Raw genomic sequence first — 52,877 nt, forward strand, 5'->3', positions numbered from 1 at the left:
CGCCACACTGAGCGGGCCCGGAATGACTCCGCTGAACTGGCTGAAACCGCGTAAAATCCCAGTTCACAGGTGTCCACCGAACCGAAGCAACTTCAAAAGAGCCCCCGGCTGCAAGCTTGCGTTCCTGTCTAGAACACTTCAGCGAAGTCGTTGTTCTTGACGACCAGGCGCTTGCGCACGTCCTTGGGGATCTTCAGCTTCAGGTGCACCTTCGGTGCCCGCTTCTTCGGGACCTTGATCCGGGTCACCTCGCAAGTGATTCCGGCGCGCAGGAGGTCTTGAGTCATGGTCTCCATGCCCCCCTCCTCCCAGTGCCGGCGGAAGGTCTTGTCGCCCCTCACGTACACCCACCGGTCCTTGGTCGACTCGGGGTCGATGGCCTCCAGATCGGCGATCATCTGGTCGAGCGTGGATTCGGCCTGCTCCCGGGTGAACCTGGTCTTGGTGTACCGGCCGCCGGGCTCCAGCCCCTTCATGTAGTAGGCGATGGCCTCCTCTAACCGCTTGACCTCATTACGGCTCTGCTCGCCGCGTGCGTACTCCCGGGTCTCGACGGGGAAATCGCCGAGCACGGACAGCACCTGCTGGACCAGGCCCTCGTACACCGCGTTGGGGTCGGGGAACCCCAGCCCGCCGCTCTTGCAGCCCTGGCACCGGAGGTAGGCGTAGTCCCCGTGCTTGTTCCGGGTGTGGTGGACGATCGTGTTGGTCCCGCAGTCGATGCACTTCATGACGCCCAGGAACTTCGTCGCCCCGCTCGGCTGCCGGTGAGGCTGGTTCTTGCCTCGCGAGTCGAGCTTCGCCTGCAAGGTGTCCCACTCCTCCTCGGTGAAGATCGGCTCTGTGATCTTGATCGGCTGGGCGTCGTTGCCGAGGATGACCTTCGACCGGCGGATGCCGCCCTGCTTGTCCTCTTCTACTCGGTAGCCGAGGAGGGCAGGGTTGCGGAGCCGGCGGATCATGGTCGACGTGGTCGTCGACTGGGGGACCATCTCGCGCTCCTTCAACCGCCGGACGGTCTCGGAGGTGGACACGTCCTCCTCGACGATCAGCCTCCGTGCCTCGTGTAGCGCCTTGGCCGGCTGAGGGTCGATGGCCAAGGTGGTCTTCCCGTCCTCGCGGCGGGTTGTCTTGTACCCGTAGGCGGGTTTACCGACGACCCAACTTGTCTGCGTCTTGGCGTAATTCCACAGGGACTCGACTCGGGTCTTCGTATTCACCGCCTCGATCTCCGCGACCCCGCCGAGGAGCTGGACCATCATCTTGCCCATGGTCGTTGTCAGGTCGATCGGATCGTGCTTGGAGACGAGGTTCTTCGAGTAGGTCTCGGACCATCGGACCATCGTATTGAGGTCGTTCAGGTTCCGGATGAACCGGTCGAGCTTCCAGAAGAGCAGAGCGTCGAACTCGGGGACGCGGTTGTTCAGCCAGTCGCCGAGCGCCTTTCGCTTCCACGGCGGGACCTTCGTTGCTGACACGTTCAGGTCGCTGGCGACACCTATTACCCGGTGCTCCTTCTCTCGGGCCAGCAGGCGCAGGTCCAGTTCCTGCCGCACGGGAGAGGTGGTGTCGTCGGAGAAAACAGACAGGCGAACCGAGAGCAGGGCGCGAGGGGCATCGGCTGGTAGCCGCTCCTCGGCTTCCTTCAGTTCCGCCAACAGAGCGAGGTCCGCCCCGGTCCATGCTTCGTTCACGTCGTACGCGGCCCGCGCCTTGGTGGGCCGACGATTGGTCTTCCCAGTCATGTGACCAGGCTACGTGTCGGATGTGATCCTGGTGCCATCGGTCACAACATGGGCACCGAGATCCAGATCAACGACGCGGCCGAGGGGCGTCCGACGCTGCCACTGACCGTGCTCTGACCTGTCCCTGATGCGATGAGGGCCCACGTGGGCGCACGGAGCACCGTCCCAGGACCCCGGTGCGCTCGCGTGGGAGGTCACCGAAGAACCGTGTGCGCGGGGTGGGACACAAAGAACCCCAGGGCACTGGTGTGTCCTGGGGTGAAAGAGTAAAGTTCGCGCTCCGGGTGTCTTCGTCCTGCGGTGCGCTCGCGTTCGCTGTGTCCGCGTCGCGCTCGCGTGAGGTTCGGAGTCTCCCGGGAGGAAGGTGTACGGCCCGGCGCCCCGCTCGCGCCGGGCCGTACGTAAAGTAAGACTCGCGGGGGTGCCGGTGGGTTGCCATCGGTTGCGGATTTTCTTTGGATTTTTTTTCCGGCCCTCCGTGTTCAGGTGGTGGACACCGGTTCGGACGACCCTTCGGAATCTGTTCGAGACTTTTCGATTCCAGGTCAGCGGGGCAGGAACCGGTATGTGCAGTCCTGCCGGCGCATGTGCACCACGGCGCACCGTACGCTGAACAGGACGAGGAACAGCCCCTTTCGGGTCGCCACCGACGGCCCGCACAGAGGGGGCATGAGGAAAGGAGTTGAGCTGCCCCCCGCACACGAGGGCACCACCTCACCCTCCACCGCCAAACCCGGCCAACGGCTCCGAGTCCGCTACGCCAAACGTGGACGCATGCGATTCGCGAGTCACCGTGACATCGCCCGGGCCCTGGAGAGAGCCCTACGCAGGGCCTCCCTACCCGTGGCGTTCTCCGCCGGTTTCTCACCACATCCCAAGATCTCCTACACAGGTGCGGCTCCCACAGGGGTCGCCAGTGAGGCGGAGTATCTAGAGCTCACCATGGCCGAGGAGTGCCGACCCGATCAGGTCAGGGACGCGATCGACGCGACCATGCCCGACGGGATCGACGTGCTCGAAGTCGTCGAGGCTCGGGTGACGGGCCTGGCCGACCGGCTCCAGGCCTCCATATGGCGCGTGGAGATGACGGACGTCGACCCCGGCGACGCCGCCAAGGCGGTGGCCGACTACCTGGCCGCCGAAAGCGTCGAGGTGGAACGGATGACGAAGAAGGGCCGACGCCGCTTCGACACCCGCCCGGCCGTACTCGGTATCGACGTGTGCGACGGTCCCCATGGGCGCGCCCCAGGGGAGCGACACACGACATATGCCATACTTCGAATGGTCGTACGGCACACGACACCTGCTGTCCGACCAGACGACGTATTGACCGGCCTTCGCCACGTGGCCGACCTCGCGCCGCCGTCATCACCCACGATGACCCGGCTGGCGCAGGGGCCGCTGGACGAGGTGACAGGTGCGATCGCCGACCCGTTCGACGCGGACCGACCCGAAGCTTCCACCACAGAGAGCACCGGGTCCGCGCACGATGAGACGAACGATCGACGCACCCGAGCACCACGGCCGTCGCCCATGACGGGATCGCGCCCATGAGCGATCCCAACGCGGGGTACATGGGCGAAACCACAGGACTTTGCCCCGGCGACACCCCGGTGCCGCCGGCGCTGACACAGCGACGACAGTTCTCGTGAGCCGCAGCGTCGGACCGTACGCGGCCCGACGGCGCGCCCGAGAACTTTGACGGGAGACCGCCCGGATGCTCGACAACGAGCCCAAGAGCGGTGCCGACGGCACCGCGGGTACAACTGAAACAACCGAGAACACGGCGGGGACACCCCCGGCGGGGAACGGCGGGGTTCGGGTGACCACACCCGCGCCCACCAAGGGCGCTCGCCGCGCCGCCGGACCACCCCCCGAACCCGACGACGTCTTCACGCCACCGACCACGCCGAGCACCAAGCTCGCCGGTTCGGGTGAGGGCGGAACGGTCAAGACCTCTTCGCCCACGCCGGTGCGCAGGCGCACGGTCCGTGCCGCGGGCCGGCCCGCGGACGTTCCCGCCGCCACCAGTGGTCGACGCACCCGAGTGGCCTCCGAGGACGACGACGCTCCCCGGGATGCGGCCGACAAGAGCGCCGCCCCCAAGGGGAACTCCGGAGATGACGGGAAGGGCGCCGAGGAAAGCGCCTCCCGCGGACGCACCCGCTCCCGAGCGCGCTCGCGCGCACCCAGGACCGTCGAGGCACCCGCCCCGGAAACGGTCGAGGAAGAGGAGACCGAGGAGAACACCCCCGGCGCCTCCGGTTCCCTCTTCTCCCCGCCCGGCGGCATGCTCTTCCAGCCTCCGGTCGCCCAGCAGAACGTCCCGGCCAAGACCCGCAAGGCCGTCGAGGTCGAGGTCGAGAAAGAGGAGACCGAGCAGGACTCCGACGCCGAGGCTCAGGCCCCCGCCGAGGAGACGGGCTCCGAGGAGCGTCCCAGCCGTCGGCGCCGTCGTCGGGGCGGTCGTGGCCGTGGCCGGTCGCGCGGTCCCGAGGACAACGGTGGTGAGGAGTTCGACTCCGCCGACTCCGGCGAGGACACCGTCAAAGAGCGCCACAAGGACACCAAGGGTTCCGACACCAAGGACGGCAAAGGACGCGACGAGCCCTCCGCCGACTCCGATGACGACTCCGACGACGAGGGCGAGAACGGCGGTAGCCGTCGGCGCCGTCGGCGTCGCCGCCGCTCCGGTTCGGGCTCCGGCTCCTCCGGGAGCGGCGAGAGCACCTCGGACGACCCGCCCAACACCGTGGTCAAGGTGCGCGAGCCTCGCCAGGAACGTCCCATCGAGGACGAGGTCCAGGCGGTCCGCGGCTCCACGCGCCTGGAGGCCAAGAAGCAGCGCCGCCGCGAAGGCCGCGAACAGGGCCGGCGCCGCGCCCCGATCGTCACCGAGTCGGAGTTCCTGGCCCGCCGTGAGGCGGTCAAGCGCGACCTGGTGATCCGGAGCATCGGCGACCGCACCCAGATCGCCACCCTGGAGGACGACGTCCTCGTCGAGCACTACGTCGACCGGGCCACGCACCGCTCCTACGTGGGCAACGTGTACCTGGGCCGGGTGCAGAACGTGCTGCCGTCGATGGAGGCCGCCTTCGTCGACATCGGCAAGGGCCGCAACGCCGTCCTGTACGCGGGCGAGGTCAACTGGGACTCCTTCGGTCTGGAGGGCCAGCCCAAGCGGATCGAGTCGGTGCTCAAGTCCGGTCAGTCCGTCCTGGTGCAGGTCACCAAGGACCCGGTCGGACACAAGGGTGCCCGCCTGACCAGTCAGATCAGCCTGCCCGGCCGCTACCTGGTGTACGTGCCCGGCGGTTCGATGACCGGCATCAGCCGCAAGCTCCCCGACAAGGAGCGTGCCCGCCTCAAGCAGATCCTCAAGAAGGTGATGCCCTCCGGCGCCGGCGTGATCGTGCGCACCGCGGCCGAGGGCGCCAGCGAGGAGGAGCTGGAGCGTGACATCACGCGCCTGGCCAAGCAGTGGGACTCCATCAAGCGCAAGTCCAAGTCGGCGAGCTCCCCGTCCCTGCTCAACAGCGAGCCGGACCTGACGATCCGGGTCGTTCGTGACGTGTTCAACGAGGACTTCTCCAGTCTGGTCGTCTCCGGTGACGAGGCTTGGAACACCGTCCACGAGTACGTCGACTATGTGGCGCCCCACCTCGCCGAGCGGCTCTCGCACTGGACCGAGGACCGGGACGTCTTCTCCGCGTACCGGATCGACGAGCAGATCAACAAGGGCCTCGATCGCAAGGTGTGGCTGCCCAGCGGTGGTTCGCTGATCATCGACCGGACCGAGGCCATGACCGTGGTCGACGTCAACACCGGAAAGTTCACCGGTCAGGGCGGCAACCTCGAAGAGACGGTCACCAAGAACAACCTTGAGGCGGCCGAGGAGATCGTCCGCCAGCTGCGGCTGCGCGACATCGGCGGCATCATCGTCATCGACTTCATCGACATGGTGCTGGAGTCCAACCGCGACCTGGTGCTGCGTCGGATGCTGGAGTGCCTGTCCCGGGACCGCACCAAGCACCAGGTGGCCGAGGTCACCTCGCTCGGGCTGGTCCAGATGACCCGTAAGAGGGTCGGCCAGGGGCTGCTGGAGGCGTTCTCGCACAACTGTGACCACTGCAACGGCCGTGGCCTGGTGATCTCCTCCGAGCCGGTGGAGAACAAGGGCGGTGGCAACGGCGGTGGCAACGGTAACGGTCGCAAGAAGAAGAAGGGCAAGGGCGACTCCGAGTCCGCGTCCGACGCATCCGGCGACAAGGGCGACAAGTCGGAGAAGTCCGAGCAGCCCGCGGTCGAGAACGACCAGGTCGACCGTCCCGTCGAGGTCGCCGAGGACACCGCGGGGCAGGGCGACAAGCCCGCCAAGCGCACCCGGAGCCGTAAGGCCGCCAAGGGCGAGCAGACCGACACCGCGGTGGAGAGCACCGAGCCGACCGTGAACGCCGACCAGGGCGACGCCGCGGGTTCGGACGGGGAGGCCGAGGAGGCCCCCGTCAAGAGGACCCGCAAGCGCACCTCCAAGGCGAAGAAGGCCGCCGAGGAGACCGCTGAGGCTCCCCAGGAGGCCGAGGCCGCCCCCGAGACGGAGGAGGCACCTGCCGAGGTCGCAGAGGCCCCGGTCAAGAGGACCCGCCGGCGCACCACCACCCGCAAGGCCGTCGAGGCCGACAGCGGTGAGGGTGGGCAGGCGACGGCGGATGGCGACGAGTCCGACTCGGCCGACGATGACGCCGAAGGCGCCACCGAACGGCCCAAGCGTCGCCGCACCCGGCGGACCAAGGCGGCGGTGACCTCACCGACCGGTGGTTCCGCCGTCGACGCGGGCTGAGGTCGAGCGAGGCGGGACGAGAATTCGGTCCGGACCCGGTAACGACCGGGTCCGGACCGGACCGACTGTGCGGGTCTGTACCAGGGCAATGGTAATCTGATGGACGGTGCGTCGGCGCGCCCCAAGTGTTCGCGCGCCCCGAGACCGCAGTGCTCTCCACCAGGTGGGTTTGTTTCCCTCAGATCCCCGCGCCCCGCTACAGGCGATTCGTGGATCGTGGCATCACGGTCATCAGTGAGCGCATTTTTCGTTGAGCGAGCAGGAAGAGAGTTCCCCGGTGTACGCGATCGTGCGAGCGGGCGGCCGACAGGAGAAGGTGTCTGTCGACGACGTCCTGAACATCGACAGGGTCTCCGAGGAGACCGGTGCCACCCTTACGTGGCAGCCCATCCTTGTGGTCGACGGTGACAACGTGGTCAGCGAGGCGAACAAGCTGAGCGGCTACACGGTCACCGCCGAGGTCCTCGGTGAGACCAAGGGCCCCAAGATCAACATCATGAAGTACAAGAACAAGACCGGTTACAAGAAGCGCCAGGGTCACCGCCAGAAGCACACCCAGGTGCGCGTTACCGGTATCGCGGCGAAGTAGGAGGCCTGGAGAAATGGCAAGCAAGAAGGGCGCTTCGTCCACTAAGAACGGTCGCGACTCGAATGCCCAGCGCCTCGGCGTGAAGCGCTTCGGTGGCCAGGCCGTTTCCGCCGGCGAGATCCTCATTCGTCAGCGGGGCACCAAGTTCCACCCGGGCGCCAACGTCGGTCGCGGTGGCGACGACACGCTGTTCGCCCTGGTCGACGGTGAGGTCAAGTTCGGTAACTTCCGCGGCCGCAAGGCCGTGAACATCGTCCCGGCCGCCGTCTAGGTCGAGCCGCGACGATTTCTTCGGGGCGGGCCAGGGAACACTGGCCCGCCCTTCGCGTTGTCACTAGGGAGTCCCTTCGAGGACGGCGCATAGCGCGGGTGGCACGTCGCATCACGGCCCCGCCAGGAGGCGGTGGCCCCACGAGTTACGGGGAGAGCAATGCCTGACTTCGTCGACGAGGCGGTCTTGCACGTCAAGGCCGGGAACGGCGGGCATGGCTGCGCCTCCGTGCACCGTGAGAAGTTCAAACCGCTGGGTGGACCGGACGGTGGAAACGGCGGCCGGGGCGGCGACATCGTCCTGGAGGTCGACACCCAGAGCGCGACCCTGCTGGACTACCAGCGCAGGCCGCACCGCACCGCCGAGAACGGGACGCCCGGCCAGGGCGGTCACCGGGCCGGGGCCAACGGCGAGCACCTGGTCCTGACCGTGCCCGACGGCACCGTGGTCACCAGGACGGACGGCGAGGTCATCGCCGACCTGGTGGGTCACGGCACCCGCCTGGTGCTGGCCCAGGGCGGCAACGGCGGTCTCGGTAACGCCGCGCTGGCCTCCAAGAAGCGCAAGGCCCCCGGCTTCGCCCTCAAGGGTGAGGAGGGCGAGGTCGTCGACGTGCGTCTGGAGATGAAGACCATCGCCGACGTGGGTCTGGTCGGCTTCCCCAGCGCCGGCAAGTCCTCGCTGATCGCCGCGATGTCCGCGGCCCGGCCCAAGATCGCCGACTACCCGTTCACCACCCTCATCCCGAACCTGGGCGTGGTGGAGGCGGGCTCGGTCCAGTACGTCGTCGCCGACGTGCCAGGGCTCATCCCCGGCGCCAGTGACGGCAAGGGCCTGGGCCTGGAGTTCCTGCGCCACATCGAGCGCTGCTCCACCCTGTTGCACGTGCTGGACTGCGCCACCTTCGAGCCCGGCCGCGACCCGGTCACCGACCTGGAGGCCCTGGAGGCCGAACTGGCCGCCTACGGGGAGCAGACCGGGGTCGACCTGTCCGACCGGCCGCGCGTGGTCGCCCTGAACAAGGTGGACGTGCCCGACGCCCGCGAGCTCGCCGACATGGTCCGTCCCATGCTGGAGGAGCGCGGCTACAAGGTCATGGAGCTGTCCGCGGCCTCCCGTGAGGGCCTGCGCGAACTCTCCTATGCCCTCGGTGAGCAGGTCGCCGCCGCGCGACAGAGCGAACCGGCGGCCGAACCCACCCGCATCGTGCTGCGGCCCAAGCTCATCGGTGACACGCCCTTCGAGGTGGTCCCGCTGGGGAACAACATCTTCCGGGTGCGTGGCGACAAGCCGGCCCGTTGGGTGCGCCAGACCGACTTCTCCAACGACGAGGCCGTCGGCTACCTGGCCGAACGACTCAACCGGCTCGGTATCGAGGGGGCACTGGCCAAGGCCGGCGCCACCCAGGGGGCCGAGGTGCGCATCGGTACCGAGGAGGACTCGGTGGTCTTCGACTGGGACGACTCGCTCGACGCCGAGGTCGTCCCGTCCGGCCCGCGCGGCACCGACGCCCGGCTGGGCTGACCCGCGCGGGGACCGACCGCTCCACACCGGCCGAACCCACACAGGCAAGCGCACGGCGCCCGGAAAAGGCGCCGTGCCACGGATGGAAAGTCCCTCGTGGTGCACAGCGCAGACACCCCGAAGCAGCACGTCGAACCCATGGAGGCGGCCGGTCGCCGTTCCGTGGCCCAGGCCCGCAGGGTCGTGGTCAAGGTGGGGTCCTCCTCATTGACCACCCCCGACGGACTCATCGACGCCGGCCGTATCCGGGACCTGGTCGAGGTGTTGGCCGCGCGCCGCGCCCTCGGCCAAGAGGTGATCCTGGTCTCCTCAGGTGCGGTCGCGGCCGGAATGAGTCCGCTGGGCATGACCCGGCGCCCTCGTGATCTGGCCTCACAGCAGGCCGCCGCCAGCGTCGGCCAAGGGTTGTTGGTGGCCTCCTACACCGCCGAACTCGCCGGACACGGACTCACCGCGGCCCAGGTCCTGCTCACCGTCGAGGACATGATGCGGCGAGTGCAGCACCGCAACGCCCAACGGACCCTGCGCCGACTGCTCGACATCGGCGCCGTGCCGATCGTCAACGAGAACGACACCGTGGCGACCCACGAGATCCGGTTCGGCGACAACGACCGCCTGGCGGCCCTGGTCGCCCACCTGATGCGCGCCGACGCGCTCGTGCTGCTCTCGGACGTGGATGCCCTCTACGACGGGAATCCGGCCGACGAGGGCACCTCGGTGGTGCACCTGGTCCGGGGCCGCGCGGATCTCGACGGCATCGACATCGGCAGCACCGGCAAACGCGGTGTCGGTACCGGCGGCATGGTCACCAAGGTGGACTCGGCGCGCATCGCCACCGAGGCCGGCGTGCACACCGTGCTGACCTCGGTGGCCAACGCCCGGGCCGCCCTGGCGGGGGAGAGGGTCGGCACGTTCTTCGCCCCGGCCGACGGCCGCCGCCCCTCCGCCCGGCAACTGTGGCTGGCGCACGCCACCGCGGGACGGGGGAGCCTGGTCCTGGACCCGGGAGCGGTGAAGGCGGTGGTCGAGGAGAAGGCGTCGTTGCTGCCGGCCGGTGTGGTCAAGGCGCACGGCGAGTTCAGCGCTGGCGATCCGGTCGACCTGCGCGACGAGTCGGGCACCCTGGTCGCTCGAGGGCTGGTCAACTACGACGCCGCCGAGGTCCCCGACCTGATGGGTCGATCCACCCGGTGGTTGGCCCGCGAGATGGGCCCCACCTACGAACGCGAGCTGGTCCACCGCGACGACCTCGTGGTGCTGTAGAGCGGGGCCGGGCGGAGCCGATGCCCCGACGCTCCTTCGACGGGTCGGGTGGAAGTGCCCGAGATCTCTCCTCGCCGTGTGCGCCCTTCTCGTGTGCCGTCGTCGGTCCGTGAAAGGGTCGGGGCAGGATGTCCTGAGGAGGGTGCCACCCATGTCGAGTCTGCTGACCCACCTGTTGGCGTTGGGGTTGCGAGTGGTGCGCAAGGGCCCCATGGGATCGGTGGAGGGCGCTCGTGAGTGGATGAACGAGCCCAAGGAGGACCCGTCCGCTCCGCACTGGCTCACCCGACGGCACTGGATCACGCGTCGACGGGTCGGTGGCTTCTCCACCTTCACCGTGCGTCCCCGCGGTGTGCGGGAACCCGAGAAGGCCGTGCTGTACCTGCACGGTGGCACCTACGTCAGCGAGATCTCCGGCTGGCACGGGGTGCTGATCTCGCGCATGGTCGACGCCGGCTGTCGGGTGGAGGTGCCGATCTACGGGCTGGCCCCCGAACACACCTACCGGGAGGCCTTCGGGTTCCTGCACGAGGTGTATCGGGAGCTGATGGCGGACGTCGATCCGACGCGCACGTTGCTGGCCGGGGACTCCGCGGGCGGAGGGCTCGCCCTCGCCCTGACACAGACCCTGCCGGAGGTCGCCCTGCCCGCCCCGACACGGCTGGTCCTGATCTCTCCCTGGCTCGACCTGACGATGTCCAACCCCGACATCCTGGAGGTGGAGGGGGCGGACCCCTGGCTCAACCCGGTCGGGCTCCTGGAGGCCGCCAAGGAGTGGGCGGGCGGCGACGACCTGACCGAACCCCGGCTGAGCCCCATCTACGGGCCGATGGCCGGCCTGCCGCCCATGGACCTGTACATCGGCACTCGCGACCTGCTCTGGCCCGACACCCGCCGGTTGTACGACCAGGTGACCCGGGCCGGGGGAGAGGTACGTCTGTTCGAGGAGGAGGGGGCGCTCCACGTCCACCCGCTGCTCCCCGTCCCCGAAGGGGGCCAGGCGCGGGCGCGGATCATGCGGACCGTCGAGGAGCTGTGAAACACCCTCGTGGGACGCGTTCGGTGGGCGGGGTGACGTGGCCGTCGCTCAGGACAGCCTCCTGACCACGGGCAGAGGCAGGCGCTTCATCAGGAAACCGATCGGCGCCCACGGCCAGGCGGGGACGTACGCCTTGACCTTGCGCTTCTCGATCGCGGCCACCATGGAACGTACGCCCACCTCGGTCTCCACCATGAATCGGGTCTTCTGCCGAACGTGCTCGTTCATCTCCGAGCGGATGTAGCCCGGATAGATCACCGACACGTCCAGACCGGGGACGCGCTCGGAACGCAGACCCTCGGCGATGGCGGCCACGCCCGCCTTGGTGGCGGCGTAGACGGTCATGGCCTTGCGCATGCCGCGCAGGGCCGACATCGAGGAGATCATCACCAGATGGCCGTGACCCTGCGCACGGAAGATCTCCATGGCCGCCTCCGACTGGGCCAGCGCCCCCACGAAGTTGGTCATGGCGGTCTGCCGGTTGGCGTCGTAGCGGCCCTTGCCGAGCGCGGCGCCCTTGCCCAGCCCCGCGTTGACGATGACCCGGTCCACCGTGCCGAACTCGGCCGCGAACTCCCCGAAGACCCGGAAGACCGCCTCGTCGTCGGTGACGTCCAGTGCCTTGAGCACCACCCGGCGATCGGGACGCGCGGCCACGATCTCGTCCCTGAGGGAGCCCAACTTCTCCGTGCGCCGGGCGCACAGGCCCAGGTCGTAGCCGAGGGCGGCGAACCGGCGCGCCATCTCCGCGCCCAGGCCCGCCGAGGCCCCGGTGATCAGGATCGTTCCCTTGCTCATGTGCGCTTCTCCGTGCCGCTCTTCATCGTGGGTCCGCCCCGGTCGAGCCTCCACGCGGTGTCGAGCACCGGGGGTCGGGCCGGGTCCATCGCGTCGACACTATGACCCGGGTCGGTGGAACGACCGAGGCGGGCCACCGCGTCCGCGCCCTCGTGTCCTGCCGGAGCCGGATCCACCCGAGTGACCACGACCGCTCCGAGACGCGGCACTAGGATGCGGTGCGTGACTCAACAGACGACACAGCACGGCGACTCCCATCCGCACGAGGGCGCCGTCCGCGAGATCCCGACCGGCCGCAACGCCACCAAGCTCGTCTACGCCCCGGAAAGGGACGGTCTCGCCGACGCCGGCGAGATCGTGTGGACGTGGGTGCCCTTCGAGGAGGACGCGAGCCAGGGCAAGGACCGGCCCATGCTGGTGGTCGGCCGCAAGGGTCGCCGCCTGCACGGCCTGATGCTGTCCTCCCAGCGGCCCGACGACCACGAGCGCCAGGACTGGCTGCCCATCGGCTCCGGCCCCTGGGACCGTGAGGAACGCGACTCCTACCTGCGGGTGGACCGCCTCTTCGAGTTCGACGAGGACGACATCCGCCGCGAGGCCGCCGTGATGAACGAGGACATCTTCTGGAAGGTCGCCGCCGTCCTGCGCGACCGCTACGGCTGGCGCTGACCTCTTCCGACCCCGGGACCGGCTCGGCCCGTGGACAACCCCTGCGGTGGTCGACCAGGCGCTATACGCTGGAGGGAATCCCTCCGGCGACGGTGCCCTTCGACGCCGCAGGCGCCACCGGCCGGGGCGGCCTCCCGAGCAAGGAAGCCCGAAATGACAGTCAACAGTGACATCGAGCGTGAGGTCCACGATGTGGCCCGACGCGGCAAGGACGCGGCCGTCGACCTCGCCACGCTCAGCAGGTCGGCCAAGGACGCCGCCCTGAACGCGATCGCCGATAACCTGCTCAAGCGGTCCGACGAGATCACCGCGGCCAACGCCGAGGACGTCGAGCGCGCCCGAGCCGAGGGCACCGGCCCGGCCATGATCGACCGGCTCACCCTCACTCCACGGCGGATCGAGGCCATCGCCGAGGCCGTGCGCGAGATCGTCGAGCTGCCGGACCCGGTGGGCGAGTCGGTGCGCGGAGGCGTGCTCCCCAACGGCCTGGACCTGCGGCAGATCCGCGTGCCACTGGGTGTCATCGGGATCATCTACGAGGGCAGGCCCAACGTCACCGTCGACGCGGCCGCACTGTGTCTGAAGAGTGGGAACGCCGCGCTACTGCGCGGATCGTCCTCGGCCTACAACTCCAACACCGCCATCGTGCGGGTGCTGCGGGACGCGCTGGAGGGCACCGAGGTGCCGGTCGACGCGATCCAACTCGTCCCCGGGCGCACCCGTGAGTCCTCCACCGCGCTGATGCGTGCGCGTGGCCTGGTCGACGTGCTCATCCCACGTGGCGGCGGCTCGCTCATCCAGGCCATCGTGCGTGACTCCACCGTTCCGGTGATCGAGACCGGCGAGGGCCTGTGCCACGTGTACGTGGACGCCGACGCCGACCTGGACAAGGCGGTGGCCATCGCCACCAACGCCAAGGCGCAGCGCTGCTCGGTGTGCAACTCCGCGGAGACGCTCCTGGTGCACGAGGCGGTCGCCGAGGCGTTCGTGCCGCGGGCACTGGAGTCCCTCGCCGAGGCCGGTGTGACCGTCCACGGCGACCCTCGGGTCCTGGAGATCGCCGCGGCCCACCCGACCCGGGCCACGGTGGTCGAGGCGACGGAGGAGGACTGGGCGACCGAGTACCTGGACATGGACCTGGCCGTGCGAGTGGTGCCCGACGTCGACGCGGCGTTGGCGCACATCCGCGAGTACTCCACCCAGCACACCGAGGCGATCGTCACCGACTCGCTGGCCACCTCCCGGTACTTTGTGGCCCGGGTGGACTCGGCCGCGGTGATGGTGAACGCCTCCACCCGTTTCACGGACGGTGGCGAGTTCGGATTCGGCGCGGAAATCGGTATTTCCACCCAGAAACTGCACGCCAGGGGTCCGATGGGTCTCGCCGAAATGACATCGACCAAGTACGTGGTCACCGGTGACGGTCACCTGAAGTGACCACACGCCGGGTGGCATGCGACTTCGGGGAAGGGCCGTTCGAGGAATCGGGCGGCCCTTCCCCGTTCTCATGCCACCGTGGTGAACCCCGGTACCGATGGGCACACGCGCCATGACGGTCACTTGCGTCACCTCGGTTGTTTCCTTCGGCGAAACCTGGGCAGAGGCGAAACTTCCCCGGACAAGTATTCCCAAAGCCGTCGCCGATCGGTACTTTCGCTTTGGTGTCACACGGCGCTCTTCCCGCACCCTAATCAGGAGCGTCCGGCCCCCACCGGTCACGACGAAAGGAAATCCCCCGCATGAAGCTCGGGAGTAAGATCGCCGCGTCCACCGCCACCGCGGCTCTGGCGATCGGCAGCGTCACCATGATGGCTGCTCCTGCCCAGGCCGATCTGGTCACCCTGTGCTCCGGTCACGGCGGTGAGATCACCCTGCCGACCGATCTGAAGGTCCCCTCCGGCGCGAGCTGCTTCCTGGACGGCACCGTCGTCCAGGGCGACGTCACCGTCGAGCAGGACGCCAACCTCCACATCATCGGTGGCGCCATCGAGGGCGAGGTGTCCGTCGCCGGCGACGCCTACTTCGACGCCTCCGACACCACGGTCGACGGTGACGTGGTCAACTCCGGTTCCTACGGCACCTACCTGGAGGACGGCAGTTCGGTCGCCGCTCTGCGGGCCCAGGCCGCCGGGGGCGCCGCCAACGACGGTTTCGTCTACGTGGTCGGTGCCTCCGCCGCGTCCGTGGACGCGACCACCGGCGAGCTCTACGTCAACGGCGGCCGTATCACCGACGGCGTGAACGCCGACGGTGTCGTCTACGCCGACATCTACGACAGCGTCGTCCGCGGCGACCTCACCGTCAACGGCTCCGCCTCCGGCGGGATCCTGTGCGACAGCGAGGTCCTGGGCAACGCCACCTACAGCGACAGCTCCGGCCCGATCGCGGTCGGTGCCGGCGAGAGCGACGACTTCTGCGCTTCGGTCAACTACGTCGACGGTGACCTGTCCGTCACCGGCGTCTCCGGTGGTGCCTACATCGACAACAACATCGTCGGCGGCGACCTGGTGGCCACCGGCAACAGCCCGATCGCCCAGATCGGTGACGCCAACCGGGTGCGTGGCGGCATCGTCACCGAGGAGGTCGCCATGCGCGCGCTGGCCGCCGAGGTGACCGCCGAGTTCGAGGCCCACGAGGCCGACCTGGCGGACGAGGTCGAGGAGGCCCGCGCCGAGACCGTGGACGCGGCCATCGAGGCCGGTCCCGCCTTCTAGGGGTACCCACTCGCCTCGGACCTTCCGACTTCGTCGGTGCCCGGGTGAACGGATCACGGCAGCGTCGACGGCCTCCGGCCGGCGGCGCTGCCGTCGTTGTGCCGCCAACCCTTTCCGGTTTATATCGCACCCGTGACGACGGTCATGATTGAGTGATATGTTCGCGCCATGGCTGACTCCCAACGGCTCGCCGTGGTCTCCGGCGGCTCCGGTGGCATCGGACGAGCCGTCGTGTTCGCGCTCGCCGAGGCCGGGCACGAGGTGGTGGCCCTGGGCCGTGACCCCGATCGCCTCGCTCTGCTCGCCGACGACGCCCGGGAGCGGGGGCACCTCGTCGCCACCCGGGTGTGCGACCTCGCCGACGAAGTCGCCGTGTCCGAACTCACCGAATCACTCGGCCCCGTGTCCGTCCTGGTCAACAATGCCGGCTCCGCGCACAGCGCCCGCCTGCGCGACACCGACCTCGACCTGTGGCGTCACCACCTGGACGCCAACGCCACCTCCGCGTTCCTGCTCACCCGGGCCCTACTACCCGGCATGCTCGAACGCGACCACGGGCGCGCGATCTTCGTCGCGTCCACCGCCGCGCACACCGGAACCCGCTACACCGTCGCCTACGCGGCCGCCAAGCACGCCGTCCTCGGCCTGGCCCGTTCGGTGGCCGACGAGGTCGCCGGCACCGGCGTGACCGTCAACTCCGTGTGCCCCTCCTTCGTACGCACCCCCATGACCGAACGTTCGGTGGCCCGTATCGCCGAACGCACCGGACGCGACCCCGGCCGGGCCGAACGCGCCCTCGCCGAGGCAACGCCCCTGGGCCGGCTCATCGAACCCGAGGAGGTGGCGGCCGCCGTCACCTACCTGGCGAGCCCCCTGGCCGGGGCGATCAACGGCCAGTCCCTCACCCTTGACGGAGGAGACACCCAACGATGAGCGCCTTTCGCGGCTCCGTGCCGCTCACCGACCGGTGGGACCACTTCGACCTGACCCGGGTCGACGGGGTCACCACCGTCACCCTGAACCGGCCCAACCGGCTCAACGCACTCACCTTCGAGGCCTACGCCGACCTGCGGGACCTGCTGCTGGAACTGCCGCACCGCGACGACACCCGCGTGCTGGTCCTGCGCGGCCAGGGCCGGGCCTTCTGCTCCGGTGGCGACGTCGACGAGATCATCGGCCGGACCCTGGAGATGGCCCCCGACGAACTCCTCGCCTTCACCCGCATGACCGGGGAGGTGATCCGGGCGATGCGCGAGTGCCCGATCCCCGTGATCGCCGGGATCCAGGGCATGGCCGCCGGCGCCGGCGCGGTCCTGGCCCTGGCCTCCGACTTCCGGGTGGTGGCCCGCTCGGCCCGCTTCGCGTTCCTGTTCACCAGGGTGGGGTTGTCCGGGGCCGACATGGGCGCCGCCTACCTGCTGCCCCGCATGGTCGGCCTGGGAAACGCCACCCGCGTCCTCATGCTCGGCGACACGGTGGAGTCCGACGAGGCCGAACGCATCGGTCTGGTGAGCGAACTGGTGGAGGACCACGAGCTCGACGCCGCCGTGGACCGGCTCGCCGAGAGGCTGGCCAAGGGCCCTTCCTTCGCCTACGCCCAGACCAAGGCCCTGGTGTCCCGGGAACTCGACATGAGTCTGTCCGGGGCCATCGAACTGGAGGCCATGACCCAGGCGTTGCTCATGCGCGGTGAGGACTACGCCGAATTCCACGCCGCCTTCACCGGCCGTCGCACCCCCCAATGGAAGGGACGCTGAGTGGAACCCGTACACCTGCCGCCCACCCCGCACACACTGGTGAACCCGCCCGAACTCGGACCCAACCCGGGCTTCTCCCACGCCGTGGTCCCCGCCCCGGGCCGTCTGGTCCACCTGGCCGGACAGATCGCCTCCGGGCCCGACGGGCGGCTGGCCGCCGAGTCCCTGGTCGACCAGTTCGACGGTGCCCTGGCCAACGTCGTCACCGCCCTGCGAGCCTGTGGTGGTTCACCCGAACACCTGACCCGTCTGAGCGTGTACACCACCGACGTGCCCGGCTACCGGGCCTCCGGGCGGGAACTGGGCCGGGTCTATCGCGCCCACATGGGTCGCCACTACCCGGCCGTGGCGTTGTTCGGGGTGGCCGAGTTGTTCGAACCCGGTGCCTTGTTGGAACTGGTCTGCGACGCCGTCATCCCGGGGCCGACCGACTGACCTCAGGGGGCCACGGTGGCGCGGACGTGGTCCAGGGCGGGCCCGCGCAGCAGGGCGTGCAGGTCGAAGAAGACACGCGCGGCCCTGCTGCCCGCCCACCGGTCGGGCAGCAGTTCGGGTGGCAGCCCCGGGTCGAGGAACGGCAGCCTCCGCCAGGAGTCCACCGCGCGCAGGTGGTCGGCGAAGGCCATCGCCCGCTGCTCGGGGTCGTGGTCCGAAGGTGTGCCGCGGCGGCGCCACGCGGTCAGCACCGGCTCGTGTTCGTCGAGGAACCCCCGGTACATCGCTTGAAGCGCGGGCAGGTCCCACCAGCGGGCGACGGACGTGGTCAGGTCGCGAAAGTCCAGGTGGGTCGCGTGGAACAGCTCCGCGTGCTCCTCCAGGTCCAGTTCCCGCAGGGTGGCGCGCGCCTGGTCGGTGAGGTGCGCGGGTGCGATCCACACCCCGGCGGCGGTGGTGCCGAACCCCAGCCGGGTCAGCTGGGTCCGCAACGCGTGCCGGCGGCGACGTTCGGACTCGGGAACGGAGAACACCACCAGTACCCAACCGTCCTCGGCGCGAGCCACCCGGTGGCCGAAGATGCGCTGGTCACCCTCGCCGAGTATGCGGCGTCCCTCGTCGGAGAGCCGGTAGCCGGCAGCGCCGCCCAGACGCTCGGACACCAGTAGTCCACGGCGTTTGAGCCGGGAGACCGCCGAGCGGACCGAGGGGCCGTCGACGTCGAGTCCGCCCATCAACGCGATCAGGTCGGCCACCCCCGTCCATCCGCCCACGTCGCGGGCGTAGGTGCCGAAGAACGACACGATCAGGGCCCGGGGACGGCGCAGGACGCGGTCGGCGTCGGCTGTGGGGTCCGGGGCTGCTCGGTCGCTGTTGACAATCATGGGCACACGATAGCCGCCGGTGTCGGCACCCCTTGCGGTGCTCGGCCTTCACCCTCATCACGTTTGGTTTCCCGGTAAGTTCATATCACTCTCTTGACGGCCGTCACGTTCTGGGTGCATCTTCGGAGTGAGGCGGATCACGTTCCCGAGAGAGTCGAGGTCGCCCATGGCGCTCCCGCCCCACGAAAACGACCACGAGTTCGCCCGATGGGTCACCGACCGGGCGACCGAACTCGACGACACCCCCGGCGAACCGGGACGCGTCGACCGGGCACTGCTCCAGGGCCTGGGCGAGAGCGGGCTGTTGCCCGCGCTGTTCCCCGGCACGGCCGACGACGGACCTCTGCGCGAGGCCCCCGCCACTCGGTTGTGCCTGCTCCGCGAACACCTGGCCGGTGTCGACACCCACGCCGAGACCGCCCTGGCCCTCCAAGGGCTGGGGACCTACCCCCTCCTGCAGTCCGGGAGCGACCGACAGCGGAAGCGCTGGGTCCCCGAGGCCGCGGCGGGACGGGCGGTGGCGGCCTTCGCCCTCACCGAACCCGAGGCCGGGTCCGACGCCGCCGCGCTGGAGCTGCGCGCCGAACCGTCCGGCGACGGTTGGCGACTGCACGGTGAGAAGACGTGGATCTCCAACGCGCCGGACGCCGACTTCTACACCGTCTTCGCCCGAACCACCCCCGGCACCCGTTCCCGGGGCGTCACCGCCTTCTGCGTCCCCGCCGACCGCCCGGGCCTGTCCGGTGAGCCCCTGGAGATGCTGTCCCCGCACGCTCTGGGGCACCTGGTCTTCGACGGGGTCCAGGTCGGCTCGGAGGACCTGGTGGGCGCCCCCGACCAGGGGTTCTCGGTGGCCATGCGCACCCTGGACCTGTTCCGTCCCAGCGTCGGCGCGTTCGCCGTCGGCATGGCCCGGGCGGCTCTGGCCGCCACCAAGGAGCACACCGCCGAGCGTCGCGCCTTCGGAGGACCCCTCACCGCTCTGCAGACCGTCTCCCACACGCTCGCCGAGATGGCCACGCGTACCGAGGCCGCCCGCCTGCTGGTGTACGCCGCCGCCGAGGAGTACGACTCGGGTGGGCCCGACGTCACGCTCAAGGCGGCGATGGCCAAGCTGTTCGCCACCGAGACCGCCCAGTACGTGGTCGACTCCGCCGTCCAACTGCACGGTGCGCGTGCCCTGCACCGGGGCCACCTCCTGGAACACCTGTACCGAGAGGTCCGCGCACCCCGCATCTATGAAGGGGCCTCGGAGGTCCAGCGCCAGATCATCGCCCGTCACATGTAGTCGTCCACGAGCCGACACCGAGCCGTCACCACGGCCACGCCGCCCGCTGTCGCACCCCGCACTCGGAGGTCCAGCAATGTCGCACTCTCCGCCCGACCGACCGCTCCCACCGTCCTCGACCCCGAGCGCGTACGAGGACACCTTCACCCGCGACCACCTGCCGCCCCTGGAACAGTGGCCGCTCATCGAACCCCTGGACGTACCCGAGCGCCTCAACTGCGCGGAAGAGCTCCTGGACGGCACCATCGCCGGCCACGGCGCCGACCGGCGCTGCGTCGTGGGCGAACACGAGACGCTGACCTACGGAGAACTGCGGGACCGGGTGGATCGCATCGCCCACGTCCTGGTGGAGGAACGCGGCCTGAGACCGGGGGAGCGGGTGCTGCTGCGCGGCCCCAACGCCCCCTGGCTCGCAGCCTGCTGGCTGGCCGTGCTCAAGGCCGGGGGCGTGGTCGTCACCGTCCTCCCGATGTTGCGCGCCGGTGAGCTCGCCACCATCCTGCGCTCCGCGCACGTGGCCCACGCGCTGTGCGACGCCCGCTTCCTGGACGACCTGGACGAGGCGTCCCGGCGGGTGGGGGAGGACGCCCCCTCGACCCTGGTGTACGGCGGAAAGGGCCCCGACGACCTCACCGCACGGGTGGCCGCCCACCCCGACCCGTTCACCGCCGTGCGCACCGCCGCCGACGACGCCTGCATGATCGCCTACACCTCCGGTACCACCGGCGACCCCAAGGGGTGCGTGCACTTCCACCGCGACGTGCTCGCCATCGCCGACACCTACTCCGCCCAAGTGCTCAAGCCCGCCCCCGAGGACCTGTTCGTCGGCAGCCCGCCCTTCGCGTTCACCTTCGGACTCGGCGGACTGCTGATCTTCCCGTTGCGCGCCGGAGCCGCCACGGTGCTGCTGGAACGCCCGCGCCCCGAGGCGCTGCTGGACGCCGTCACCGAACGAGGCGCCACCATCCTGTTCACCGCGCCCACCGCCTACCGGGCCATGCTCGCCGGACGCGGCGACCGCGACCTGTCCACCCTGCGTCGGTGCGTGTCCGCCGGTGAGCACCTGCCGGCGGTCACCTGGCGGGACTGGTTCGAGGCCACCGGTGTGCGGCTGCTCGACGGCATCGGCGCCACCGAGATGCTGCACATCTTCATCTCCTCCACCGACGACCACATGCGCCCCGGCTCCACCGGCAGGCCCGTCCCCGGGTTCACCGCCGCCGTCCTCGACGACAAGGGCGACCCCGTCCCCGACGGCGAACCCGGACACCTGGCGGTCCGCGGCCCCGTCGGCTGCCGCTACCTGAACGACCCGCGCCAGAGGGAGTACGTCCGCCACGGCTGGAACCACACCGGAGACACCTACGTACGCGACGAGGACGGCTACTTCTGGTACCGGGCGCGCAGCGACGACATGATCGTCTCCGCCGGCTACAACATCGCCCCCGCCGAGGTGGAGGAGGCTCTGCTCACCTCCCCCGACGTGGAGGAGGCGGCCGTGGTGGGGGTGGAGGACCCCGAACGCGGCCTGGCCGTACGGGCGTACGTGGTGCCGCGGCCGGGTCCGACCGCCGACACCGCCCTGGCCGATCGCCTGCGCGAACACGTGCGCTCCCGCATCTCCCCGTACAAGACGCCGCGCTCGGTGGTCTTCGTCGACGAACTGCCCCGGACCGCCACCGGCAAGCTCCAGCGCTTCCGGCTGCGGGAGGGCACCCTGTGACACCACACGCGAGTCCCGACCACCGAGCGGCCCGCCCCGACGCGCGGGCGACGGCACCCGGCAGACCGTGACGTCGACGAACAGGACGTCAACGAACAGGAAGGCGGCGCGATGCGCATCGTGTGTATCGGCGCTGGACCCGCGGGACTGTACTTCGCGGCCCTGGCCCGACAACTCGACGCCACCCACGACATCACCGTCTACGAACGCAACGCCCCGGACGACACCTTCGGATTCGGCGTGGTGCTCTCCGACGAGACCCTCGGCGGCATCGAACACGCCGACCCCCGAGCCTACGAGCGACTCACCGCGGAGTTCGCCCGCTGGGACGACATCGACGTCCACTTCGACGGCACCGTCACCACCTCCGGCGGGCACGGCTTCGCCGCCATCGGCCGCCGGGCCCTCCTACAGATCCTGCGCGCCCGCTGCGCCGAACTCGGAGTGCGCGTCCACACCCGCACCGAGGCGCCGCCCGCCGCGGAACTCGCCGCCGAGTACGACCTCGTGGTCGCCGCGGACGGAGCGAACAGCGCCACGCGCACCGCCCACGCCGACGCGTTCGGCACCACCCTCGAACCGCGGAGCAACCGGTTCATGTGGCTGGGCACCGACCTGGTCTTCGACGCGTTCAACTTCCACATCCTGCGCACCCCGCACGGGATCATGCAGCTGCACTGCTACCCCTACGCGACCGACGCCAGTACGTTCCTCGTGGAGATGGCCGAGGACGTGTGGGAGGCCGCCGGGTTCGTCGACCGAGACCTCGCCCCCGGGGAGAGCGACCTCGACGCCATCGCCCGCTGCGAGAAGCTGTTCGCCGACGTCCTGGGACGGCACCGACTGCTGCCCAACAACTCCCGCTGGCAGCGCTTCACCACCGTCCGCAACCGCACCTGGCACCATGGCAACGTCGTCCTGCTCGGCGACGCCGCGCACACCGCGCACTTCTCCATCGGATCCGGCACCAAGCTGGCCATGGAGGACGCCCTGGCGCTCGCCGCCCGCCTGCACGAGCACCCCGATCTGCCGAGTGCCCTGGACGCCTACGAGGACGAACGCCGAGCCGTGGTGACCAGCACCCAACGCGCCGCCCAGGCCAGCCTGGAATGGTTCGAGGACATCCACCGCCACGTCGACGCCGACCCGCTGCCGTTCGCCTTCGACCTGCTGACCCGCAGCCGCCGCGTCACCTACGACAACCTGCGCCTGCGCGACCCGGAGTTCGTCGCCCGGGTCGACGACTGGTTCGCCCACAAGGTGGCCCGCGAGGTCACGGGCGGAGAAGGCGCCCCCGCAGTTCGCCCGCCCATGTTCCACCCCTTCCGCCTGGGCGCGTTGGAACTGGACAACCGGGTCGTCGTCTCGGCCATGGACATGTACTCCTCCACCGACGGCACCCCCGGCGACTTCCACCTCGTCCACCTGGGCGGCAAGGCCCTCGGTGGCGCCGGACTCGTCATGACCGAGATGGTGTGCGTGTCCGCCGACGCCCGCATCACCCCCGGCTGCGCCGGACTCTACGCACCCGAACACGAGACCGCCTGGCGCCGCTTCACCGACTTCGCGCACGAGCACAGCCGGGCCCGCGTCGGAGTGCAGCTCGGGCACGCCGGCCGCAAGGGCTCCACCCGACTGATGTGGGAGGGGATCGACCAACCCCTGACCACCGGCAACTGGCCGGTGGTCTCCCCATCGCCGCTGCCCTACCGTGACGGAGTCAACCAGGTACCCCGGGAACTGGACCGGGCCGCCATGGACGCCATCCGCGACGACTTCGTCGCCGCCGCCCACGCCGCCGACCGGGCCGGGTTCGACCTGCTCGAACTCCACTGCGCGCACGGCTACCTGCTGTCCTCGTTCCTGTCCCCGGTCACCAACCGACGCACCGACGCCTACGGGGGCGACCTGACCGGCCGGCTCCGCTACCCCCTGGAAGTCCTCACCGCCGTGCGCGCCGCCTGGCCCGACCACAAACCCCTCACCGTGCGCGTATCCGCCACCGACTGGGTCGAGGGCGGCACCACCGGCGACGACGCGGTCCGGATCGCCCGCGCCCTCGTCGCGGCCGGAGCCGACGCCATCGACGTCTCCACCGGACAGGTCACCCCCGACGAGGAACCCGCGTTCGGGCGCAGCTACCAGGTCCCCTACGCCGAACGAGTCCGCCGCGAACTCGGTGTCCCCGTCATCGCCGTGGGCGCCATCTCCTCCCACGACGACGTCAACTCGACCATCCTGGCCGGTCGCGCCGACCTGTGCGCCCTGGGCCGCCCCCACCTGTACGACCCGCACTGGACCCTCCACGCCGCCGCCGAACAGGACTACGCGGGCCCCGGCGTCACCTGGCCGGTCCCCTTCCGCGCCGGTAGCCGCAAACCCCCCACCGGACGCACCGACGGGCCGCGTCCCCGACTCGAACTGCTACGGTCCGGCGACGACTCCACCCGGCACCGACGGTGGCGTCCCCACACCACCCGAGACGAGCCCTAGGGAGACCACGGTGTCGACCGCCTATGGCGACCACCCCAGCCAGATCGTCCACCGCCACGAGCCACGCCGGTACGACGGACCCGCCCCGGTCGCGGTTCTACTGCACGGCGGCTGGTGGCGGGACCTGCACGACGCGCGCCTCATGGACCCCTTGGCCGGGGACCTGGCCGCCGCCGGGTGGTTCGTGTGGAACGTCGAATACCGCCGCACCGGAACCGACGGCGGTGGCTGGCCACGGACGGCCCACGACGTCGCCCGCGCCCTGGACCTGCTCGCCGCCACCGCCGACCACGAGGACGGGCTGGACACCTCACGCGTGGTCGCCATCGGTCACTCCGCCGGCGGGCACCTCGCCCTCATGACCGCCGCGGACTCCCTCGTCACCTCCGTGGTCACCCTGGCGCCCATCACCGACCTGCGCCGCTGCGCCGACGCCGGGCTGGGAGAGGACGCCGTCGCACCCTTCCTCGGCCCCGATCCCGCCCCCGAGCTGTACACGGAATCCTCGCCCCTGCACCGACTCCCCATCGGAGTCCCGCAGTTGATCGTGCACGGCGCCGCCGACCAACGGGTTCCCGTCGAACACAGCCGCGACTACGTGGCCGCGGCCCGGGCCGCCGGTGACCCCGTGGAGTACCGGGAGATCGCCGGAGCCGACCACTTCGCCGTCATCGACCCCGCGCACACCGCCTGGCGTACCGTGCGCGACGCCCTCGGCGCCCGCTGACGACCGGGCCCGCACGACGAACGGCGGGGGTGGAGGGGCGACCATACCGATCGACCCCTCCACCCCCGCCATCGACCACGACGGTGTTCCGGTCGAGGTCAGTTGTCGTTGGAGCCGTTCGTGCCGCCCGAACCGGACTCGCCCCGGGTGTCGCCCTGGTTCCCACCGTTCCGCCAGCGGTCCGCCATCGAGTCGAAGATGCGGCCGCCCGCGCGCCCGGCGCCGTCGGCCACCCCGCGCAGGGTGCTGACCAGCGGGTCGCTGGTGCGGTTCCACTCGTCCCGGTAGGACCTGGCCGCGTTGCCCGCCTCCTCGGTGACTTTGGCGTCACGGTCGGTGGAGCGGCGGGGATAGTCGCCGTCGACGACGCGCTGGTACTCGCCGCTCTCCACCCACCGGTGCAGCTCGGCCACCCGGACCACCGCGAAGGGGTGCGTCGCCGGAACGGTGGTCATCAGCTTCAGCACGCTGTCCACGGCGTCGCCGCCGCCCTCGTACTCGCGAGCCTGCTCCATGAAGGAATCGGGGTTCATCTGGGACAGGTTGGAACCACCGGCGAGCTTCATCAGGGCGCGCTTGGCGGCGTCCGGGTTCTGGCAGGCGAGCAGCCCGGCACGGTCACTGGACAACTCGGACTTGCGCTGCCACTCCCGCAGCCCCGCCAGGATCGCCTGGATGGCGATGGCGCCCAACGGGATCCACATGATCTTGGTGGACAGCCACACCAGCAACAGGAGCAACGTGCGGTAGATGGTGTGGCCACTGAGCACGTGCCCGACCTCGTGCCCGATGACGAACCGCTTCTCCTCGGCGTCGAACAGGTCGAACAGACCGGTCGTCATGACGATGAACGGCTTCTTGCGGCCGATCGCCATGGCGTTGGGCTGGGGATCCATCTTGACGTAGAGCTCGGGAACCTCGTCCAGGTCCAGGACGTAGGCCGCGTCGCGCAGGTAGTCGTGCAGTTCCGGGAACTGGGTGGGGCTGACCCGCACGGCGCTGGAGAGGAACATCAGGCGCAGGGAGCGTTCGTTGATCCGCCCGAAAACGGACTTGACGAGGGTGTCGAAACCCGTCAGGGATCGCAGCGCCACCAGGGCGCCACGATCGGCGGGGTGCTCGTAGGCACGCGCGGAGATATCGGTGAGCCGGACACGGACGCGATCTGGTGAGTTGGCCATATCGGCATGCTATGCGTCACGATGCGGCTTGGCCACGGTTTGCGGCGAACGAGATATGACGCGTTCGTGCACATCCTTCACGACCTGCGGGGAAGGAAGCGGGCACAGGCCTTGTTCGAGCAGTTCAGGGCGATGATGACACGACACACGGTCGACCACCGGTACCCGGGGTCGGCTACCCTCAGGTGGCTGAAACGGGCCACCAAGACAGTGATACGGCGAAACGGAGCGCACAGTGACGGACCAGGCCACCGGCGCCTCCCCCCAGGACGAGACCGCGCTGAGACAGAGACGGGTCGGAACGTCCCCGACCAAGGTCGGCATCATGGGTGGAACCTTCGACCCCATCCACCACGGTCACCTCGTGGCCGCCAGTGAGGTCGCCCACCTCTTCGGGCTCGACGAGGTCGTCTTCGTTCCCACCGGACAGCCCTGGCAGAAGGACCCCGCCAAGGTCACCCCCTCCGAGGACCGCTACCTGATGACGGTCATCGCCACGGCCGAGAACCCCCAATTCCGGGTCGATCGTGCCGAGATCGATCGCTCCGGGCCGACCTACACCATCGACACCCTCCGCCAGATGCGCGCCTCCTACGGGCCCGACGTGGAGTTGTACTTCATCACCGGAGCCGACGCCCTCGGCGCGATCCTCAGCTGGCACAACGTCGACGAACTCTTCGACCTCGCGCATTTCGTAGGCTGTAACCGGCCCGGACACCACCTCAGCGACACCGGCCTTCCCGAAGGCAAGGTCTCCCTGGTGGAGGTCCCCGCGCTCGCCATCTCCTCGACCGAGTGCCGCGAACGCGTCCGCAAGGGCGAACCCATCTGGTACCTGGTACCCGACGGCATCGTCCGCTACATCCACAAGACCGGGCTCTACCTGGAGCCATGAGGTGACGGACCACAACCGTCACCGGTCGCACCCGATCAAGTGAAGGCAGCAACCACAACGTGACAGCCACCGACAGGGCAGTGGAACTGGTCCAGGTCGCCGCAGAGGCCGCCTCCGACAAGCTCGGCCAGGAGATCATCGCCTACGACGTCAGCGAACAGCTCATGATCACCGACGCCTTCGTGCTGTGCTCGGCGCCCAACGACCGTCAGGTCCGCGCCATCGTCGACGAGGTCGAGGACCAGCTGCGCATCAAGTCCGGCGCCAAGCCCGTCCGCCGCGAGGGCGAACGCGACGGCCGCTGGGTCCTGCTGGACTACGCCGAGATCATCGTGCACGTCCAGCACGAGGAGGAGCGCGGCTTCTACGGGCTCGAACGCCTCTGGAAGGACTGCCCCGAGATCGAGCTCCCCGAGGGCTCCCGCGGGGCCGAACGCACCCCGCTGGACGAGTAGCAAGCCCACGCGGCCGCAGCGGCCGCCGGACAAGAGAGACACACCACGTGAGTGACACCCCTCGTGTGCTGTTCTGGCGGCACGGACGCACCTCCTGGAACGTCGAGAAACGCTTCCAGGGGCAGACCGACATCGACCTCGACCCGGTCGGCCACGCTCAGGCCGAACGGGCCGGTCGGCTGCTCGCGACCTTGAACCCCGCCCTCATCGTCGCGTCCGACCTCAAGCGCGCCGCCGACACCGCCGGATACCTCGAACGTGCCTCCGGGCTTCCGGTGGAGTTCGACAAGGGCCTGCGCGAACGCTACGGCGGATCCTGGGAAGGGCACACCGCCACCGAACTCGCCGAGCGCTACCCCGCCCAACACCCGACCATGGACATCCCCGACGGAGAGGCCATCGCCGACGTCGGCGACCGCATGCGCGCGGCCATCGAACGGGGACTCGCCAAGACCCCCGCCGGCGGCCTCCTCGTCATGGTCAGCCACGGGGCGGCCCTGCGTGTGGGGATCTCGCGCATGCTCGACATCCCCGACGAACGCCGCGAGCTCCTCGGCCCCCTCGGCAACTGCAACTGGTCCGTCCTCCAGGCCCGTGGTGAGACCTGGCGACTCATGGAACACAACGCCGCCAGCCTCCCCGAGCCCGTCGTCCTCAGCGACGACGCCTGATTCCGTTTCGACGAACGGCCGATCATCCGCTAAAGTTCAGGGAGTCGAAAGGGCGCAGCCCCGACGACTCCCACAAGGGGCTATGGCGCAGTCGGTAGCGCGCCTCCATGGCATGGAGGAGGTCTGGGGTTCGAATCCCCATAGCTCCACTCCACTCCGGAACGACCTTGCTCGGGGGACTTCGTCCACCTCGCCAGGTCGTTTCGTCGTTTCTTCTGGGGGCGACCCCCAGACCCCCGATATTCAGGACGACTCTGCTCGGGGGACTTTGTCCACCTCGCCAGGTCGTTTCGTCGTTTCTTCTGGGGGCGACCCCCAGACCCCCGATATTCAGGACGACTCTGCTCGGGGGACTTCGTCCGCCTCGCCAGGTCGTTTCGTCGTTTCTTCTGGGGGCGACCCCCAGACCCCCGGTGTGTGCTCGCCGGGGGCCTTGTTCTTTCTGGCCAGAGGGCTTACGACGAACGCCAGGCGTTCAGGAAACCGGCCAGGTACTGGAAGGGGACCGCGGCCCCCTTGGTCTGGTCGATGCTCCCGGCCAGGTGCAGGTCCAGTTCGGGGCAGTGGAACAGCCAGGTCCCGGTGCCGCCGGCGTGGCCGATGAGCGTGAGAGGCGCCCGGCCACCGGCCAAGAGCCGATTGACGTGGAAGTACATGGTGCCCAGCCCGTAGTGGATCATCGGGAGGTTGCGCAGTCGGTTGCGCCGCTCGGTCAGTGGGCTCGGGTCGTCCAGGATCCTTCCGTCGAGCAGCGCCCGTTGAAAGGTGATCAGGTCACCGGTGGTGCTGTACAGGTCGTTGCTGGACGTGAGCAGGGCGGGGAGTTCGACGCGGCGCTGTTTCGTGTGCAGCGGTGCCATGCCGGGAGGCGGTGGGCCGGGCGGTCGGGTGTCCTTCAACCCCAGGGGGACGAGGATCCGCTCGGCGAGCAGGGCACCGAACGAACGTCCGGTCGTCCGCTCCAGGACACGGATGAGCAACTGGAAACCGGTGTCGGAGTAACGGGCCTTCTGTCGGGCGGCGGACAGATCCTGGGGTGGGAAGTACGGTCGCTGCTGCTCACGGGTGGTCCGCAGGATGTCCTCGAAGATCCAGGCGGTGTCCCGCCCGGCGACGAGGTGTTCGTTGAGGCTTGGACCCTCGCGGCGTTTCTCGAAGTGGTCGGGGAGCCCCGAGGTGTGGCTCGCCAGGTGCCGCAGCGTGATGGTCGGCGTGTGGTCGACCCCGTCGAGGACGTGGACGCCGGTGGCCTCGGGCAGGTGGGCGATCAAGGGTGAGTCCAGGTCGAGTTCGCCGCGCTCATGGGCCCGCAGGGCCAACGTGACGATGAAGCGCTTGGTGACGCTCGCGACGAAGAACGGGGTGTCGGGGCGCGATCCGAGGTCGTCCGGGCCCCGCGCGGCCGCCCAGTGGTGGCCGCGGCCGGTGACGGCGACGCAGGCGTGGTGTACGTCGCTACGGCCCACGAGCCGTTCCAGCAGGCGCCGCATTCGCGCGTCGAGGTCGGCGGGGACGTGGTTGTCGGGGGAGGGGGTCGTGATCACGTCGTCGTCTCCAGTGCCGTCGGCACCTCGTTCGATTCTTCGTGGTGGGCGCCCAAGGGCTCCCCGATCCCTTGGAAGGGCGGTCGAGGAAGTGGTCAGGATATTGCGCGTACGCGCGGTGTCGAGCGAAGGGCCCGTGGCCGGATCCGGCCACGGGCCATGAGGCTCGTCGGCCTACTGCAGGTCGCGGAAGAAGGCACGGAGGTCGCCGACCAGCAGGTCCGGCCTCTCCAGGGACAGGAAGTGGCCGCCCGCGTCGAGTTCGGTCCAGCGCATCACGTGATGGTCGCGTTCGGCCCAGCGCCGCACGGTCACGTCGTGGGCCGATAGCAGTACCCCGGTCGGCGCCCCCTTGGCCTCGGCGCCGCTTTCCTCGGCGTCCCAGCCCCCGGAATCACCCTGGTCTCCCGAAGCGCTCCATTCGCTCGCCGACATCTCCTCGTAGTAGATCTGCGCGGCCGAGGCGGCGGTACCGGTCAGCCAGTACAGGGACACACAGGTGAGCATCCGGTCGCGGTCCAGGCTCTCCTCCGGAAGCCCTTCCTCCGGCAGGGAGAGCTCCTTGAACTTCTCCACCATCCAGGCCAGCTGTCCCACCGGCGAGTCGGTCAGGCCATAGGCCACGGTCTGCGGTCGCTTGCCGTTGCACCGCAGGTAACCGTCGTTGTAGTCCCGCATGGAGTCCCACCGCCGCTGGTCCGGCTCGGACAGGCCCTTGGTCTCCTCGTCGTCGTACGGGAAGGTGATCATCCCGTTGACGTGCACACCGAGAACCCGTTCGGGCGCCTGCTCACCGATGGTCGGTGCCACCCACGCCCCGGTGTCGTAACCGTGTACGGCGAAGCGCTCGTATCCGAGGCGGGCCATCAGTTCGAGGAACACCCCTCCCATCCGGGAGGCGTTCATCCCCGGGCCCGCCAACGGGGTCGAGAAGCCGAAGCCCGGCAGGGACGGGATCACCAGGTGGAAGGCGTCCGCGGGGTCGCCGCCGTGGGCACGCGGGTCGGTGAGCGGCCCGATGACGTCCAGGAAGTCGGTCACGGCGCCGGGCCAGCCGTGCGTCATCAACAGAGGGGTGGCCTCCGACTCGGACGAACGGACGTGCAGGAAGTGCACGTTCTGGCCGTCGACCTCGGTGGTGAACTGCGGATGGGCGTTGATCTCCGCCTCGGCGGCCCGCCAGTCGTAGGTGGTGCGCCAGTACTCGGCCAGCTCCTTGAGGTAGCCGACCGGGACCCCGCGGTCCCAGCCGACCCCGGGTGGTTCGGCGGGCCAACGGGTGCCCGCCAACCGAGAGCGGAGGTCGGTCAGGTGATCCTCGGGGATCTCGATGCGGAAGGGGCGGATTCGCCGCGCCGGGTTCGTCATGCCATCCACGCTAGGAACCGGTTAGGTCAGGATCATTCCTAAGCGCGCGTGAGAATGGTGCCATGGCGGAAACGACCTCCGCGCGGCTGCTCGCGCTCCTGGCCCTGTTGCAGACCCAACGCGAATGGTCCGGCGCCACCCTGGCCGAACGCCTCGACGTCACCCCGCGCACCGTGCGCCGGGACGTGGAGCGGCTGCGTGAACTCGGCTATCCGGTGCACGCCACCCGGGGCGTCGCCGGGTACCGGCTGGGTCCCGGCGCGGCCATGCCGCCCCTGCTGCTCGACGACGAGGAGGCCGTCGCGGTGGTTGTGGGACTCCGTACCGCGGGGTCGGTGAGTGGAATCGAGGAGGCCTCGGGGCGGGCGCTCGCCAAACTGGAACAGGTGCTGCCCTCACGACTGCGGCAGCGGGTGCGCACCCTGCGCGGCGCCACCGTGCGGGCCGGCGTCGAACCCGGGCCGACGGTGTCCGCCGAGACGCTGATGGCGGTCGCCGAGGCCTGCCGTCGCCGTGAGGTGCTGCGCATGGACCACACCGGCGTGCACGGTGACACGTCGGCGCGCAGGGTGGAGCCGCACGGCCTGGTCAGCTTCGGTGCCCGCTGGTACCTGGTCGCCTTCGACCTCGACCGAGAGGACTGGCGCGGCTTCCGGGTCGACCGACTCGTCCCGCGCACGCCCACCGGCCCCCGGTTCGACCCGCGCGTGCCCCCGCACGGCGACGTGGCGGCCTACCTGTCGCACCGGCTGTCGTCGCAGACCTGGCCCTGCCGGGCGGTGGTCCGCCTGCATGAGGCGGCCGATACCGTGGCCGACCGCGTCTGGCCGGGGATGGGGGTCGTGGAGGCCGTGGACGAGGCTTCCTGTCTGCTGCACCTGGGCGCGGAGACCCTCCACGACCTGGTCTGGATGATCACCTCGACGCACACCGACTTCACCCTGGTCGAGGGCCCGGAGGGTCTGGCGGAGGCCTTCCGGGCCCAGGCCCGCCGCTGCGCCGCCGCCGTCGACCCCTAGACGGCGCGCAGCCACACGGCGGCGTCACCGGGGAGGTCGGTGGTCACGTCGGTGCTGGACAGCAGTACTTCGCCGACGGGCAACGGCACCGGTTCGGGGCCGGTGTTGACCAGAACCAGCACCTCGCCTCGGCGGAACGCCACCACCGGGCCCAGGTTCAGGGCGTCGTCCCACACCAGGACCTCGTCGTCGGAGAAGGTCCGGCGCAACCGCAGCGCGTTCCGGTACAGCCACAGCGTCGAGTCCAGGTCCTCCTCCTGGGCCTGGGCCGAGTACTCGCCCCACCAGTCGGGCTGGGGGAGCCAGGAACCTCCCTGACCGAACCCGAACGAGGCGCCCTCCCGGGTCCAGGGCAGGGGGACCCGACAGCCGTCCCGGCCCTTGTCGGTGTGTCCGCTGCCCCGCCACCGGGGGTCCTCCAACGCGTCGGCCGGCAGGTCCGCGACCTCCGGCAACCCCAGCTCCTCGCCCTGGTAGACGTAGGCCGACCCCGGCAGGGCCAGGGTGAGCAGCGCCAACGCGCGGGCGCGGGCCCGGCCCAGGGCGTGGTCGGGTTCGGGGTCGTGGCCGTCCGACAGCAGCCAGCGACGCGGATCGGTGCCCGCGGGCAGCCCCAGCAGGGAGGGTTTGCGCACCACGTCGTGGTTGCCGGTCACCCACGTGGGGACGGTGCCCACCCTGGTGGCGTCGGCGATGGAGGAGGCGATCACCCTCCGGTAGGCGTCCGCGTCCCAGGGGGCCATGAGGTACTCGAAGTTGAACGCCTGGTCGAGCTCGTCGGGCCGGGTGTAGCGCACACGACGCTCCCCGGGCAGCCACACCTCGGCGACGGTCGCGCGCGGCGGGTCGTAGGCGGACAGCACACCGTTCCAGTCCCGGTACACCTCGTGTACCTCGGGCCGGTCCAGGAACGGGTGGTCGGGGTTGGCGGCGATGTCCTCGAACCGCCCACCGTCCACAAGGATCAGGTCGCGCAGCGGCTCCAGGTCCTTGACCAGGGCGTAGGCCACGTCGATGCGGAAACCGTCCACGCCGCGATCGCTCCAGAAGCGCAGGATGTCCCGGAACTCCTCGCGGACCCGTTCGTCGTCCCAGTTCAGGTCCGGTTGCTCGGGGGCGAACATGTGCAGGTACCACCGCCCGTCCGGAACCCGGGTCCACGCGGGCCCACCGAAGGTGGAGCGCCAGTTCGTGGGCGGCTCGGAGCCGTCGGGCCCGCGCCCGTCCCGGAACACGTACAGGTCCCGCTCCGGAGCGTCGGGTGAGGCCAGCGCCGCCCGGAACCAGGGGTGCTCCTGGGAGGTGTGGTTGGGCACGATGTCGATCATCACTCGCAGGTCGCGGGCGTGCGCGGCCTCGACCATGGCGTCGAAGTCGGTGAGCGTGCCGAGCAGGGGGTCGACGTCGCGGAAGTCGGACACGTCGTAACCGCCGTCGGCCCAAGGAGAGCGGTAGAACGGCGACAGCCAGATCCCGTCGGCGCCCAGCCCCGCCACGTGGTCCAGCCGGTCGGTGATCCCGCGCAGGTCGCCCACCCCGTCACCGTCGGAGTCGGCGAGGCTGCGCGGGTAGACCTGATAGAGGACGGCGTCGCGCCACCACGGTCGCATGTTCTCTCCTTCTGACCTGGTCGATCGGACGGTCGGGATGGTCACTCGCTCGGTAGCGGAGCCGAGGTGGACTGTCGGAGGATGAGCCGGGTGGGCATCTCCACGTGTCGGTCCGGTGGGGCCTCGCCGGCGAGGATGTCCACGGTGAGGTCGGCGGCGGCCGTTCCGATCGCGCGGGGCGACTGGTCGACGGTGGTCAGGTCCAGGATCGCGGCGGCCTCGTGGTTGTCGAAGCCCATCAGCGAGATCGCCCCGGGTACGGGGATGCCGGATCGGCGCAGCGTGCGGTGCGCGCCCATGGCGATGTCGTCGAACTCGGTGAGGACGGCGGTGGGCGGCCGATGGTCGGAGAGCAGCTCCCCCATGGCGAGTTCACCTCCCCGCCGGCCGGGTGTGCTCAGCACGCTCCACTCGGCGAGTCCGGCGTCGACCATGGTGCTCTGGAAGCCCTCCAACCGGTCCCGTGAGCTCCGGCCGCGCCACGAACCGCCCTCGGAACCGATGTAGGCCACGCGGGTGTGGCCGAGGTTGAGCAGGTGTCGTGTGGCCTTGGCGACCCCCTGCCGGTCGTCGATGAACACCCCGGCCCGGCCGGGGACGGACTGTCCGGTGAGGACGAGGGGAACACCGACGTCGTCCAGACGCCCGCACTCCTCGGCCGACAGGTCCATGGCCACCGTGATGACCGCGTCGCTGTTGCGCCTCAGCGGCAGCGAACTCGTCCAACCGGGCTGTCGGCGCAGCTCTCCCACCTGGTACACGAGCATGTCCAGGCCGGCGCGCTGCAGACCGTCGCTGATGCCGGCCAGGACCGATCCGAAGAACCACGGCTGCAGGAACGGGACGATCACCGCCACCCGGCCGGTGCGCCCGGTGACCAGCCCTGAGGCGTTGCGCGAGACCACGTAGGAGAGTTCGTCGGCCGCTTCCTGTACGCGTTGGCGGACGGCGGGGGCGACCCCCGGGACGCCGCGCATCACACGCGAGACCGTGGACAGTGAGACCCCTGCGCGACGTGCGACGTCCCGCATGCTCGGGGGGTGTTTGCTCATACTTCCACGGTAGGAGTGATCATCCACTATGGCAACGTTTTCAATAGATTTACCTACACCATCACCTCCATCGCCACCAAATATGCACACGTATCAAGGAAGTATGTTGACTAGATCACATATTCGATGGCATCGTTTTCAAACAACCGAACCGGGCGTTGTCCCGGCACCTCGACGCCGTGTCTCCACATCTCCCGCGGAGGCGCGAAAAGGAGAGAGGCATGCCAGCACTTCCATGGCACCGGCGATTCACATGGCGAGCGGGTGGTGCGGCCCTCGCGACCCTGGTCCTGACCCTGGCCACCGCCTGTGGAGAACCCCCCGGGCAGGAGTCCGACGCCGAGGGTGAGAGCGCCGGCCTGGCCGACGACCCCCAGTTCGTGTGGGCGGTCACCGGCGCCGACCGCCACATCCACGAGGATGTGGCCCGCCTGTGGAACGAGAACAACCCCGACCGGCAGGTCGAGATCTTCTTCCTCGCCCCCACCGCCGACGAGCAGCGCCAGGCCATGTTCCAGGACCTGCAGGCCCAGGCCGGCGAGTTCGACGTGCTCGGCCTCGACGTCATCTGGACCGGAGAGTTCGCCGACTTCGGCTACATCGAGAGCCTGGAGGACATGCGCGGCGACATCGAGGACGTGAGCCTGCCCGGCGCCATCGACAGCGCGCAGTGGCAGCAGGAGCTCTACGCCCTGCCGTACTCCTCCAACGGGGCCTTCCTCTACTACCGCACCGACCTCATCGACGAGCCGCCCACCACCTGGGACGAGCTCTACGAGACCGGCATGGCGGCAGCCGAGGAGGAGGGCATCGCGCCCTTCGTCGGTCAGGGCGACCAGTACGAGGGCTTCGTCGTCACGTACCTGGAGATGTTCTGGTCCGCCGGGGGCGAACTCTTCGACGAGTCCCAGGAGAACTCCACGTTCCTGGAGGGCGACGCCGCCCAGACCGCCCTGGACTTCATGATCGAGGGGCAGGAGAACGGGTTCTTCGCCGAGGGCTTCGACTCGATGGTCGAGGACGACGCCCGTGCCCTCTTCCAGTCCGGCGAGGCCGTCTACATGCGCAACTGGCCCTACGCCGTCCCGCTCCTGGAGGGCGAGGAGAGCGCGGTCGCCGAGGACTTCGCGGTGGCGCCGCTGCCCTCCTTCACCGGTGAGTCGGGCACCAGCGCCCTGGGTGGGCTCAACAACGCCGTCAGCAGCCTGAGCGAGAACAAGGAACTGGCGAGCGAGTTCGTGCTCTGGGCCGCCACCGACCCCGAGGCGCAGGCCATCCTCGCCGACAACAGCCTCCCGCCGACCATGGTCAGCGCCTACGAGGAGGCCGAGGACCCCAACTTCGAGATGCTCGGAGACATCCTCGCCGAGGCGCAGGCCCGCCCGCCGGTGCCCGGCTACAACTCGTTGTCCCTGGAGATCCAGGACAACCTGCACCCGGCCTTCCTCGGTCAAGAGGACCCGGAGACCGCGCTGCAGGCCGTGGACACCGCCGCCGGCAACGCACTCGAGGGAGAGTAGAGGAGCGATGTCCGATTCCACGGATGTCGCCCCCGACGTCGTCAAGGCCGTGCGCCGGCGCGCCCATGGACTGGGGGAGCAGGCGATGGGGCGGATCTTCCTCGCCCCGTCGCTCGCCTTCATGGCGCTGATCGCGCTCTTCCCGGTGTTCTACGCCGTCTGGATGAGCCTGTACGACATCCGGGGGTTCAACCGAGAACTCGTGGGCGTCGAGAACTATGTCGGCGCCCTGACCGACCCCGGCTTCTGGAACGCCGCGCAGAACACCCTGATCTTCACGGTGGCCTCGGTGTCCCTGGAGTTCGTCGTCGGGATGGCGTTCGCGCTCATCATGCACCAGGTCTTCGTCGGCCGTGGCCTGACCCGCGCGGTCATCCTGGTGCCGTGGGTGATCCCGACCGCGGTCGCGGCCCAGGTGTGGCGGTACATGTTCGACCACAACCCCGGGTTCGTGAACGCGGTGCTGGGCACCGACATCAACTGGCTCCGCGACCCGGCCTGGTCGATGGTCGGCATCATCAGCGCGGACGTGTGGAAGACCGCCCCGTTCGTGGCGTTGCTGCTCCTGGCCGGGTTGCAGACCATCCCCAAGGACTACTACGAGGCCGCCAAGATGGACGGCGCCAACGTGTTCCAACGGTTCTGGACCATCACGCTGCCCCTGCTGCGACCGGCGATCGTGGTGGCGCTGCTGTTCCGCACCGTGGACGCGCTGCGCATGTTCGACTTCGCGTACGTGTTCTCCGGGTACTCGAACTCGCTGGCGACCCTGTCGGTGTACGCGCAGCGGTTCCTGGTCGCCGAACCACAACCGGGCTACGCCAACGCGCTGTCCACGGTCACGTTCGTCATCGTCATGCTCGTCGGTCTGGCCTTCATCGGTCGGATGGGCCGCCACATGGTCGGTGACGTGGGGCGGAAGGAGAAGCGATGAGCGTCGCACAGAGCCAGGGGGCGACCCGCGCGGTCCACCGTCCCAAACGAGGCACCCCGCCGGCGGTGTCCGGAGCACTCAAGCTGCTGGGTCTGTTGGTGGTGCTGACCTGGTGCCTGTTCCCGTTCCTGTGGATGGGGATGACCAGTCTGCGCACGGGATCGGTGGCGTTGACCGACCCGAACATCCTCAACGGACCGTTCAGCCTGGGCAACTACCAGGAGGTCGTGGACCAGGGCTTCCTGTTCCCGTTGCGCAACTCGCTGATCGTGGCGTCGGTGACCACGCTGATCTGCATCCCGGTGGCCTCGCTCGCCGGGTACGCGCTGGCCCGACTGCCGCTGGCCGGTAAGTTCGCGCTGTTGGCGGCCACGCTGGTGGCGACCCTGTTCCCGCCGGTCGCCCTGGTCAACCCGCTGTACCAGATGTACCTGCAACTCAACGAGTGGACCGGGATCAACCTGCTCAACTCCTACGCGGGCATGATCATCCCGTACGTGGCGTTGACCCTGCCGCTGTCCATCTTCATCCTGACGACGTTCTTCGCGGGCATCCCCAAGGAGATCGAGGAGTCGGCCAAGGTCGATGGGGCCACGCCGTTCCAGGCGTTCCTGAGGGTGGTGGCGCCGCTGGCCGCGCCGGGCGTGGGGGCCGCCTCGATCCTCACGTTCGTCTACGCCACCAACGAGTTCCTGCTCGCCTTCTCGTTCGCCCCGCGTGACCTGAACGTGCAGACCGTCCCGGTCTTCGTGGGCACCTTCGAGAGGGTCGGCTACGAGAACCCGATCGGTCAGATCATGGCCGCCTCGGTGCTGGTGTCCGTCCCGCTCATCATCTTCGCGCTCGTCCTGCAACGCAGGATCGTGGCGGGGCTGACCTCGGGGGCGGTGAAGGGCTGAGGTCTGGTCCGTTCGAGTGAGCCGGCGCCCCGGAGGTCCCGTGTGGACCCGCCGGGGCGCCGTCGTGTGCGAGGTCAGGGGGTCAAACAGGCGCGGGTCACGCGCAGGAGCTGACCGCGCGGCTCCACCGCCTCGGGCCGCAGCAGTGCGTGCATGATGAGCCCGTCGGCGTAGGCCAGCAGGGTTCGGGCGGCGGTGCGCGGCGTGGCGGCCCCCAGGTCGGTGAGGATCTCGATGACCCAGGCCCGAAGCAGGTCGTGCCCACGATTGAGGGAGGCGCGCACCTCCAGGTTGTGCGTGGCCTCCATCGACAGGGTGTAGCGGGCCACGGTCCGGCCTCGGTGCGTGGTGGTCATATCCGAGACGAACAGCGCCAGGGTGTCCACCAGGCCCTCGACGGTGGTCACCTCCAGGCCGTTCAGGTCGGCCCGGTCCCGGCGGTCGAGTTCCTCCAGGCGTTCCACGACCCCGCGCACGAGGGCGTCGCGGGTGCGGAAGTGGTTGGAGGTCGAACCCTTGGGCAGGCCGGCCTGGACGTCCACCTTGCCGTGGGTGAGGGCGTGCAGGCCTCGGGTGCCCAACAGTTCGATGGCGGCGTCGAGGGCACGGGCTCTTGTCTGGGACATGGCGGCATACTACATTCGTAGTAAAGGGGTACTACGATCGTAGTATCCGTGCGCCGCGAACGGACGAGGTGGCATCGATGCGCGCAACGGCACTGGTGGTGGGCGGAGGGATCGCCGGACTCGCGGTTGCCCGCGGACTGCTCGACGGCGGCTGGGAGGTCGAGGTTCGCGAGAGACTCTCCGGTCCGCCCGACATCGGCGGTGCCCTCGGCGTATGGCCGGGTGCCTTGGCCGCCCTGGACCGGCTCGGTCTGGGCGAGGAGGTGCGTGCTCGCGCCGAGTACCGGTCCGCGCTGAGGCTGCGCCGGCCCAACGGCCGCGTGCTGCTCGGCGCCGAAGGCCGCGGCGGCCACCTGGTGTCCCGGTCCGCCCTGCTCGACCTGCTGGTGAGGGCCCTCCCCGCCGGAACCGTGCGGTGGAACACCCCCGTGACCGTCGCCGACCTCGCCCCCGGCCGCTACCACGACCTGGTGATCGGCGCGGACGGGATCCACAGCCTCGTTCGAGACACCGCCTTCTCCCGCGCGAGCCCGCCGCGCCCGCTCGGTTCCGTCGCCTACCGGGGAACACGGCCCGGCCGAGTGGACGGGGTGACCGAGGTCTGGGGCGGGCGCCGCATCTTCGGTATCACCCCGCTCGACGCCCACACCACCAACTGGTACGCGGCCCTGGACCGGCGCCTGCTCACGGAGACCGAACTCGCCTCGCGCGACCCGGACGTCCACGCCGCAGTCCTGCGCCGTGAGTACGCCGGTTGGTACCCCGACGTCGCGCGGATCGTCTCCGGGGCCCGGACCCACGGTGTGGACCGAAGGACCCTGTACGACCTGCCGGCGTTCGGTCGCTACGCGAAGGGGCGCCACGCGCTCATCGGCGACGCCGCCCACGCCATGGCGCCCAACCTCGGCAGGGGTGCCTGTGAGTCCCTCATCGACGCCGCGACCCTGAGCCGGGCCCTGACGGAGGAACCCTCGCTCGGGCGGGCGTTGGCCCGCTACGACCGCGCCCGCAGAGGCCCCACCCGTCGGATCGTGGCCGCGTCCCGGGTGGTGAACCGGATCGCCGTCACGACCCGGATGCCGCGTGTGCGCGCGGGCGCCACGGAGTGATTCAGTTCGGGAAGACCCCGGCGGCCACCTCGTCGTCTCCGGGCCGCTCGCGGCCGCGTTCCTCGGTCTGGGCGATGTGCAGGGCCGCGACCAGCTCCTGGTACAGGGTGTCCCGCTCCAGCAGCTCCCGGTGGGTGCCCTGGGCGCGGATCCGGCCGTCCTCCAGAAGCAGGATGCGGTCGGCGCGGATGACCGTGGACAGACGGTGCGCGATGGTCACCACGGCTCCGCGGTCGGCCTGACGGCGGACGCTCTCGGTGATGGCGGCCTCGGTGATCGCGTCCACCTGCGAGGTCGCCTCGTCCAACAGCAGCACGTCCGGGGACCCCAACAGGGCCCGGGCCAGGGCCACGCGCTGGCGTTGACCACCGGAGAACGAGTTGGAGTCCAACGGGGTGTCCAGGCCCTGATCCAAAGAGGCGACCTTGTCGGTCAACCGCACGTCGTCGAGGACCCGGTGTAGTTCGTCCTCACCGGCCTCGGGGCGGGTGAACAGCAGGTTGTCACGGACGGTGCCCGGCACCACCGGGGTGTCCTGCTCCACGTAGGAGAAGTGTGCCCGGACCTGCTGAGGGGAGAGCTCACGGTACGGTCTGCCCTCCAACAGCAGCTCGCCGTGCTCCGGTTCGAGGAAGCGCAGCAACAACGACAGCACCGTGGTCTTGCCCGCGCCGGACGGGCCGACGATGGCGGTGTGCCCGCGGCGGGAGACGGTGATGTCGACCTCCTCCAAGGCGGCCTCGGCCCCCGGGGCGTAGCGGGCGGTGACCCCGCGCAGCTCCAACAACGGGCTCCCGTGGCCGTTCTCGGAGGACGGGGCGAGGGGACGCTCGGCGGGGGAGTCGGTCGGGGCCTCGGCGGTGGGTTCGAGGGGGATGGCCTCCACCTCACGGATGCGTTTGGCGGCGGCGATGCCCGACTGCAACGTGGTGACGCTCTGGGAGAGCTCCATGACCGGGGTCATCAGGGTGAACGCGTAGAGCAGGAACGCCACCAGGGTGGAAACGGCGATCTCCCCGGAGGCCACTCGGAGGGCGCCCAGACCGAGGATCGCGATGATCGACAGCTGGATCCCACCGGAGGCGATCGTCCACGCCACGGCCCCCCGGCGCACCGACCGGATGCCGAGCGCGGCGGCGTCCTGGGCGTGGCCCAGGATCTGGTCGCCCAGACGCTCCTCGGCGCGGCTCACCTTGACCGTGCGGATCGCCCGCAGGGAGCCGTCGAGGACCCCGCCCATCAGACCGAGCGAGTTCTGGGCCCTCTCCTGTGCCTTGGCCAGGGCGGGCATCAGGGTGAGGAACAGGACCGTCACGATGGCCACCGCGGACGCGGTCACCGCGAGCAGGACCAGGTCCAACACACCCATCATGATGAGCGTGCCGACCAGCAGCACGCCACCGTTGACCAGGCTGATCACGCTGCTGGAAGCGGCTTCGCGCAGCAGGACGGTGTCGGAGGTGGCCCGGGTGACGAGTTCGCCGGAGGGACGCTTGGACAGCGGCTGCATGGCCGCCCTGAAGTAGCGGCGCACCAGGGACGTGCGCGCGTCCAGAACCACCTTCTCCGCGACCGTGCCCAGCACGATCCAGTGCCATAGCCCGAACACGATGCCGCTGACGAACAGGCACAGCAGGATCGTCACCGGCATCGCCAGGCTGCCGGCGTCGGACACCGTGTCCAGGACCAGCTTGATCACCATCGGATTGGCCAGTTCCAGGGCCGAACCCAGCAGGGCCAGCACGAGGCCGAGCAGGAGTTTGCGCCGGTGCGGTCGGACGAACGACCAGAGCACCCGCAGCTGGGCGAAACGTGGTTCAGGGGAGGGCGAGGATCGGGAATCGGGCACCGAGAAAAGATCAGCCATGGTCTGAATTAGGTCACGAGTGACCGATTATTGTCAAGTGAGTACCGATCCCTCTAGGATGAAGACATGGTGAAGAGTGCTCCCGCAGAGGAAGAGACAAGGACTCGCGCACGCACCCGCCGCGCGATCCTGGAGGCCGCCGTCGACGTCCTGACGGAGAATCGGGCCGCCCCGCTGTCACAGGTGGCCGGCAGGGCGGGTGTCGCCCGCAGCACCCTGCAGCGCTACTTCCCCGAACGCGCCGACCTCGTCGTGGCCCTGGAGGGCTACGCCAACGAACTCGCCGACGAGGCCACCGCGCGCGCCCGCACCACCGAAGGCACCGCGCTCGAAGCCTTCTCCCGTCTGGTCTCCGAGTACTTCGGGCTGGTCAAGGTCATCATGCTCTCCATGGGCGGAGAGGAGATGACCGACGAACCCGACGAGGAGCAGTGCGGTCCCAGCGACCTCGCGCTCTACGAGCTCATCGAACGCGGCCACGAGGACGGCACCATCGACCCGCGCGTCACACCCCTGTGGGCCCAGCAACTCCTGTGGGCCGCCCTCTACGCCGGTTGGACCTACACCGACGTCGCGAAGGTGCCCGCCTTCGAGGCGCACAACATGTGCCTGATGTCCCTGGTCAAAGCGATCGGCCGCGAACCCCGGGCATGACGAAGGGGTCGGGGCCCACCACATGGACCCCGACCCCGAAACGACGACTAAAGGTACAGACCGGTGCCCCGCTCGGGGGCCTCGTTCGCGATCGCGTGCACGTCCCGCTCCCGCAAGATCACGTACCGCTCGCCGTTCAACTCGACCTCGCCCTGCTCCTCCGGATCGAAGAGCACACGATCACCGGTCTTCACATGGCGGGCGCCGGTTCCGGCGCCACGAACCTCGCCCCAGGCCAGCCGCGTCGCCAACTTCACCGTGTCGGGGATGACCAGACCCGCGCTACTGCGCCGCTCACTCTTGTCCGGGATCGCCTTGACCAACAGGCGATCATGGAGCATCTGGATTTCAAGTTTGGATTCGGGCACATCCCCAGGATATTCACCCCCACCAGGGGCCGACCCACCCGGAGCGTCACCGGGAGGTCGACCAACGTTCGACCTCGGTTCGACCCACCCTTGGAATCCGGTACAGTATTCACATGCCGAGCGGGGAAACCGTCCGGCAGACCAGGGGCTATGGCGCAGTTGGTAGCGCGCCTCCATGGCATGGAGGAGGTCTGGGGTTCGAATCCCCATAGCTCCACTTCACTCTGGAACGACCCTGCTCGGGGGACTTCGTCCTCCTCGCCGGGTCGTTCCGTTGTTTCTCCTAGGGGGCGACCCCCAGACCCCCGGTGTGTGCTCGCCGGGGCTCGCACACTCAGGGCGACTCTGCTCGGGGGGCTTCGTCCTCCTTTCCGGGTCGTCCTTCGTGTTTTCGGGGGGCGACCCCCCGAACCCCCCGAGGTAACCCCCTGCGGTCGGGGTCGCGCTGAGCGGCGGGGGCGGGCTCAGTCGAAGCCTGACTCGGGGTCCTCCAGCCGGCGGGCGACCAGGGCCAGGAACTCGGGGTCCGAAGAGACCAGACGATCCACCTCGGTGCCGTCGTCGCAGGTCAACAGGGACACGGTGACGCTGGTGGGGGTCCGCTCGGCCACGCGCCACGGAGCTCCGTGCTCCTCCCACCGCAGCAGTGCTCTCGCCTGGGGGTTCTCGGGCATGACATCACCTCTCTCGGCCAGGATAGAACTTCGTGTCGGCCCGGCCCCGGACGGACCGGGTGAGGGGATGCCGGCGTAGGCCCACCGCCTCCGTCGCGCGGACGTGCCCTGGAACACGTCCGACCCACCCCCGCGCGTCCGCTAGGATCGGAAGTACGGCTTCACGGGGCTATGGCGCAGTTGGTAGCGCGCCTCCATGGCATGGAGGAGGTCTGGGGTTCGAATCCCCATAGCTCCACTTCACTCTGGAACGACTCTGCTCGGGGGACTTCGTCCTCCTTGCCGGGTCGTTCCGTTGTTTCTCCTGGGGGGCGACCCCCGAACCCCCGGTGTGTGCTCGCTGGGGCTCGCACACTCAGGGCGACTCTGCTCGGGGGACTTCGTCCTCCTTGCCGGGTCGTTCCGTTGTTTCTCCTGGGGGGCGACCCCCGAACCCCCGGTGTGTGCTCGCCGGGGCTCGCACACTCAGGGCGACCCTGCGAGCGCGTTCGCAAGGTCGCCTTCGTCGTTTCCTCTGGGAGTTCAGCTCGGGGTGTCGCGGTCGGTCTCCGTGAGGAGGTCATGCAAACGCTTCAGGACCCGCAACTGGGCGGGGTTGTACAGCTGCACCATCGCCTCGGCCATCGTCTGTTCGGCCCGCCGGGTACCGCCCGGCGCGTCCGCCGCCGGGTCCTGCGCCCATGGATGCCGCTCACGAGAGTTCTCGACGAACGGCAGCATGCGTGAGGCGAGGCGGTCGATCGTGGCATCGTCCGCGTCCGGAGGCAACGCCTCGAACTCCTCGTCGGTGTCGGACGGTTCACCGAGCATCTCGCGAAACCCCCTCAGGGACTCCTCGCTGAGGACACTCGAATAGACCATCAGCAACGACCGTTGCCGTTCGGAGAAGCCTCGGGAGATCGGGGCGAAGGCGGTCGGGACGTAGGCCGGGGCGCGGTGACGCAGGATGAGCGCCAATTCCTCCCGCACGCGGTTGAGTCGGTTGACGGTCGCCTCCAGTTCCGCGTCCAGCGCGCGGATCGCCTCCTCGGGCGCCTCATCCGGGTGCTCCATCGCCGCCACCTCCGACAGCGGGATCCCCAGGTCGCTCAGCCGCTTGATCTGAAGAAGCCGGATCAGGTGCGCGACCTCGTATTGCTTGTAGCCGTTCGACGTTCGCGCGGGCACCTCCAACAACCCGATCCGGTGGTAGTACCGCACGGCCTTCACCGTCGTGCCGGCCAGTTCGGCGAGCTGCCGCGTGCTCCACGCCATGTGAGACCTCCTTCGTGTACTTTCCCCTATCGGACAGTGTGCCCTGGGGGCAGGGTCAAGTACTTGACCCTGCCCCCAGGGCACACTGTCCGATGGTCCCGGGCCCGTGGGGACGATCCACGCGGCCGTTGACCTTCGCGAGGGTGGGGAGCCCGAAATGGTCCGGAATCCGCATCAGATCAAAGCCGGCAACGGGCGTTCGTTGAAGCGTTTCCGCCCGTGGCAGATGCTTTCCCGTGCCCTGTTCTACCTTTCCGTGACGAACGGCGAGGGGCGCCCGGTGGTCTACGCCGTAGACGTCCCCTACTGGCAACGGGTTCTGACGGATGACGGACACGGCAAGGCCCACCTCTACCGTGACGGTGAGCACCACGCCCACTCCAAGCTGCCCGCGGCCTTCCCCGTGGAGGGAGGAACCATCGAGGTGGTGCCCACGTCCTTCGGCCTCAAGCGCTGCCACTACGTCACCGAGGAAGGGGCCGCGAGCAGGCTCGTGCCCGACGAGCGTTCGGCGGAGGGGCGCCGTGCAAGGTTCGACCGTGAGCATCCGGTGCTGAGTCGCCTGATCGGAGCGCTGTCGCTGACCGTGCTCTTCACCTCGGTCGCCCTCATCGTCCTCCAGATCGTCGAAGCGCTCGCCGCGGTGCCTCCGGTGGCCGAACGACTGGGCACCTTCACCTCGCCCATCGACCTGTCCATCGGGCTCAACTCCCTGCTCGCCCTGTGCGCCTCTACGGCCGCGGTCGAGCGGGCCACGCGGCTGCGTTGGAACCCGCTACTGGACGGCAGTGCCTGACCGGTGGTTGACCCTGCCCCGAGGTCATGGTCTGGACTGCGGGTGAGCCGCACACGAAGTCCGGTTCACCGATCGACTCAGCCAGGGAGCAGAGCACATGCGAGCCCTTCGCGAACCCTTCCGGATCATCCGCGCCGACCTGCGCGCCTACCTCGTGTTGAACGTGCTCATGTACGGCCTGTTCCTCCTCGGTATGGGGACGGCGCTGGTCTTCCCCGACCTGAACGCCGCCCAGGTCACGTCTATGGAGGATGACGGGACGGCGGGGTTGGTGGTGAGCCTGCTCGACAACGTCTGGTTGTTCGCCCTGACCATCTTCGCGGTGAACGTGGTGACGGTCGCAGCGCTGACGATCCTGCTGCCCTCGATGGTGGTGCCCTTCGCCGGGATCCTCCTGTTCACCTACCGGGCGTTCCACTTCGGGGTGACCCTCGCCCCGGTCGACACGGTCACGGCGAAGCTCCTGATCCCGCATTCGCTGACGATCCTCATCGAGTTCCAGGCCTACATCCTGGTCATGTTCGCCGCCTACGTCCTCGGAAAGGCCTGGCTGCGCCCGGGGACGGTCGGTGCCCACAACCGCCGGCAGGGTTACGTACGCGGACTGCGACGGGCCGGATGGCTGGGCCTGCCCGCCCTGGTGTTGTTCGTCCTCGGCGCGATCTACGAGGCCTTCGAGCTCATCTACCTCGTTCCGCCCCTTGTCGTGGGCTGACCCCCGAGGCCGGTCGTTCGCCGTCGAGCATGCCGAACATCGCGTTCGGGGTGTTGTGGGGCCGCACGGTCTTCCTCCTTGGCCACGCCGTGGGAGTACGGTGCGCTCATCCGCTGGGTACGCCGTACGCACGAGGGTGCGGCCAGGACGACAGGTACGGTTCGGTGGGGTCAGCCGGTGACGTGGGCGGCCAGGCCGGCCAGGGACGACGCCAATCCCGCCTCGTGGTCGCTCGGGGAGATGCCCGGCGGGACGTTCCGTGCCTCGACGACCACCAACGTGCCCCCGTCGGCCTCCGACAGCAGCCAGCTCATCGTCATGGTGCCCGCGAAGTCCGGGTCCGGGGCGTCGAAGACGATCCGCTGGACGACGCGCTCGCCCGGGACCCGCTCCACGAACTCCGTCTCGACGACGTCGGTGTCCTGCGAGGATTTGCCGTGCCCGGGTTCGCGGTAGGTCAGCACCATCCGGTATCCGGAGGGGTCGAAACGCTCGAACCGGCCCGTCATGCCCTCCGGCGGCAACCACTCCACGAGGCTCTCCGGCTCCACCAGAGCCCGGTACACCTCCGGGAGGGAGGCCTCGATCCGTCGTTCGGCACGGTCCACTCGCTCGTTCATGCGGTCAGGGTAAACCGTCGAGGATCGGTTGACACAGCCCCTCGCGCCGGGTCCGGATGGAGCGGACACGGGTCGTCGCGGTCGCCCGCACCCCGCACCAGGCGCTCCCCGCCTGGTCGACACGGAAACGACGGCATGGGAACGAGTCGCGGACCTTCCTAGACTGGTCGTATGGACCACCCCGTGAACGGACACTCCCGCAATGCCCAAGCCCACCGGGCCATGGAGGACGACAGCCCCGTCATGGGAGTCCTGGAGAAGATCCAGGACGAGGTCACGGGCATGTCCGAGGGGGAGGTGGCCGACTACATCCCCGAACTCGCCCACGCCGACCCCGACACCTTCGGGATCGCCGCGGTCAGCCCGCACGGTCGTGTCTACGCGGTGGGCGAGTCGGAACGGCTCTTCACCATGCAGTCGATCTCCAAGCCGTTCGTCTACGCGTTGGCCGTGGAGGAACGCGGACTGGACGACGTGCACGAACACGTGGGGGCCGAACCCAGCGGTGAGCCGTTCAACGCGATCAGCCTCGACGAGCGGGGCCGCCCGGAGAACCCGATGATCAATGCCGGCGCGATCGTGACGACCTCCCTGGTGGGCACCGGGGAGCAAGGCGTGCGCTTCGAGCACATCCGGTCGGTGCTGTCGGCCTTCGCCGGGCGGGAACTGATGGTGGACGAGCAGGTGCACCGGTCCGAGTCGGAGACGGGGCACCGCAACCGGGCGCTGGGCTACCTCAGCCTGTCCGGGGGAGTGCTGGTCGGCTCGGTGGAAGAGGCCGTGCAGGACTACTTCCGCCAGTGCTCGTTGAGCGTCACGGTGATGGACCTGGCCGTCATGGCCGTGACCCTGGCCGTGGGCGGGGTCAACCCCCTCACCGGGGAACGGGTGGTGTCCCAGCGCACGGCGCGGCACGCCCTGTCGATCATGTCGAGCTGTGGCATGTACGACCGGGCTGGGGAGTGGGGGCTGCGCGTGGGCATTCCGGCCAAGAGCGGGGTGAGCGGTGGCATCCTGGCGTCCGCGCCGGGCGCGTTCGGGGTCGGTGTGTTCAGCCCGCCCCTGGACGACGCGGGCAACAGTGTGCGCGGGGTGGCGGCCCTCGAACGGCTCTCCGACGACTACGACCTGCACATGCTCCAGACACCCTCGGAACCGCCGTCACCGGTGCACAGCGTGAGTCGTTCGGGCGGCACGCTGGACGTGCGCCTGTGCGGGGAGATCGACTTCCTCGCCGCGGAACAGGTGGTGTCGCGATTGGCCGAGGTGATCGACGACTCTCGGGTGCGAACGGTGACGGTCGAGTTGGACAAGGTCTCCGGTTTCAGCGACGCGGCCCGCACGCTCTTCGCGGCCGAACTGGACGAACTGGCCGACGCGGGCGTGGACACCGCGGTGAGCGATCCTCGCGGTGTCCGCCAAGGCTGACCTGGAAGCGGGGCCACGGTACCCCTTGACCGTGGGCACACCTTCGGCGCATAATCAACCTAGTGGTTGATCAACTGGAAGGTTGAATAAGCTTATGGCGGACGATCCGCTCAGTCTCACGTTCGCCGCGCTGGCGGACCCGACCCGTCGGGAGATCCTCGCCCGCCTGGCCGGAGGCGAGGCCACCGTCAACGAACTGGCGGAACCGTTCGACATGAGTCTTCAAGCGGTCTCCAAGCACCTGAAGGTCCTGGAGAGGGCCGGACTCATCACCCGGGGGCGTGACGCCCAGTGGCGTCCCTGTCGGCTGGAACCCGCGCCCCTGGTGGAGGTCGACCGCTGGGTCGACCGTTACCGGGACCGGTGGGAGGAACGCTTCACCCGCCTTGACGAGGAACTACGCAGGATCGAGGGAGAGAGCAACCATGAGTGACCTCAAGGTCGTCGCCGAACCGGGACGTCAGGACATCCTCATCACCCGCACCTTCGACGCTCCGCGCGAGCTGGTCTGGCGCGCGGTCACCGAGCCCGAACTCGTCGGCCGCTGGTTCGGCCTGGACGCCACCACCACCGAGGTCGACCCGACCGAGGTGCGCACCGGAACCCCGTGGCGGATCAGCGAGAAGGCGCCCGACGGCGCGGTCTACGCCTTCCGTGGCGTGCACCACGACGTCCAGGAGCCCGAGCGGGTCGTGCGCACCTTCGAGTTCGAGGGCATGCCCGGCCACGTCTCCCTGGAGACGCTCACCCTGACCGAGGTGGACGGACGCACGAAGTACCAGGCCGTGGCCCTGTACCAGTCGATCGAGGACCGCGACGGGATGCTCGCCTCCGGCATGGAGTCCGGCATGGAGGAGTCCATGGACAAGTTGGCCGAGGTTCTGCGTTCCCTGGGCTGAGACCGGCCCGCACCACCCCGGGGCGTCCGACGTGGACACCCCGGGGTCGGCGTCGGTGTCGGTCCTGTGGACAACGCCGAAACCGTCGTCCCGGCCGGGTAATGTCGACGCGTGGCAGATCTCCCCGACGTTCCCACCCTGCTCGACGCGGCCGTCAAGGCCTTGGGCGGCAGCAGCCGAGAGGGACAACAGACCATGGCCGAGGCAGTGGCCACGGCCGTCGAGCAACGCGAACACCTGGTGGTCCAGGCCGGCACCGGCACCGGTAAGTCCTTGGCGTACCTGGTGCCCGCCGTCAGACGCGCGATGGCGACCAAGAAGCCCGTGGTCATCTCCACGGCCACCATCGCGCTGCAGAACCAGCTCATCGACCGGGACCTGCCACGATTGGCCGCCGCGCTCTCCCCATTGCTGCCACGCGAACCCACGTTCGCGGTGCTCAAGGGCCGACGCAACTACCTGTGCCGGCACCGCCTCCAGAGCGGGGTGGACGAGGACTCCGAGGGCGCCGAGCTCTTCGACCCCAGGCAGCTGTCGTCGGTGGGTCGTCAGGTGGCGCGCCTGCACGAGTGGGCCGAGGACACCACCACCGGCGACCGCGACGAGATCGTTCCCGGCGTCGGCGACCTGGCCTGGCGCCAGGTGTCCGTGGGCGGCAACGAGTGCATGGGCGCGCGGGTGTGCGCCTTCGGCCAGGAGTGCTTCGCCGAGTTCGCCCGCGAGGCCACCACCAGCGTCGACGTGGTGGTCACCAACCACGCCATGCTCTCCATCGACATGGCGCAGGGCTACCACCTCATGCCCGAGCACGACACGATCATGATCGACGAGGCGCACGAACTCGTCGACCGCGCCACCTCGGTGGCCACCGGTGTGCTCGGCGAACGGGCCGTTTCCATTGCGGCCAAGCGCGCGGCCCGCCTGGTCGAGCCGGGTATCTCCGAACGGCTCGCCGAGAGCGGGGACGGCCTGGCCCTGATGTTCACCGAGGTCGGCGAGGGCCGCCTCGACCACATCGACGACGGATTGGCCGGCGCGGTCGCCGCCGTCCGCGACGCCTCGGCCGCCTGCGTCACCGCGATCGGCCCCAACCCGGGCGAACTCGAACCCGAGGCGGCCTCCGAACGCAAACTGGCCCTGGCCGCCCTGGGGGAGGTGCGCGAGGCGGCGGAGCGGATCCTGGAGTCCTATGAACCTGCGCTGCGCGACCGCACCGAGGTGGTCTGGCTGACCAAGGCTCCCTCCAAACCGCCATCGCTCAGCGTCGCCCCGCTCGGGGTGGGCGGACTGCTGCGAGAGAAGCTCTTCGGCGACCGCACCGTCGTGCTCACCTCCGCCACCCTCACCCTGGGCGGCGACTTCACCGCCCTGGCCCGCCAATGGGGGCTGGGCCGCGAGGTGGCACAGGAAGCCGCCGACCTCGCGGCCGGACGGACCCCCGCCCCGGTCCCACCGGTCGACCCCGCCCCACGCACCGGTCGGGACACCGCGATCGCCGACGAGGACGCCGGCGAGGACACCGAGGGCGTCGAGCCGGGCGTGGACGAGAATGGTGCGGCGGAGGACGCCGGAGGCGAAGGTCCGCACCGCGCCGCCGGCGAGCCACGCTGGCGCGCACTCGACGTCGGCTCACCCTTCGAGCACGCCCGCAGCGGCATCCTCTACGTCGCGCGGCACCTGCCCAAACCCGGACGCGACGGGCTCTCCAAGGAGTACCTGGACGAGATCGCCGGACTCATCGAGGCCTCCGACGGGCGTGCCCTGGGCCTGTTCTCGTCCATGCGAGCCGCCCAACAGGCCACCGACGAACTCCGCGAACGCCTGGACCAGACCATCCTGTGCCAGGGCGAGGACTCCACCGGACAACTGGTGCGCCGCTTCAGCGAGGACGAACGCTCCTGCCTGTTCGGCACCCTGTCGCTGTGGCAGGGCGTCGACGTCCCCGGCCCCGCGCTGCAGTTGGTCATCGTGGACCGGATCCCGTTCCCCCGCCCCGACGACCCACTGGCCTCGGCCCGCCAGCGCGCCATCTCCGCGCACGGCGGCAACGGGTTTTTGGCGGTGTCGGCCACCCACGCCGCGTTGCTGTTGGCTCAGGGCACCGGGCGACTGCTGCGCTCCACCGACGACCGGGGGGTGATCGCCGTGCTGGACCCACGCCTGGCCACGGCGGGCTACGGCGGATTCCTGCGCTCGTCCCTGCCGCCGTACTGGGGCACCGCCGACCCGGAGGTGGCCCGGGCCGCGCTGCGGCGACTGGCGGAGAAGGCCGACGCCGCCGAGACCGAGCCCGCCGCCTGAGGTCTTCAGGGGCATCCGGACAGGAAGGAGGCCGGGCACCTTCGGCGCCCGGCCATCACCTTCACGAGCCGATCAACCGCGCGTGCGGTAACCGAACAACCGGACCGCGTAGCCGGGGGAGTCGTCCTGTGGCTCATGGATGTGCCAACGGTCGTCGTGTTCGCCGACCAGGAGCTCGCTCCACATCATGTCGATGAGCTTGAGCCGGGAGACCACGGAGGATTCCGGGTCGAGGACGATCGAGTAGGCGTGGTCGGTGAGACGTTGGGTCACCATGCCCACGGACTGACCGTCCCAGATGGCCGGGACCGTGGCGTGCCCGATCTCCACCCCGCACAGCCGGAGCTGCTCGACCTCCTCGTCGAGGGCCTCGGCGGCCAGTGCCCCGTCGAGCCGTAGGGCGTCCTCCAGCTCGTCGCGGTCCTCGTCGGGACGCAGGTAGGCGTGGTAGGTGCGGTAGCCGCACGAACGGCACTTGCGCCAGACCACGCAGCGGGCCAGCCCGTAGGCGGACTGCGCCTCACCGACGCTCCGGTACTCGCTCACATCTCGAACCATGCCGCATTCGCAACACAAGGCAGTGAGATCCTGCTTCATCAGAGTCCCCCCTCCCAGGTGAGTATGCGACGAATGGAGGTCGTTAGGGAACCCGTTCGGGGAGGAAGTCGCGGCAAGGAGTCGTCATCAATGCCCAAAATGACCGGACGACGGGTTTCGTGCGGGCTCCGCCGGACTTCGGGGTGTCCGGATTCACGTTCGGCCGGCCGGCTCGCGGGGGCTCAGTCGTCCAGGGACGGCCGGTTCTTGTTGCGCGCGGTCCAGTCCCGCATCCTCTGGGGGTAGCCGACGATCTGCACGTCGTAGGCGGGGGTGGCCAGCCTCTTGGCGACCTTGCGGATCACGTCGGGGGAGCCGCAGCGACGCCGGATCCACTCACCATCGGTGGCGACGGCGACCGCGGTGGTCCGGGTCGCGAAGGTCTCGGGTTCGACGAAGAACTCCACCCCGACCCTGCTCTTGGCGAACTCGACCAACGCCTTGATGTCGGAGTCCTCCGAGGTCCGGTCGAACCGGGTCTTTCCCTTGCGGTTGGCCTTGCGAAGGCCGAAGCGGTCTCGCCATCCCATCGGCGCCATGTCCCCTTAATGCATGTTTGCGTTCCCGCGTCTCGCGCCGGCTTGGCAGCGATTCTAACCACCGGAACAACGAACGAATCGGCCCGGGAGTGCCCAGGCTGCACCGGTTTCACGCGTTTTCCGGACAGCTCGGTCACCGCGCTGCTACGTTCTGTTGGCACACGGCTCAGTCAGGGGGAGAAGAGACATGCCGATGTGGACTTGGGCGGGGGAGACGGCACGCCGACTACGCGCCGCGGGACAGGACGACCTGGCCGAGGCGGTGATCCGATTGCCACAGCTCACCGAGGCGGGAGACGCCGTCAAGGTGGAGGCTTCGGCCCGGTCGGCGATGCGCGTCGCAAGACGTCTGGTCGCCGAGGCGGGGAACCAGGAGGCCGCGGTACCGGGGGTGTTCGGACCACCGACGTTGTTCTTCCTGGCGCACTGGCCGTTGGCGGTGCGGGTGGGGGCACTCGGAGAGGGGCGTCGCGCACTCGATCAGGCGCGGGCCGTCGTCGAGGACGAACCAGGCCCGCACGAA

General features: G+C 69.5%; 48 protein-coding genes, 3 tRNA genes and 1 pseudogene. 36 read left to right on the forward strand and 16 right to left on the reverse strand.

Annotated features, from left to right (window positions below; genetic code table 11):
* Positions 1-128: 128 nt before the first annotated feature.
* Positions 129-1,745: a recombinase family protein gene (locus ABZ717_RS20315; RefSeq protein WP_358512851.1), complete on the reverse strand. Its 1,617-nt coding sequence runs from the start codon at positions 1,743-1,745 to the stop codon at positions 129-131.
* 774 nt (positions 1,746-2,519) lie between these two features.
* On the opposite strand from ABZ717_RS20315, the gene ABZ717_RS20320 reads away from it, so the two are divergent.
* The 7 genes from ABZ717_RS20320 to ABZ717_RS20350 all read left to right on the forward strand — a co-directional run bounded on the left by ABZ717_RS20320 (position 2,520) and on the right by ABZ717_RS20350 (position 11,271).
* Positions 2,520-3,299: a TIGR03936 family radical SAM-associated protein gene (locus ABZ717_RS20320; protein ID WP_358512928.1), complete on the forward strand. Its 780-nt coding sequence runs from the start codon at positions 2,520-2,522 to the stop codon at positions 3,297-3,299.
* Positions 3,300-3,462: 163 nt separating this feature from the next.
* The gene (locus tag ABZ717_RS20325) at positions 3,463-6,585 is read left to right on the forward strand and encodes an Rne/Rng family ribonuclease (protein WP_358512853.1); all 3,123 of its coding nucleotides are present in this window, start codon (positions 3,463-3,465) and stop codon (positions 6,583-6,585) included.
* Between the two features lie 277 nt (positions 6,586-6,862).
* Positions 6,863-7,174: a 50S ribosomal protein L21 gene (rplU, locus tag ABZ717_RS20330; protein WP_358512930.1), complete on the forward strand. Its 312-nt coding sequence runs from the start codon at positions 6,863-6,865 to the stop codon at positions 7,172-7,174.
* 13 nt (positions 7,175-7,187) lie between these two features.
* On the forward strand, positions 7,188-7,445 hold the full coding sequence (gene rpmA / locus ABZ717_RS20335; protein ID WP_067602101.1) for a 50S ribosomal protein L27: 258 nt from the start codon (positions 7,188-7,190) through the stop codon (positions 7,443-7,445).
* 159 nt (positions 7,446-7,604) lie between these two features.
* A complete protein-coding gene (gene obgE, locus ABZ717_RS20340; RefSeq protein ID WP_358512855.1) occupies positions 7,605-8,969 on the forward strand; it encodes a GTPase ObgE in 1,365 nt (454 codons plus the stop codon).
* A 138-nt stretch (positions 8,970-9,107) separates the two neighbouring features.
* Entirely contained in the window at positions 9,108-10,232 is a 1,125-nt protein-coding gene (proB, locus tag ABZ717_RS20345) for a glutamate 5-kinase (RefSeq protein ID WP_358512932.1), read from the forward strand.
* Positions 10,233-10,383: 151 nt separating this feature from the next.
* The gene (locus ABZ717_RS20350; RefSeq protein ID WP_358512857.1) at positions 10,384-11,271 is read left to right on the forward strand and encodes an alpha/beta hydrolase fold domain-containing protein; all 888 of its coding nucleotides are present in this window, start codon (positions 10,384-10,386) and stop codon (positions 11,269-11,271) included.
* A 48-nt stretch (positions 11,272-11,319) separates the two neighbouring features.
* Here ABZ717_RS20350 and ABZ717_RS20355 read toward each other — a convergent pair whose 3' ends face one another.
* Complete coding sequence (locus tag ABZ717_RS20355; protein ID WP_358512859.1) at positions 11,320-12,069, reverse strand: SDR family oxidoreductase; 750 nt, start codon at positions 12,067-12,069, stop codon at positions 11,320-11,322.
* A 222-nt stretch (positions 12,070-12,291) separates the two neighbouring features.
* Between ABZ717_RS20355 and ABZ717_RS20360 the strand changes: the two genes are divergently transcribed.
* From ABZ717_RS20360 to ABZ717_RS20385, 6 genes are all read left to right on the forward strand, one after another.
* Positions 12,292-12,738 carry a type II toxin-antitoxin system PemK/MazF family toxin gene (locus ABZ717_RS20360; protein ID WP_358512861.1) on the forward strand — a complete coding sequence of 149 codons (447 nt, stop codon included), beginning with the start codon at positions 12,292-12,294 and terminating at the stop codon, positions 12,736-12,738.
* A 153-nt stretch (positions 12,739-12,891) separates the two neighbouring features.
* A complete protein-coding gene (locus tag ABZ717_RS20365; protein WP_358512863.1) occupies positions 12,892-14,175 on the forward strand; it encodes a glutamate-5-semialdehyde dehydrogenase in 1,284 nt (427 codons plus the stop codon).
* A 302-nt stretch (positions 14,176-14,477) separates the two neighbouring features.
* Positions 14,478-15,452: a hypothetical protein gene (locus ABZ717_RS20370; RefSeq protein WP_358512865.1), complete on the forward strand. Its 975-nt coding sequence runs from the start codon at positions 14,478-14,480 to the stop codon at positions 15,450-15,452.
* A gap of 168 nt (positions 15,453-15,620) precedes the next feature.
* Entirely contained in the window at positions 15,621-16,385 is a 765-nt protein-coding gene (locus ABZ717_RS20375; RefSeq protein ID WP_358512867.1) for an SDR family oxidoreductase, read from the forward strand.
* A complete protein-coding gene (locus tag ABZ717_RS20380; RefSeq protein WP_358512869.1) occupies positions 16,382-17,209 on the forward strand; it encodes an enoyl-CoA hydratase family protein in 828 nt (275 codons plus the stop codon). The genes ABZ717_RS20375 and ABZ717_RS20380 overlap by 4 nt, the downstream gene beginning before the upstream one ends.
* Entirely contained in the window at positions 17,210-17,644 is a 435-nt protein-coding gene (locus ABZ717_RS20385; RefSeq protein WP_358512871.1) for a Rid family hydrolase, read from the forward strand.
* A 2-nt stretch (positions 17,645-17,646) separates the two neighbouring features.
* Here the strand turns inward: ABZ717_RS20385 and ABZ717_RS20390 are convergent, their stop codons facing one another.
* On the reverse strand, positions 17,647-18,528 hold the full coding sequence (locus ABZ717_RS20390; protein WP_358512873.1) for a PaaX family transcriptional regulator C-terminal domain-containing protein: 882 nt from the start codon (positions 18,526-18,528) through the stop codon (positions 17,647-17,649).
* Positions 18,529-18,694: 166 nt separating this feature from the next.
* Between ABZ717_RS20390 and ABZ717_RS20395 the strand changes: the two genes are divergently transcribed.
* From ABZ717_RS20395 to ABZ717_RS20410, 4 genes are all read left to right on the forward strand, one after another.
* Entirely contained in the window at positions 18,695-19,816 is a 1,122-nt protein-coding gene (locus ABZ717_RS20395) for an acyl-CoA dehydrogenase family protein (RefSeq protein WP_358512875.1), read from the forward strand.
* 76 nt (positions 19,817-19,892) lie between these two features.
* On the forward strand, positions 19,893-21,539 hold the full coding sequence (locus ABZ717_RS20400) for a benzoate-CoA ligase family protein (protein ID WP_358512877.1): 1,647 nt from the start codon (positions 19,893-19,895) through the stop codon (positions 21,537-21,539).
* A gap of 111 nt (positions 21,540-21,650) precedes the next feature.
* Entirely contained in the window at positions 21,651-24,032 is a 2,382-nt protein-coding gene (locus ABZ717_RS20405) for a bifunctional salicylyl-CoA 5-hydroxylase/oxidoreductase (protein ID WP_358512879.1), read from the forward strand.
* A gap of 10 nt (positions 24,033-24,042) precedes the next feature.
* Entirely contained in the window at positions 24,043-24,759 is a 717-nt protein-coding gene (locus tag ABZ717_RS20410) for a prolyl oligopeptidase family serine peptidase (RefSeq protein ID WP_358512881.1), read from the forward strand.
* A gap of 98 nt (positions 24,760-24,857) precedes the next feature.
* Here the strand turns inward: ABZ717_RS20410 and ABZ717_RS20415 are convergent, their stop codons facing one another.
* Positions 24,858-25,940, reverse strand: a complete 1,083-nt coding sequence (locus ABZ717_RS20415; protein WP_358512883.1) for a M48 family metallopeptidase — start codon at positions 25,938-25,940, stop codon at positions 24,858-24,860.
* A 280-nt stretch (positions 25,941-26,220) separates the two neighbouring features.
* Here ABZ717_RS20415 and nadD point away from each other — a divergent pair, with 280 nt between their 5' ends.
* The 4 genes from nadD to ABZ717_RS20435 all read left to right on the forward strand — a co-directional run bounded on the left by nadD (position 26,221) and on the right by ABZ717_RS20435 (position 28,110).
* Positions 26,221-26,835, forward strand: coding sequence for a nicotinate-nucleotide adenylyltransferase (nadD, locus tag ABZ717_RS20420; RefSeq protein WP_358512934.1), 615 nt, complete (start codon positions 26,221-26,223; stop codon positions 26,833-26,835).
* 59 nt (positions 26,836-26,894) lie between these two features.
* Positions 26,895-27,290 (forward strand): ribosome silencing factor, encoded by a 396-nt coding sequence (rsfS, locus tag ABZ717_RS20425; protein ID WP_358512885.1) that lies wholly within the window; start codon positions 26,895-26,897, stop codon positions 27,288-27,290.
* Between the two features lie 47 nt (positions 27,291-27,337).
* Positions 27,338-27,961 (forward strand): histidine phosphatase family protein, encoded by a 624-nt coding sequence (locus tag ABZ717_RS20430; RefSeq protein WP_358512887.1) that lies wholly within the window; start codon positions 27,338-27,340, stop codon positions 27,959-27,961.
* 76 nt (positions 27,962-28,037) lie between these two features.
* Positions 28,038-28,110: transfer RNA gene (locus ABZ717_RS20435), tRNA-Ala, on the forward strand.
* Positions 28,111-28,416: 306 nt separating this feature from the next.
* Here ABZ717_RS20435 and ABZ717_RS20440 read toward each other — a convergent pair.
* On the reverse strand, positions 28,417-29,505 hold the full coding sequence (locus ABZ717_RS20440) for a serine hydrolase domain-containing protein (protein WP_358512889.1): 1,089 nt from the start codon (positions 29,503-29,505) through the stop codon (positions 28,417-28,419).
* 174 nt (positions 29,506-29,679) lie between these two features.
* On the reverse strand, positions 29,680-30,873 hold the full coding sequence (locus ABZ717_RS20445) for an epoxide hydrolase family protein (protein ID WP_358512891.1): 1,194 nt from the start codon (positions 30,871-30,873) through the stop codon (positions 29,680-29,682).
* 62 nt (positions 30,874-30,935) lie between these two features.
* Between ABZ717_RS20445 and ABZ717_RS20450 the strand changes: the two genes are divergently transcribed.
* Positions 30,936-31,892, forward strand: a complete 957-nt coding sequence (locus tag ABZ717_RS20450; RefSeq protein WP_358512893.1) for a WYL domain-containing protein — start codon at positions 30,936-30,938, stop codon at positions 31,890-31,892.
* Here ABZ717_RS20450 and ABZ717_RS20455 read toward each other — a convergent pair.
* Entirely contained in the window at positions 31,889-33,502 is a 1,614-nt protein-coding gene (locus tag ABZ717_RS20455; protein WP_358512895.1) for an alpha-amylase family glycosyl hydrolase, read from the reverse strand. The genes ABZ717_RS20450 and ABZ717_RS20455 overlap by 4 nt on opposite strands.
* Positions 33,503-33,543: 41 nt before the next feature.
* On the reverse strand, positions 33,544-34,554 hold the full coding sequence (locus ABZ717_RS20460; RefSeq protein ID WP_358512897.1) for a LacI family DNA-binding transcriptional regulator: 1,011 nt from the start codon (positions 34,552-34,554) through the stop codon (positions 33,544-33,546).
* A 221-nt stretch (positions 34,555-34,775) separates the two neighbouring features.
* Here ABZ717_RS20460 and ABZ717_RS20465 point away from each other — a divergent pair, with 221 nt between their 5' ends.
* The 3 genes from ABZ717_RS20465 to ABZ717_RS20475 all read left to right on the forward strand — a co-directional run bounded on the left by ABZ717_RS20465 (position 34,776) and on the right by ABZ717_RS20475 (position 37,907).
* On the forward strand, positions 34,776-36,074 hold the full coding sequence (locus ABZ717_RS20465) for an ABC transporter substrate-binding protein (protein WP_358512899.1): 1,299 nt from the start codon (positions 34,776-34,778) through the stop codon (positions 36,072-36,074).
* Between the two features lie 85 nt (positions 36,075-36,159).
* Entirely contained in the window at positions 36,160-37,008 is an 849-nt protein-coding gene (locus ABZ717_RS20470; protein ID WP_358512936.1) for a sugar ABC transporter permease, read from the forward strand.
* A complete protein-coding gene (locus ABZ717_RS20475; RefSeq protein ID WP_358512901.1) occupies positions 37,005-37,907 on the forward strand; it encodes a carbohydrate ABC transporter permease in 903 nt (300 codons plus the stop codon). The genes ABZ717_RS20470 and ABZ717_RS20475 overlap by 4 nt, the downstream gene beginning before the upstream one ends.
* Positions 37,908-37,981: 74 nt before the next feature.
* On the opposite strand, the gene ABZ717_RS20480 is transcribed toward ABZ717_RS20475, so the two are convergent.
* A complete protein-coding gene (locus ABZ717_RS20480) occupies positions 37,982-38,533 on the reverse strand; it encodes a TetR family transcriptional regulator C-terminal domain-containing protein (protein WP_358512903.1) in 552 nt (183 codons plus the stop codon).
* Between the two features lie 77 nt (positions 38,534-38,610).
* Between ABZ717_RS20480 and ABZ717_RS20485 the strand changes: the two genes are divergently transcribed.
* Entirely contained in the window at positions 38,611-39,642 is a 1,032-nt protein-coding gene (locus ABZ717_RS20485; RefSeq protein ID WP_358512905.1) for an FAD-dependent monooxygenase, read from the forward strand.
* A 1-nt stretch (position 39,643) separates the two neighbouring features.
* Here ABZ717_RS20485 and ABZ717_RS20490 read toward each other — a convergent pair whose 3' ends face one another.
* Positions 39,644-41,437: an ABC transporter ATP-binding protein gene (locus ABZ717_RS20490; protein ID WP_358512938.1), complete on the reverse strand. Its 1,794-nt coding sequence runs from the start codon at positions 41,435-41,437 to the stop codon at positions 39,644-39,646.
* A 138-nt stretch (positions 41,438-41,575) separates the two neighbouring features.
* On the opposite strand from ABZ717_RS20490, the gene ABZ717_RS20495 reads away from it, so the two are divergent.
* On the forward strand, positions 41,576-42,163 hold the full coding sequence (locus ABZ717_RS20495; RefSeq protein ID WP_358512907.1) for a TetR/AcrR family transcriptional regulator: 588 nt from the start codon (positions 41,576-41,578) through the stop codon (positions 42,161-42,163).
* 47 nt (positions 42,164-42,210) lie between these two features.
* Here the strand turns inward: ABZ717_RS20495 and ABZ717_RS20500 are convergent, their stop codons facing one another.
* A complete protein-coding gene (locus tag ABZ717_RS20500) occupies positions 42,211-42,504 on the reverse strand; it encodes a co-chaperone GroES (RefSeq protein ID WP_304074500.1) in 294 nt (97 codons plus the stop codon).
* A gap of 171 nt (positions 42,505-42,675) precedes the next feature.
* Between ABZ717_RS20500 and ABZ717_RS20505 the strand changes: the two genes are divergently transcribed.
* Positions 42,676-42,748: transfer RNA gene (locus ABZ717_RS20505), tRNA-Ala, on the forward strand.
* Positions 42,749-42,995: 247 nt separating this feature from the next.
* Here ABZ717_RS20505 and ABZ717_RS20510 read toward each other — a convergent pair.
* The gene (locus ABZ717_RS20510) at positions 42,996-43,205 is read right to left on the reverse strand and encodes a hypothetical protein (RefSeq protein WP_358512909.1); all 210 of its coding nucleotides are present in this window, start codon (positions 43,203-43,205) and stop codon (positions 42,996-42,998) included.
* Positions 43,206-43,370: 165 nt separating this feature from the next.
* Between ABZ717_RS20510 and ABZ717_RS20515 the strand changes: the two genes are divergently transcribed.
* Positions 43,371-43,443, forward strand: a tRNA-Ala gene (locus ABZ717_RS20515).
* Positions 43,444-43,727: 284 nt separating this feature from the next.
* On the opposite strand, the gene ABZ717_RS20520 is transcribed toward ABZ717_RS20515, so the two are convergent.
* Complete coding sequence (locus tag ABZ717_RS20520) at positions 43,728-44,459, reverse strand: MerR family transcriptional regulator (RefSeq protein WP_358512911.1); 732 nt, start codon at positions 44,457-44,459, stop codon at positions 43,728-43,730.
* Between the two features lie 157 nt (positions 44,460-44,616).
* Here ABZ717_RS20520 and ABZ717_RS20525 point away from each other — a divergent pair, with 157 nt between their 5' ends.
* Positions 44,617-45,255, forward strand: a complete 639-nt coding sequence (locus ABZ717_RS20525) for a hypothetical protein (RefSeq protein ID WP_358512913.1) — start codon at positions 44,617-44,619, stop codon at positions 45,253-45,255.
* A 97-nt stretch (positions 45,256-45,352) separates the two neighbouring features.
* Complete coding sequence (locus ABZ717_RS20530; protein ID WP_358512915.1) at positions 45,353-45,970, forward strand: stage II sporulation protein M; 618 nt, start codon at positions 45,353-45,355, stop codon at positions 45,968-45,970.
* Positions 45,971-46,140: 170 nt separating this feature from the next.
* Here the strand turns inward: ABZ717_RS20530 and ABZ717_RS20535 are convergent, their stop codons facing one another.
* On the reverse strand, positions 46,141-46,590 hold the full coding sequence (locus ABZ717_RS20535) for an SRPBCC domain-containing protein (protein WP_358512917.1): 450 nt from the start codon (positions 46,588-46,590) through the stop codon (positions 46,141-46,143).
* Positions 46,591-46,761: 171 nt separating this feature from the next.
* On the opposite strand from ABZ717_RS20535, the gene glsA reads away from it, so the two are divergent.
* The 4 genes from glsA to ABZ717_RS20555 all read left to right on the forward strand — a co-directional run bounded on the left by glsA (position 46,762) and on the right by ABZ717_RS20555 (position 51,218).
* Positions 46,762-48,018 carry a glutaminase A gene (glsA, locus tag ABZ717_RS20540; RefSeq protein ID WP_358512919.1) on the forward strand — a complete coding sequence of 419 codons (1,257 nt, stop codon included), beginning with the start codon at positions 46,762-46,764 and terminating at the stop codon, positions 48,016-48,018.
* A gap of 94 nt (positions 48,019-48,112) precedes the next feature.
* The gene (locus ABZ717_RS20545) at positions 48,113-48,451 is read left to right on the forward strand and encodes a metalloregulator ArsR/SmtB family transcription factor (RefSeq protein WP_067603438.1); all 339 of its coding nucleotides are present in this window, start codon (positions 48,113-48,115) and stop codon (positions 48,449-48,451) included.
* Positions 48,444-48,917 (forward strand): SRPBCC family protein, encoded by a 474-nt coding sequence (locus ABZ717_RS20550; RefSeq protein WP_358512922.1) that lies wholly within the window; start codon positions 48,444-48,446, stop codon positions 48,915-48,917. The genes ABZ717_RS20545 and ABZ717_RS20550 overlap by 8 nt, the downstream gene beginning before the upstream one ends.
* Positions 48,918-49,028: 111 nt before the next feature.
* Positions 49,029-51,218 (forward strand): ATP-dependent DNA helicase, encoded by a 2,190-nt coding sequence (locus tag ABZ717_RS20555; RefSeq protein WP_358512924.1) that lies wholly within the window; start codon positions 49,029-49,031, stop codon positions 51,216-51,218.
* A gap of 72 nt (positions 51,219-51,290) precedes the next feature.
* Here ABZ717_RS20555 and ABZ717_RS20560 read toward each other — a convergent pair whose 3' ends face one another.
* Complete coding sequence (locus ABZ717_RS20560) at positions 51,291-51,815, reverse strand: DUF6315 family protein (protein ID WP_358512926.1); 525 nt, start codon at positions 51,813-51,815, stop codon at positions 51,291-51,293.
* Positions 51,816-51,997: 182 nt separating this feature from the next.
* A complete protein-coding gene (locus tag ABZ717_RS20565) occupies positions 51,998-52,345 on the reverse strand; it encodes a hypothetical protein (protein WP_067603499.1) in 348 nt (115 codons plus the stop codon).
* Between the two features lie 196 nt (positions 52,346-52,541).
* Here ABZ717_RS20565 and ABZ717_RS20570 point away from each other — a divergent pair.
* Positions 52,542-52,877, forward strand: a pseudogene (locus tag ABZ717_RS20570) (hypothetical protein); the annotation flags it as partial.

The organism is Nocardiopsis sp. NPDC006832 (assembly GCF_040635885.1).
Classification (GTDB): Bacteria; Actinomycetota; Actinomycetes; order Streptosporangiales; family Streptosporangiaceae; genus Nocardiopsis.

Bases quoted from the DNA above. Each gene is read 5' to 3' on its own strand.
- ABZ717_RS20315 (WP_358512851.1), bottom strand. From the start codon at position 1,745: ATGACTGGGAAGACCAATCGTCGGCCCACCAAGGCGCGGGCCGCGTAC.
- ABZ717_RS20320 (WP_358512928.1), top strand. From the start codon at position 2,520: ATGCGATTCGCGAGTCACCGTGACATCGCCCGGGCCCTGGAGAGAGCC.
- ABZ717_RS20325 (WP_358512853.1), top strand. From the start codon at position 3,463: ATGCTCGACAACGAGCCCAAGAGCGGTGCCGACGGCACCGCGGGTACA.
- rpmA (WP_067602101.1), top strand. From the start codon at position 7,188: ATGGCAAGCAAGAAGGGCGCTTCGTCCACTAAGAACGGTCGCGACTCG.
- obgE (WP_358512855.1), top strand. From the start codon at position 7,605: ATGCCTGACTTCGTCGACGAGGCGGTCTTGCACGTCAAGGCCGGGAAC.
- proB (WP_358512932.1), top strand. From the start codon at position 9,108: ATGGAGGCGGCCGGTCGCCGTTCCGTGGCCCAGGCCCGCAGGGTCGTG.
- ABZ717_RS20350 (WP_358512857.1), top strand. From the start codon at position 10,384: ATGTCGAGTCTGCTGACCCACCTGTTGGCGTTGGGGTTGCGAGTGGTG.
- ABZ717_RS20355 (WP_358512859.1), bottom strand. From the start codon at position 12,069: ATGAGCAAGGGAACGATCCTGATCACCGGGGCCTCGGCGGGCCTGGGC.
- ABZ717_RS20365 (WP_358512863.1), top strand. From the start codon at position 12,892: ATGACAGTCAACAGTGACATCGAGCGTGAGGTCCACGATGTGGCCCGA.
- ABZ717_RS20370 (WP_358512865.1), top strand. From the start codon at position 14,478: ATGAAGCTCGGGAGTAAGATCGCCGCGTCCACCGCCACCGCGGCTCTG.
- ABZ717_RS20375 (WP_358512867.1), top strand. From the start codon at position 15,621: ATGGCTGACTCCCAACGGCTCGCCGTGGTCTCCGGCGGCTCCGGTGGC.
- ABZ717_RS20380 (WP_358512869.1), top strand. From the start codon at position 16,382: ATGAGCGCCTTTCGCGGCTCCGTGCCGCTCACCGACCGGTGGGACCAC.
- ABZ717_RS20390 (WP_358512873.1), bottom strand. From the start codon at position 18,528: ATGATTGTCAACAGCGACCGAGCAGCCCCGGACCCCACAGCCGACGCC.
- ABZ717_RS20395 (WP_358512875.1), top strand. From the start codon at position 18,695: ATGGCGCTCCCGCCCCACGAAAACGACCACGAGTTCGCCCGATGGGTC.
- ABZ717_RS20400 (WP_358512877.1), top strand. From the start codon at position 19,893: ATGTCGCACTCTCCGCCCGACCGACCGCTCCCACCGTCCTCGACCCCG.
- ABZ717_RS20405 (WP_358512879.1), top strand. From the start codon at position 21,651: ATGCGCATCGTGTGTATCGGCGCTGGACCCGCGGGACTGTACTTCGCG.
- ABZ717_RS20415 (WP_358512883.1), bottom strand. From the start codon at position 25,940: ATGGCCAACTCACCAGATCGCGTCCGTGTCCGGCTCACCGATATCTCC.
- ABZ717_RS20445 (WP_358512891.1), bottom strand. From the start codon at position 30,873: ATGACGAACCCGGCGCGGCGAATCCGCCCCTTCCGCATCGAGATCCCC.
- ABZ717_RS20450 (WP_358512893.1), top strand. From the start codon at position 30,936: ATGGCGGAAACGACCTCCGCGCGGCTGCTCGCGCTCCTGGCCCTGTTG.
- ABZ717_RS20455 (WP_358512895.1), bottom strand. From the start codon at position 33,502: ATGCGACCGTGGTGGCGCGACGCCGTCCTCTATCAGGTCTACCCGCGC.
- ABZ717_RS20460 (WP_358512897.1), bottom strand. From the start codon at position 34,554: ATGAGCAAACACCCCCCGAGCATGCGGGACGTCGCACGTCGCGCAGGG.
- ABZ717_RS20465 (WP_358512899.1), top strand. From the start codon at position 34,776: ATGCCAGCACTTCCATGGCACCGGCGATTCACATGGCGAGCGGGTGGT.
- ABZ717_RS20470 (WP_358512936.1), top strand. From the start codon at position 36,160: ATGGGGCGGATCTTCCTCGCCCCGTCGCTCGCCTTCATGGCGCTGATC.
- ABZ717_RS20475 (WP_358512901.1), top strand. From the start codon at position 37,005: ATGAGCGTCGCACAGAGCCAGGGGGCGACCCGCGCGGTCCACCGTCCC.
- ABZ717_RS20480 (WP_358512903.1), bottom strand. From the start codon at position 38,533: ATGTCCCAGACAAGAGCCCGTGCCCTCGACGCCGCCATCGAACTGTTG.
- ABZ717_RS20485 (WP_358512905.1), top strand. From the start codon at position 38,611: ATGCGCGCAACGGCACTGGTGGTGGGCGGAGGGATCGCCGGACTCGCG.
- ABZ717_RS20495 (WP_358512907.1), top strand. From the start codon at position 41,576: ATGGTGAAGAGTGCTCCCGCAGAGGAAGAGACAAGGACTCGCGCACGC.
- ABZ717_RS20500 (WP_304074500.1), bottom strand. From the start codon at position 42,504: ATGCTCCATGATCGCCTGTTGGTCAAGGCGATCCCGGACAAGAGTGAG.
- ABZ717_RS20510 (WP_358512909.1), bottom strand. From the start codon at position 43,205: ATGCCCGAGAACCCCCAGGCGAGAGCACTGCTGCGGTGGGAGGAGCAC.
- ABZ717_RS20520 (WP_358512911.1), bottom strand. From the start codon at position 44,459: ATGGCGTGGAGCACGCGGCAGCTCGCCGAACTGGCCGGCACGACGGTG.
- ABZ717_RS20525 (WP_358512913.1), top strand. From the start codon at position 44,617: ATGGTCCGGAATCCGCATCAGATCAAAGCCGGCAACGGGCGTTCGTTG.
- ABZ717_RS20530 (WP_358512915.1), top strand. From the start codon at position 45,353: ATGCGAGCCCTTCGCGAACCCTTCCGGATCATCCGCGCCGACCTGCGC.
- ABZ717_RS20535 (WP_358512917.1), bottom strand. From the start codon at position 46,590: ATGAACGAGCGAGTGGACCGTGCCGAACGACGGATCGAGGCCTCCCTC.
- glsA (WP_358512919.1), top strand. From the start codon at position 46,762: ATGGACCACCCCGTGAACGGACACTCCCGCAATGCCCAAGCCCACCGG.
- ABZ717_RS20545 (WP_067603438.1), top strand. From the start codon at position 48,113: ATGGCGGACGATCCGCTCAGTCTCACGTTCGCCGCGCTGGCGGACCCG.
- ABZ717_RS20550 (WP_358512922.1), top strand. From the start codon at position 48,444: ATGAGTGACCTCAAGGTCGTCGCCGAACCGGGACGTCAGGACATCCTC.
- ABZ717_RS20560 (WP_358512926.1), bottom strand. From the start codon at position 51,815: ATGAAGCAGGATCTCACTGCCTTGTGTTGCGAATGCGGCATGGTTCGA.
- ABZ717_RS20565 (WP_067603499.1), bottom strand. From the start codon at position 52,345: ATGGGATGGCGAGACCGCTTCGGCCTTCGCAAGGCCAACCGCAAGGGA.